Here is a 57671-nt window from a genome sequence, read left to right on the forward strand (position 1 = left end):
AGAGGCGCGGACGGCAAACCGAGAATCGTGGCGACCCTGGTCGATCCCAAGGACAAGCGGAGCGTCGGTCCCGACTTCGCGATCCGTGACCGAGTGATTCTGGCCACTCTGCTCGGCTACTCCAGCCCCGAGGTGCCGAGCTGCTGCCCCGACGAGGAGGAGCACGTCACCTGGCAGTGGCAGAACGCGGCGTTCGTCCGCGCCGAGCAGCCGTGACCCCGGCACGTACCGAACGCCGCTGAGCACATACCGCACTGCCCCGGGCACGTACCGAGCCGTCCTGAGCGTGGAGTGCGCGGCCGGTCGCAGCGGGTCGAGCGGGTCGACCCGGGTCCGTGATACCGCTCACTGCTGTTCCGCGTCGGGCCCGTACACCTCTACGCTGTCCGAAACGCGACGTACGTGAATACAGTCCCCCGGGCACTCCCTGGCGGAGTCGACGACATCGCGCAGCAGTGTCAGCGGTACCGGTGTGGTGGCACCGGGGGACTGGAGCAGTTCGTCCCCGGGGCTCTTCACATAGGCGAGGCCGTCGATGTCCAGCTCGAAGACCTCGGGAGCATACTGGGCACAGATCCCGTCCCCGGTGCAGAGGTCCTGGTCGATCCAGACCTCGAGCGGCTCACCGGACTCGGTGACGCCTTCGGTGGGAGCCTGCTGCTGCACGGTCATCTCTCCTGCCGTTTGCCGCACCGGGCGATGCGTAGTGAAGTAAGTCGCGCAAGCCCTGACGGGTGTTGAACACTTCGACGATACAACCGGCAGCTTTCTGATGTTCCTGGGTGGGTATTCCCCTGGCGTGAGGGACAGCGCAAGGGTGAAGATCGGACACACCCCGCAGTCTTTGTGATCTAGGGGTTTCAATCATCACCCACCCAGGTAGGGTCAGGAAGCGTCCAGCTCCCCTTGGAGGAGGTGAGGACCGTGGCAGCCCACGACGACGACATCAACCGCGGCATCCGGCCGGGGCGGGGGTCTGAAGACCCAGCCGGCCAGGTTGCCTATCTCGAGCAGGAAATCGCCGTCCTGCGACGAAAGCTCGCCGACTCTCCGCGGCACACGAGGATTCTCGAAGAGCGGATCGTCGAGCTGCAGACGAACCTGGCGGGCGTGTCCGCCCAGAATGAGCGGCTCGCCAATACGCTGCGTGAGGCCCGCGACCAGATCGTGGCCCTCAAGGAAGAGGTCGACCGGCTCGCTCAGCCGCCGGCCGGTTTCGGCGTATTTCTGCAGGCCAACGAGGACGGCACCGCCGATATCTTCACCGGGGGCCGCAAGCTCCGGGTGAATGTCAGCCCCAGCGTCGAACTCGACCAGCTCAGGCGCGGCCAGGAAGTCATGCTCAACGAGGCCCTCAATGTGGTCGAGGCCATGGCGTACGAGCGCGCCGGGGACATCGTCACCCTCAAGGAAGTCCTTGAGGACGGCGAGCGCGCCCTGGTGATCGGGCACACCGACGAGGAGCGGGTGGTGCGGCTCGCCGAGCCGCTGCTGGACATCACCATCCGCCCCGGCGACGCCCTCCTGCTCGAACCCCGCTCCGGCTACGTCTATGAAGTGGTCCCCAAGAGCGAGGTCGAGGAACTGGTCCTCGAAGAGGTCCCGGACGTCGACTACGACAAGATCGGCGGCCTCGGCGGCCAGATCGAGATGATCCGCGACGCGGTCGAGCTCCCGTATCTCCACCCGGACCTCTTCAAGGAGCACGAACTGCGGCCGCCGAAGGGCATCCTGCTCTACGGCCCGCCCGGCTGCGGCAAGACACTGATCGCCAAGGCCGTCGCCAACTCCCTTGCCAAGAAGGTCGCGGAAGTGACCGGCAGGCCCGCGGGAAAGAGCTACTTCCTCAACATCAAGGGCCCGGAGCTGCTGAACAAGTACGTCGGCGAGACCGAGCGGCACATCCGCCTGGTCTTCCAGCGTGCCCGTGAGAAGGCGAGCGAGGGCACCCCCGTCATCGTCTTCTTCGACGAGATGGAATCCCTCTTCCGCACCCGCGGATCCGGTGTGAGCTCGGACGTGGAGAACACCATCGTCCCGCAGCTCCTCGCCGAGATCGACGGTGTGGAGGGCCTGGAGAACGTCATCGTCATCGGTGCCTCCAACCGCGAGGACATGATCGACCCCGCGATCCTGCGCCCCGGCCGGCTCGATGTGAAGATCAAGATCGAGCGTCCGGATGCGGAGGCCGCGAAGGACATCTTCGCGAAGTACCTGACCCCCTCGCTCCCGCTGCACACGGACGACCTCTCCGAGCACAATGGATCCAAGGAGGCAGCCGCCCACGGAATGATCCAGTCCGTGGTCGAGCAGATGTACGCGGAGTCCGAGGAGAACCGCTTCCTGGAGGTCACGTACGCCAACGGCGACAAGGAAGTTCTCTATTTCAAGGACTTCAACTCCGGCGCGATGATCCAGAACATTGTCGACCGGGCCAAGAAGATGGCCATCAAGGCCTTCCTCGACCACAACCAGAAGGGCCTTCGGGTCTCCCATCTCCTCCAGGCATGCGTGGACGAGTTCAAGGAGAACGAGGACCTGCCGAACACCACCAACCCGGACGACTGGGCCCGGATCTCCGGTAAGAAGGGCGAGCGGATCGTATTCATCCGTACGCTTGTCACCGGAAAGCAGGGCGCGGACACCGGCCGCTCCATCGACACGGTGGCGAACACCGGTCAGTACCTGTAAAAAGCAGCCCGGCTGCGGATGTCCGGAAGGGCGTCCGCAGCCGGTTGCTTTCCCCGCTCCTTCCACCACACCAGGCCAATGACGGAAATGATCTCCCCACCGGCGCGGAGGCGTTCTAGGCTCTTTCGTACCGCCGCGTGGCGGTACCCGGAGCCGGGGACCGCACACGTACTGAAGAAAGAGCGGTACTTGAGCGCCGCTTCCGGAGGGGAGCGCCGCCGGGCAAGGAGGGCCGCATGACCGTACGGCGAGTAATGGGCATCGAGACGGAGTACGGGATCTCCGTCCCGGGGCACCCGAACGCCAATGCCATGCTCACCTCGTCCCAGATCGTGAACGCCTACGCGGCGGCGATGCACCGGGCGCGGCGCGCCCGCTGGGACTTCGAGGAAGAGAATCCGCTGCGGGACGCCCGTGGCTTCGACCTCGCCCGCGAGACGGCCGATTCCAGCCAGCTCACCGACGAGGACATCGGCCTGGCGAATGTGATCCTCACGAACGGTGCGCGGCTGTACGTCGACCACGCCCACCCCGAGTACAGCTCCCCGGAGATCACCAACCCGCGTGACGCCGTCCTCTGGGACAAGGCGGGCGAGCGGATCATGGCGGAGGCCGCCGAGCGCGCGGCCCAGCTTCCCGGCGCCCAGCCGATCCACCTGTACAAGAACAACACCGACAACAAGGGCGCGTCCTACGGCACGCACGAGAACTACCTGATGAAGCGGGAGACCCCGTTCTCTGACATCGTGCGCCATCTGACGCCGTTCTTCGTCTCGCGTCAGGTCGTCACCGGCGCCGGGCGGGTCGGTATCGGCCAGGACGGGCACGAGCACGGCTTCCAGATCAGCCAGCGCGCGGACTACTTCGAGGTCGAGGTGGGGCTGGAGACGACCCTCAAGCGCCCCATCATCAACACCCGCGACGAACCGCACTCCGACGCCGAGAAGTACCGGCGGCTCCATGTGATCATCGGCGACGCGAATCTGTCCGAGATCTCGACCTATCTCAAGCTCGGTACGACCGCGCTTGTGCTGTCGATGATCGAGGACGGGTTCATCAACGTCGATCTGGCCGTCGACCAGCCCGTCCGTACGCTTCACCAGGTCTCGCACGACCCCACGCTCGGCCGGCTCGTCACGCTCCGCAGCGGCCGCACACTCACCGCTGTCCAGCTCCAGATGGAGTACTACGAGCTGGCCAGGAAGTATGTCGAGGAGCGGTACGGATCCGACGCCGACGAGCAGACCAGGGACGTCCTGGGCCGGTGGGAGGACACCCTCAACCGGCTGGAGAACGATCCGATGAGCCTCTCCGGCGAGCTGGACTGGATCACCAAGCGGGAGATCCTGGAGGGCTACCGCCGCCGGGACAACGTCGACTGGGACGCGGCGCGGCTGCATCTCGTGGACCTCCAGTACGCCGACGTACGCCCCGAGAAGGGCCTGTACAACCGTCTGGCGGCCCGCGGCAGGATCAGCCTGCTGCTGGACGACCAGGACGTCGAGCGGGCCAGGACGAAGCCTCCAGAGGACACCAGGGCGTACTTCCGCGGCCGGTGCCTGGAGCAGTACGCGGACGATGTGGCCGCGGCCTCGTGGGATTCGGTCATCTTCGATCTGCCCGGCCGTGACTCACTGCAACGAGTCCCCACGCTGGAGCCGCTGCGCGGGACGCGCAACCACGTCAAGGAGCTGCTCGACCGCTGCCGCACCGCCGAGGAACTGGTGCGGGTGCTGTCCGGCGGCTGAAACAGCGCCCGTCCGGGAATCATCGGGGTGGTACCCGGACGTTGTAGCAACTGCGGGGCCGATGTCGGACCCTGCTTGTAGGGTCTGATCTTGAAGGTCACATCGAGCGGGGCGAACCGAGCGGGGTGAGGGATATGGCGACCAAGGACACCGGCGGCGGCCAGCAGAAGGCGACGCGTTCCACGGAGGAGACCGAGGAGCAGGCCCACGAGGCCCAGGCATCCGAGGACCTCAAGGAGCGCCAGGAGAAACTGTCCGACGACGTGGACTCCGTCCTGGACGAGATCGACGACGTCCTCGAAGAGAACGCCGAGGACTTCGTGCGCTCCTTCGTTCAAAAGGGCGGCCAGTAAAGGCCGTTGTCCGTCCCGGGCGCCGGCGGAAGCCGGTGGCACCGGGACGGATGACCGGCGACGGCGCGGGTAAGGTCCGTGCACAGATTCAAGACAGGCCCGGCCCCAGCGGCGGGCCGCCGCCCATCCGGAAGGAAACGTGTGGAAGCCAACCCTCGTAGCACCGGGCGTCTGCCGGCAGCCTTCCTGACGCCCGGCTCGTCCTCGTTCATGGACTTCCTGGCCCATCACTCGCCGGACATGCTGCCGGGCAAGCGTTCGCTGCCGCCGTTGCAGGGCGCCGTCGAGGCGCCGCACGGGACGACGATCGTGGCCGCGACCTTCGACGGCGGCGTGGTGCTCGCCGGTGACCGCAGGGCGACCATGGGGAACATGATCGCGCAGCGCGACATCGAGAAGGTCTTCCCGGCCGACGAGTACTCGGCCGTGGGTATCGCCGGCACCGCCGGGCTCGCCGTGGAGATGGTCAAGCTCTTCCAACTGGAGCTGGAGCACTTCGAGAAGGTCGAAGGCGCGCAGCTCTCCCTGGAGGGCAAGGCCAACCGGCTCTCCACGATGATCCGCAGCAATCTCGCCATGGCCATGCAGGGCCTGGCCGTCGTCCCGCTCTTCGCCGGCTGGGACGTCGACCGCGGGAAGGGACGTATCTTCTCGTACGACGTGACGGGCGGCCGCTCCGAGGAACTGGGCTTCGCCTCCACCGGCTCCGGCTCGATCTTCGCCCGGGGAGCGATGAAGAAGCTCTACCGCGAGGACCTGACGGAGGAGCAGGCCACCACCCTGGTCGTCCAGGCGCTGTACGACGCCGCCGACGACGATTCGGCGACCGGCGGTCCCGATGTGGCCCGCCGTATCTATCCGATCGTCACGACCATCACGGACGAGGGCTTCCGGAAGCTGACGGACGAGGAATCCTCGGAGATCGCCCGCTCGATCCTGGAGCACCGGCTGCAGCGGCCCGACGGCCCGCGTGCCGCGCTGCTCTGACGCCGTCCTCTTCTGAATAAACATGCCACTGACAGAAAGGGACGGATAGCCGGTGTCGACGCCGTTCTATGTCTCACCCCAGCAGGCCATGGCCGACCGGGCGGAGTACGCGCGCAAGGGCATCGCGCGTGGTCGCAGCCTCGTCGTGCTCCAGTACGCCGACGGCATCGTCTTCGTCGGCGAGAACCCGTCCCGCGCGCTGCACAAGTTCAGCGAGATCTACGACCGGATCGGCTTCGCGGCGGCCGGCAAGTACAACGAGTATGAGAATCTGCGTATCGGCGGTGTGCGCTACGCGGACCTGCGCGGATACACCTATGACCGGGACGATGTGACGGCCCGTGGTCTGGCCAACGTTTATGCCCAGACGCTGGGCACGATCTTCTCCAGCGCGGGCGAGAAGCCCTATGAGGTGGAGCTGGTCGTCGCCGAGGTCGGCGCGACCCCGGACGGCGACCAGATCTACCGGCTGCCGCACGACGGATCGATCGTGGACGAGCACGGTTCGGTCGCGGTCGGTGGCAGCTCGGAGCAGATCAGCACGTATCTGGACCAGCGGCATCGGGAGGGTATGTCGCTGGCGGAGGCGCTGAAGCTGGCCGTCCAGGCGCTGTCCAGGGATACGAACGGCGGCGAGCGGGAGATCCCCGCGGAGCGGCTGGAAGTGGCGGTCCTGGACCGTACGCGACCGCAGAAGCGCAAGTTCAAGCGGATCGTGGGCCGTCAGCTCTCCCGGCTGCTGGAAGCGGACGGTGCCGCGTCGACGCCGACGGACGCGCCCTCGGACACGGAGGAGCCGGACGTCACCGACTCCGCCGACTCGGGTTCGGCGGAGTCGTCCGCCACGGACACCGAGAAGCCCGACAGTACCGAGAAGTAGGTCCTGGCCGGTCGCTCTTCCGCTGTGCCCCGGTCCGCCCTCGCGGACCGGGGCACAGCCGTGTCCGGCAGGCCGTCGGCGGGTTCCGCTCAGGCGTCCCGGGGCGGTGGCGCAGTAGAGGCACGGACCACCAGCGAGACCGGGAGATCGCCGGGCTCCGGGCGGCGGCCGTCCAGGACCGCCAGCAGCGCGGACATCCCGCGTTCGCCGACCTGCTCGGCCGGCAGGCTCACCGTGGTCAGCTCCGGCTCGATCGCCGTCGCCAGCGCCAGATCGTCGAAGCCGGTGACGGAGATGTCCTCGGGCACCCGCAGACCCAGCCGCCGTACCGCCTTGCAGGCTCCCGCGGCCAGGATGTCGTCGTCGCACACCAGGGCGGTGGGCCGGGGGCCGGGGGCGCTCAGGGCGCGCTCGGTGGCCTCGCGCCCGGCGCCCACGTCCAGGGGAGCGGAGACCGTCCGTACGACCGCGTCGGGCACGTTCCGTACCGCCTCGGCCAGGGCCGTCGCCCGTATGTCGAAGGTCCAGGAGGGGATCGCGGAGGCGAGGTGGAGCAGGCGCCGGTGGCCGAGGGCGAGCAGATGTTCCGTGACCTGCCGGATGCCGTCGGCGATGTCGAGATTCACCCGTGCGGCGGCGCCGGGCGCCTCCGGATCGCTGTCGAGCATCACCAGCGGCAGATCGGCGCCGCGTATCGCGTCCAGGGCCTCGGTCGCCATGGACGAGGCGATCACCCCGTCCAGCGCCGCCCGCGCCGACGCGAAGGGGTCCCGGGCGGGGCCCACCCCGGCGGGGGAAGGGTAGAGGACCACTCCGAAGCCGTGCTCGGCGGCGACCTCGGCGGCGCCGGTGTAGACACGGGCGAAGAACTCGTTGGTGAGCGCGGGTACGACCAGGAGCGCGGTCCTGGTCGTACCCAGACGGAGGCTGCGGGCCGCGAGATTGGGCCGGTACTCAAGGGCGTGCGCGGCGTCGCGCACGAGCCCGGCGGTGCGCTCCGAGACCCTGCCGCGCCATTTGTCGCCGAGGACGAGCGAGACCGTGGCCTGGGACACCCCGGCGGCCCGCGCCACGTCCCTGCTGGTGGGCCTGGCGGACTGCTCTGTCATGGCTGCTGCTCTCCGTAGCACTCGTCCGGCCGGTCCCGTCCGCCGCGGCGGCAGTGGACCGGCGGACTGGCCACATGGTACGTATGACGCCGACGTTATACGTAAAACCCCGGCGGGTCCGGGGAAGAGAGGGGGCGGGCCATGGCCACCGGCTATGGGGACATCCTCAAGGCGCCGCACGCCGCACGGCTGCTCACCGGGACGCTGGTGGGCCGGCTGCCGAACGCCACGGGTCCCATCGCCATCGTGATGCTCGTCCGCGCCGGTGGCGGCAGCTACAGCCTCGCGGGCGCGCTCGCGGCGGTGTACGGGGTGGCCAACGCGATCGGACAGCCGCTGCTCGGCCGGGCCGTGGACCTGTACGGCCAGCCCCGGGTGCAGCTTCCTGCCGCCGTCGTCTCGGCCCTGGGCGCCGTGCTCCTCGTTGTCGCCGGGACCGGCTCGACCCTGCTCGCCTATGCCGCCGTGGCGGTCGCCGGCCTGTTCACACCACCGCTGGAGGGCGGGCTGCGGGCGCTGTGGCCGAACGTCCTGGGCGGTGAGGACCGGGTGCACCGGGCCTATGCCATGGACGCGGTCGCCCAGGAGATCATGTTCACGGTCGGCCCGCTGCTCGTCACCCTGCTCGTCGCCCTCTGGTCCCCGGCCGCCGCGCTGCTCGTCATCAACGCGATCGGAGTCCTCGGCGCGCTCTCCGTGGTGGTCTCCGCGCCGTCGCGCGCCTGGCGCTCGGCGCCGCGCGAGGCGCACTGGCTGGGCGCCCTGCGCTCACCGGGTCTGCTGGCCCTGCTGGGCTCGTTCCTCTTCGTCGGGATAGCCCTCGGCTCGATCACCGTCGCGGGTGTCGCGTACGCCGACGACCAGGGCCGCGAGTCCGTCTACGGCTGGCTGATGGCGGCGCTCGGGCTGGGCGCGCTGATCGGCGGCTCGGTGTACGGGGCCAGGCAATGGGCCGCCGCCCCCGAGCGCCGTCTCCGTGCGATCGTCGCCCTGCTGGCCCTCTGCTATCTGCCGCTGACGCTCACGCCCGGGGTGCCCGCGATGACCGTACTGGCCGCGGTGTCCGGGGTCTTCCTGGCGCCCGCGATCGCCTGTGCGTTCATCGTCGTCGACCGGCACGCGCCGCGCGGCACCGTCACCGAGGCGTTCTCCTGGCTCGTCACCACGATCGGGGTCGGCTCCGCGCTCGGTACGGCCGCCGCGGGCCCGGCCGCGGAGCTGGGCAGCACCTCCGCGAGCTTCGCGGTCGCGGGGGCCGGCGGGATCGCCGCGCTGCTGGTCCTGCTGGCCACCCAGCGGGTTCTCGCGGCTCCCGGCGGCGGGAGCGGGAAGGTGTCCGGCGGTGGTCCCGGAGATGTCGCGAGTGCCACCATCCGGACGGAAAATGATCCGGGCGGAGCGGCCGAACCCGGTTTCAGCTCTGGTCATCAGGCGTAATGTTCAGACATGGACCGCCGCATTTTCGGGCTGGAGAACGAGTACGGCGTCACGTGCACGTTCAGGGGACAGCGCCGACTGTCACCTGACGAAGTGGCGCGCTACCTCTTCCGCCGTGTTGTCTCATGGGGCCGCAGCAGCAATGTCTTCCTGCGGAACGGCGCCCGTCTCTACCTCGACGTGGGGTCGCATCCGGAATACGCAACTCCCGAATGCGACAACGTGACCGAACTGGTCACCCACGACAAGGCGGGCGAGCGCATTCTCGAAGGCCTGCTCGTCGACGCCGAACGCCGCCTGCACGAGGAGGGAATCGCGGGCGACGTCTATCTCTTCAAGAACAACACCGACTCGGCGGGAAACTCCTACGGCTGCCACGAGAACTATCTCGTCGCACGCCATGGAGAGTTCTCCCGGCTCGCGGACATCCTCATCCCCTTCCTCGTCACCAGGCAGCTTCTCTGCGGCGCCGGCAAGGTGCTCCAGACCCCTCGGGGCGCGGTCTACTGCGTCAGCCAGCGCGCCGAGCACATCTGGGAGGGCGTCAGTTCCGCGACGACCCGTTCCCGTCCGATCATCAACACCCGGGACGAGCCGCACGCGGACGCGGAGCGGTACCGCAGGCTCCATGTCATCGTCGGCGACTCGAACATGTCCGAGACGACGATGCTGCTGAAGGTCGGCGCCACCGATCTGGTGCTGCGCATGATCGAGGCGGGCACGGTGATGCGCGATCTCACCCTGGAGAACCCGATCCGGGCGATCCGCGAGGTCAGCCATGACCTCACGGGCCAGCGCAAGGTGCGGCTGGCCAGCGGCCGGGAGGCCTCCGCGCTGGAGGTCCAGCGGGAGTACTACGAGAAGGCCGTGGACTTCGTCGAGCGCCGGGGCATCCGCACCGGCACGGTCGACCAGGTCCTGGAGCTGTGGGGCCGTACGCTCGACGCGATCGAGGCGGAGGATCTCGACCGTATCGCCACCGAGATCGACTGGGTGATGAAGTACCAGCTCATCGAGCGGTACCGGGCCAAGCACAACATGACCATGTCGCATCCGCGGGTCGCCCAGATAGACCTCGCGTACCACGACATCCACCGCCGTCGCGGGCTCTACTACCTGCTGGAGAAGCGCGGCCAGGCAGCGCGGATCTGCAACGACCTGAAGATCTTCGAAGGCAAGTCGGTGCCCCCGCAGACCACCAGGGCACGGTTGCGCGGCGACTTCATCCGCCGGGCCCAGGAACAGCGCAGGGACTTCACCGTCGACTGGGTCCACCTCAAGCTCAACGACCAGGCACAGCGCACCGTGCTCTGCAAGGACCCGTTCCGTTCCGTGGACGACCGGGTGGAGAAGCTCATCGCCGGTATGTAGCCGACGGCCGGGCGGTACGAGAAACACATCACCGCACCATGCGACCGGGCCCCGTACGTACACGTACGGGGCCCGTGGCACGCCCCCGCCGCCGCCTTGCGATCGCAGGCCCCGGACCCCGCTCACCGATCCGGCCCGATCCGCGGGACACCCCCTAGAGTGTCGTGCAACTACCGTGCCGTCTGAGATCTGAGGAATCCGTGCGCCGACTTGCCGGCCTGATCGTCATCCCCCTGCTGCTGTTGTCGACAGCGGCGTGCGGGGACGACGGAGGCTCCGACTCCGCCCCGTCCAAGAACGGACTTCCCGCGATCACCGCGGGCACCAAGTTCGGTGAGAAGCCGACCCTCGCCAAGGGCGAGGGCACTCCGCCCAAGGCGCTCAAGGTCGACGTCATCAGCGAGGGTGATGGCCCCAAGATCAAGAAGGGTGACGCGATCCAGGTCAATTACCTGGGCCAGAGCTGGGACTCCGAGAAGCCCTTCGACAACAGCTTCGACCGCAAGCAGCCCTTCGATCTGACGCTGGGCGCCGGCATGGTCATCAAGGGCTGGGACCAGGGCCTGGAGGGCCAGAAGGTCGGCAGCCGCGTTGAGCTGGGCATTCCGCCGGAGCTGGGGTACGGGGCACAGGGCCAGGGCGAGATCAAGCCCAACGCCACCCTGGTCTTCGTCGTCGACATCCTCAAGGCGACCCAGGTCCCGGCCTCCGCCAAGGGCACCGTGGTCGCGCAGGACAACATCTCGCTGCCCAAGGTCGGGACGAACGACGACGGCAAGGAGCCGACCGTCACGATCCCCAAGACCGACCCGCCCAAGAAGCTGGTCTCCAGCTATGTGCTGGAGAGCGACGGCGAGGTCGTCAAGGACTCGGACACGGTCGTGCTGAACTACGCGGCGTATCTGTGGAAGGACCGCAAGCAGTTCGACAGCACGTACAAGACGGGCCGCACCACGACCTTCCCGCTGCCCCAACTGACCCTCAAGGGCCTCAAGTCGGGCATCGTCGGCAAGAAGGTGGGCAGCAGGATCCTGATCGTGATCCCGCCGGACCAGGCCTTCGGCGACCAGGAGCAGCAGGGCATCCCCAAGAACTCCACGCTGGTGTTCGCCGTGGACATCCTGGCGAAGGTGTAAGACTGTCCCGGTTGCCCCGTTCATCATTTAGAGGAGCAGTTCAGTGAGCATCGAGAAGCCCGAGATCGACTTCCCGGGTGGCGAGCCGCCGGCCGATCTGGAGATCAAGGACATCACGGAGGGCGACGGCCCGGTGGCCAAGGCGGGCGACACCGTCTCCGTCCACTACGTGGGCGTCGCCTTCTCCACCGGTGAGGAGTTCGACGCGTCCTGGAACCGCGGTACGCCGCTCCAGTTCCAGCTCGGCGCCGGCCAGGTCATCGCAGGCTGGGACCAGGGCGTCCAGGGCATGAAGGTCGGCGGGCGCCGTCAGCTCACCATCCCCGCGCACCTCGCGTACGGGGAGCGCGGCGCCGGCGGCGGCCGTATCGCCCCGGGCGAGACGCTGATCTTTGTCTGCGACCTGGTGTCCGTCTGAGCCGTCCCGCTCCCGCAGGTCCGCGGAGGACTTCAGGACCGAGGGCCCGTGCCGTCCGCACGGGCCCTCGGCTTTTGTCCGGACACCCCGGGGCGGTACGGTCGACAGGCGGAGGCCGCAACGATCAAAAGGGGTGCAAGGCGTCGATGGCCATTGCCAAGGCCGAGCGACTGATGAATCTGGCGCTGTGTCTGCTCGGGACCCGCCGCCCGCTCAGCAAGCGCGAGCTGCGGGGCTCCATCGAGGCCTATCTGGAAGCGGGCACCGACGACTCCTTCAACCGGATGTTCGAGCGCGACAAGGAAGATCTGCGCGAACTCGGCCTGGTCATCGAGACGGTGGAGAACCTGGACGGCGAGACCGGCTATCTCGCCCGGCGCGACAGCAACCGGCTGCCCCCCATCACCCTCGACGCCGAGGAGGCCGCGGCCCTCGGCCTCGCCGCGAAGGTCTGGCAGCAGGCCAGGCTGGCCGGCGCGGCGAGCGGCGCCCTCCAGAAACTGCGCGCCGCCGGAATGCCGGAGGCGGAGGACGCGTACGAGGCGCACCACAGCGCGCTCGAACCGCGGATCCCCGTCCACGAGGCCGCGTTCGAACCGCTGATGCTCGCCTGCCGCGACCGGCGGCCCGTCGTCTTCGACTACCGCAAGGCCAACGCGGCCCGCCCCGAGCAGCGCCAGGTCGAGCCCTGGACACTGGAGTGCTGGCGCGGGCACTGGTACCTGGCCGGCTGGGACCGGGACCGCGGCGCCGAGCGGGTCTTCCGGCTCTCCCGGATCACGGGCAGGGTCCGCTCCCGCACCGGTTCGTTCACCGCGCCCGTACCCGACGCGGTCACCGTACGGGAGACCGTGGAGAGCTGGGCGGGAGAGACCGCCACCCGCTCCGCGCTGATCAGACTGCGGTCCGGGTGCGGCTATCCGCTGCGCGCGCGGGCGGTGTCGTCCAGGGACCTGGGCGACGGCTGGGACGAGCTGGAGATCCCGTACGGGCACGGTCTCGACGCCTGGCTGGTGGAGTTCGGCCCGGACGTGGTCGTACTGGAACCCGCGGATCTGCGGGCCGATGTCGTCGAGCGGCTGCGCGCCGTGGCGAAGGGCTGAGGGGGACCCGGACAACCATGGCAGCCAACGCCATCGACCAGACCCGGCGGATGCTCTCGCTGGTGACCTATCTGCGGGAGCGCCCCGGCGCCCATGTCAGCGATGTGGCCCGGGCGTTCGGGATCAGCGAGGACGAACTGATCTCGGATCTCGATGTCCTGCCCATGTGCGGTACGAGCTTCCGCGGCGGGGATCTGCTCGACATCGACACCGACGGCGACCGGATCTGGTGGCACAACCCGGACGATGTCGCCGAGCCGCTGCGGCTCGCCGCCGACGAGGCCACCGCGTTGCTGGTGGCCGCCCGGGCCGTCACCACCCTGCCGGGGCTGCGCGAGGGCGACCGGCAGGCGCTGCTGCGCGCCACCGCCAAGCTGGAGGCCGCTGCGGGCGAGGCGGCCGGCGCCAGCTCCCGGCTCTCGGTGACCTTCGAGTCCGAGGGCGGGGTGTTCGCCGAGGTCGACCGGGCCATCTCCGAGCGCCGCAGGCTGTGGCTGCGCTACTACTCACCGGCGCGGGACGAGCTGACGGAGCGCGAGGTCGACCCGATCCGGCTGTTCGCCGTGGGCCACACCTATATGGAGGCCTGGTGCCGGCTGTCCGAGGCCCGGCGTACGTTCCGGCTCGACCGGGTCGCCGAGATCAAGCTGCTGGACGCCCCGGCCGCGCCGCCCGAGCTGGAGCTGAGGGATCTGTCGGAGGGGCTCGTACAGCCGTCGGCGGAGGATCCCGAAGTGGTGGTCGAGGTCGGGCCCGGCGGGCGGTGGGTCGCCGAGTACTACCCGCACGACAGCGCTGAGGAACAGCCCGACGGCGGCCTGCGGATCACCCTGCGCACGCCCGCGCCCGCCTCGCTGAGGCGGCTGGCCCTGCGGCTCGGCGGTGACGGACGGATCGTCTCCCCGAGGGAACTCGCGGAGAGCGCGCGGCTGGCGGCGGACGAGGCGCTCGCGGCGTACGACGGGCGGGAGTGACACGGGAGTGGACGGGCGGGGGCCGGGAGTGGACGGGCGGGAAGAAGGAGAACCGAGGGTGATGTCGGTGGTGACCGGGGTGCCGGAGATCTCGTCCGGAGTGGCGGAGATCTCAGCGGTGCTTCCCGTGCTCTTCAAGGCGTCCTGTACCGAGTGCCTGGCCCGGTTCGAACTCTCGGCGGGCGCGCTGCGCCTGGCGATCGGGGCCACGCCCAAGACCACCTTCTACTCGTTCACCTGCCCCGAGTGCGAGAGCCTCGTGCGCAAGCCCGCGGGGGAACGGATCGTCGAACTCCTCACCGGCGGCGGGGTGCGGACACTGCGCCTGCACGCCACTTCCTGACCCCGGCGCCGCCCCGTGCCTCCCGTGCCGTACGCCACTGTCCGAGATCGCCAGTGTCCGAGATCCCCCGAGAACGGTTCAGGTTCTGCCCATGTTCTGGCCCATGCTCGCCGTCGCCCTGGGTTTCTGCGGGATCGCCGTCCTCGGTGTCCTGGCCGTCCGGGTCTTTGTCGAGGCCCAGCGGCTCGGCCGGCAGGTCGCCGCGACCACCGAGCGGATCAACCGGGCCGCCGAGGATCTTGAGCGCGCCGCCACCCGGCTGGCCTCCACCGGTGACGCGCTGCGGTAGCGGCCCCCGTGCTCTCCACCCGGCCCGGGGCGGACGGTACGCTGACGAGCGCGCCCCCCGTGGGCCGGACCGGGAGGAACCCGGACGGGCCGCACGGGTCGCGGATCGGTCGTACGCGGAGCAGTCGGGAGTATGCACAGGGATTGCCCCGCGTTTACCCCTGCGGGTTACGATCGCTGCGAGTACTAAGGCCGGACACCGGTTCGGTTGTACGGGCAGCCCCCGTCCCAACCGCCTCAGCGAGAAGGAAGTCGGACATGATCGGCAATCTGAAGCCCCTCGAGATCGTTCTGATCATCGTTGTCATCCTGCTGCTGTTCGGTGCCAAGAAGCTGCCCGACATGGCGCGTTCGCTCGGCAAGTCGGCTCGCATCCTCAAGAGCGAGGCCAAGGCCATGAAGAAGGACGACGACAGCGCGGCTCCCGCGGCCGACCAGGCCACCGCCGCCGACGCGACCGCCCAGCAGCAGGCCGCGCCCAGGACGATCCAGGCCTCGCCCGGTGATGTCACCAGCTCCCGTCCGGTCACCGAGCCGAACCGCACCGCCCAGAGCTGACCGCACCCCACTGACGGCTGCCGCTACGAGACGAGGGACGCGGGTTGCTCAAGTCTGCCCGGAAGCAGGAGAAGGACGTCGAGGGGCGCATGCCCCTTGCCGAGCACCTGCGTGAACTGCGAAACCGCCTGCTGAAGTCGGTCCTGGCGATCCTGGTCATCACGATCATCGCCGCGTTCTACTACAAGGACCTCATCGAGTTCATGATGCAGCCGATCCTCGACTCGGTGGGCTGCGTCAGTGGCACGCTGACACAGAAGAACGGCCAGCCGTGCGCGGACATGACCGTGAACGGTCTGATCTCGCCCTTCTCGATCGCCCTGAAGGTCTCCCTCGTCTCGGGTGTCGTGCTGTCCACACCGGTCTGGCTGTACCAGCTCTGGGGCTTCCTGGCGCCCGGTCTGCACAGCCACGAGAAGAAGTACGCGCTGTCGTTCGTGGGGATCGGCGTCCCGCTCTTCCTCAGCGGCGCCGTCCTCGCGTACAAGATCCTTCCGCAGACCGCCACGATCCTGCTCGATTTCACCCCGGACAACGCGCGGAACCTGCTGCCGCTCGACGAGTATCTCGATCTCGTGGTCCGCATGGTGATCGTGTTCGGGCTGGCCTTCGAGCTGCCGCTGCTGCTGGTCCTGCTGAACTTCACCGGGGTGCTGTCGGCGAAGCGGCTCGCCTCCTGGTGGCGGCTGATGGTGCTGGGGATCACACTCTTCTCCGCGGTCGCGACCCCGACCGGTGACCCGCTCACCATGCTGACGCTGGCCGCCCCCATCGTGTTCCTGTACTTCCTGGCACTGGGTGTCTGCTTCCTCAACGACCGGCGGCGCAGGCGCAACAACCCGGACGCGGATCTCGACGACGACGAGGCCTCCCACCTCGATCTGACCCCCGAGTCCGTCGGTGCGACCGACCCAGTCTCGCCGCCGTCGGCGCTGCCCGAGCAGGGCGGACGGACGGACCGGCTGAACGGGTACGACGACATCACCTGACCTCCTCGTACGGCGGCCCACCGGCCGCCGTACGGGTGGTTTCCAAGGACGATTAAAGATCGGCTGACTGTCAGAAGCGGCGGGTAGGCTCGACAGCAAGATGACAGAGGACCTCTCCCCAGCCGAGCGGTACGCCGCTGCCCGGATCCGTGCCGCCGAGCAGGCCACGGCGCTCGCACCCTTTCGCGAGTTGTACGACTTCGGCCTCGACCCGTTCCAGATCGAGGCCTGTCAGGCCCTTGAGGCCGGGAAGGGCGTACTGGTCGCCGCGCCCACCGGTTCGGGCAAGACGATCGTCGGTGAGTTCGCCGTGCACCTGGCCCTGGCCGAGGGCCGCAAGTGCTTCTACACCACGCCCATCAAGGCGCTCTCCAACCAGAAGTACGCCGATCTCGTCAAGCGCTACGGCGTGGGCAAGGTCGGCCTGCTGACCGGTGACAACAGCGTCAATGCCGACGCCCCGGTGATCGTCATGACCACCGAGGTGCTGCGGAACATGCTGTACGCGGGCTCGCAGTCACTGGTCGGTCTCGGCTATGTGGTCATGGACGAGGTGCACTACCTCTCCGACCGGTTCCGGGGCGCCGTCTGGGAGGAGGTGATCATCCACCTTCCCGAGTCGGTGACGCTCGTCTCGCTCTCGGCCACGGTCTCGAACGCCGAGGAGTTCGGTGACTGGCTGGACACCGTCCGCGGTGACACCGAGGTGATCGTCTCCGAGCACCGGCCCGTGCCGCTCTGGCAGCACGTACTGGCCGGCCGCCGGATGTACGACCTCTTCGAGGAGGAGTCCGACCACGGCGGCCGGGGCCCGGGCAAGCGGGAGGTCAACCCGGATCTCGTCCGGCTGGCCCGGATGGAGAACCAGCGGACGTACAACCCGCGCGACCGTAGACGCGGCAAGATGGTCCGCGAGGCCGACCGGGAGCGGGAGCGTCGGCAGCGCAGCCGGATCTGGACGCCCTCCAGGCCCGAGGTCATCGAGCGCCTCGACGCGGAGGGGCTGCTGCCCGCGATCACGTTCATCTTCAGTCGGGCCGGCTGCGAGGCCGCCGTGCAGCAGTGTCTGTACGCGGGGCTGCGGCTCAACAACGACGAGGCGCGGCGGCGGGTGCGTGAGATCGTCGAGGAGCGCACGGCCTCGATCCCCGGTGAGGATCTCCATGTCCTCGGCTACTACGAGTGGCTGGAGGGCCTGGAGCGGGGCATCGCCGCGCACCACGCGGGGATGCTGCCGACCTTCAAGGAGGTCGTCGAGGAGCTGTTCGTCCGCGGACTGGTCAAGGCGGTCTTCGCCACCGAGACCCTGGCGCTCGGCATCAACATGCCCGCCAGGTCCGTGGTGCTGGAGAAGCTCGTCAAATGGAACGGCGAGCAGCACGCCGACATCACCCCCGGCGAGTACACCCAGCTCACCGGCCGGGCCGGGCGCCGGGGCATCGACATCGAGGGCCATGCGGTGGTGCTCTGGCAGCGCGGGATGGACCCGGGCGCGCTGGCCGGACTGGCCGGGACCCGGACGTACCCGCTGCGCTCCAGCTTCCGGCCCTCGTACAACATGGCCGTCAACCTCGTGCACCAGTTCGGGCGGCACCGCTCGCGTGAGCTGCTGGAGACGTCCTTCGCCCAGTTCCAGGCCGACAAGTCGGTCGTCGGGATCTCCCGCCAGGTGCGGAAGAACGAGGAGGGGCTCGACGGCTACCGCGCGGGGATGACCTGCCACCTCGGGGACTTCGAGGAGTACGCGCGGCTGCGCCGCGACCTCAAGGAGCGCGAGAACGATCTGGCCAAGCAGGGTGCCGCGCAGCGCCGGGCCGCCGCGGCCACGGCGCTGGAGAAGCTCAAGGCGGGCGACGTGATCCACGTACCGACCGGGAAGTTCGCCGGTCTGGCGCTGGTCCTCGACCCGGGGCTGCCCGCCGGCCGGGCCAACGGGCACCGGGGCTTCGAGCACCAGGACGGGCCGCGGCCACTGGTACTGACCGTGGAGCGGCAGGTCAAGCGGCTGGCCACGATGGACTTCCCCGTGCCGGTCGAGCCGCTGGAGCGGATGCGGATTCCCAAGTCCTTCAACGCGCGCTCGCCGCAGTCGCGCCGCGATCTGGCGTCCGCGCTGCGCTCCAAGGCCGGTCATATCGTGCCCGAGCGGCACCGCAAGCAGCGCGCGGCGGCGGCCGACGACCGCGAGATCGCCCGGCTGCGCTCGGAGCTGCGCGCCCATCCCTGCCATGGCTGCGACGAGCGCGAGGACCATGCGCGCTGGGCCGAGCGCTACCACCGGCTCCAGCGGGACACCCGCCAGTTGGAGCGCAGGATCGAGGGCCGGACGAACACCATCGCCCGTACCTTCGACCGGATCGTCGCACTCCTCACCGAGCTGGACTATCTGCGCGATGACGAGGTCACCGTGCACGGCAAGCGGCTCGCCAGGCTCTACGGCGAGCTGGACCTGCTCGCCAGCGAGTGCCTGCGGGACAGGGTCTGGGAGGACCTCGGCCCGGCCGAGCTGGCCGCCTGTGTCTCGGCGCTCGTGTACGAGGCCCGGCAGGCCGATGACGCGGTGGCGCCCAAGCTGCCTTCGGGCAAGGCCAAGGCGGCGCTCGGCGAGATGATCCATATCTGGGGCAGGCTCGATGCCCTGGAGGAGGAGCTGAGGATCAACCAGGCGGAGGGAGTCGGCCAGCGCGAGCCCGACCTCGGTTTCGCCTGGGCGGTCTATATGTGGGCCTCGGGCCGTGGGCTCGACGAGGTGCTGCGCGAGGCGGAGATGCCGGCCGGTGACTTCGTACGGTGGTGCAAGCAGGTCATCGATGTGCTCGGGCAGATCGCGGCGGCGGCTCCCCGCGACAACAGCACGGTGGCGAAGAACGCACGCAAGGCGGTCGACGCGGTGCTGCGCGGGGTGGTGGCGTACAGCTCGGTGGGCTGAGGCCGGGGGGCGGTACGGCGATGGGGGCGGGTGCCAGGCGGACAAGGCGTCAGGTGGAGAGGGCGTTAGGTGGAGAGGGTGGAGACGGCGGCGAGGAAGTAGAGGCAGCCGGCTGTTGCGACTGTCACCCCGGCTATCACCGGGGTCCAGGCCGCCAGTCTGGTGGCGGCGGTTCTGCCGCGCAGGCGCCTCTCCAGGAAGGCGAAGCCGCGGATGCTCATGACGCCGACGCAGGTCAGGGTGACCGCCATGCCGACTCCGAAGACGACGACCAGGACCACGGCGCCTGCCGCGCGGCCGGTCAGCAGGCCGCTGACCAGGACGAGGAAGGCTGACGGGGAGGGCAGCAGACCGCCGGAGAGCGCGAGGGCCGTCAGACCGCGGCGGGACCAGGGATCGGTCAACTCGTGGGTGTGGGTGGGGGGATGGTGGTGTCCCGGGTGTGCGGAGTGTGCCGGGTGCCCTTGCTCGTGGTCGTGCCCATGTGTGTGGTCGTGCCCATGCGCATGGCTGTGGCTGTGTCCGTGGCCGTTGTGTCCCCTCACATGCCGGTACACCAGGCCCGCCCCCACCGCGACCACGATGACTCCGGCCGCCGCCTGCATCCACGCGGTCGCCGTCTCCGTACCGAACGCCGCCGTGCCGCTCACGCCCACCCACACCAGCGCCAGCACCAGCACGGAGAAGGTGTGCATCGCGGCGACGATCACGCCGAGGCGTACCGCGTCCCGGACGCGGCCTCGCGTACCCGCCAGATACGCGGCCGTGATCGCCTTGCCGTGGCCGGGTGCGACGGCGTGCGCCGCGCCCACGCCCAGCGCGACGACTAGGGCGATCCAGAAGACCGCGCGGCCGTCGAAGAGGGCCACGAGGCGGCTGTCGAGTCCGCCGAGGTCCGTCATGGCCGGCTCCCGGCGTCGGGGGCGGTCGCCGTACGGCGGCGGGACCGGCGTACGAACAGGCAGGCCGCGACGGCCAGTACGGCGACGGCGGTGCCGCCGGCCACCGCGGTCACCGAGCCCGGCACGCCCCCGCCCGACGCGGCGAACCGCAGATGGTGGGTGCGGTCGACAGCGGTGAACAGCGTCTGCCGCGGGGTGGCGGAGCCGTCCGTCGTGAGCATGGTGCGGTACGCCTCGTTCAGATCGGTGAGCACGCTGACCGTGACGTCCGCCTCCACCAGAGGGGCCGGGCAGTCGAAGGTCAGGCGGGCACCCTCGTCGAGCAGCCGCTCCAGCGCGGCCACTTCGCCCTTGCAGGCGCCGCCGTCCTGAGCGACCGTGATGTGCCGCAGCAGATAGGTGTGCACGGCGGGGGAGCGCTGGAGCTTCTGCTCGCCGGTCAGCTCCGTCGAGACGGCGCCGCTCTCCGGGTCCTCGAAGGCGCCGAGGGACTGGCCGAGAGCCACCCAGTCGTCCGCGTTGGCCCGCCAGGCGATGGACACACGGGAGCCGTCCGCACTGATCCGGGCCGTGGACGGCGGTCCGAAGGGATGGGCGACCGCGGCGGGCGCCGGAGCGGCCAGAGTACCGAAGCCGGCCAGCACGGCACCGGCCAGCAGCACACGTACGGCCCGGAGACGGGCGGCCCGGGAACGTACACCCCGGAGGCGGGCAGCCCAGGAACGTACGGCCCGGAAGCCGGCAGCCCGGAAGCGTACGGTCCGCAAGCGGGCGGCCCGGGAACGTATGGCCCGTGAGTGGGCGGGGCTCTGAAAGGTGGTCAAGGGATCGGTTCTCCTGTGCGGTCCCGGACGGCCGGAGGCCTTGGCGGCGAGGGCCGGACGGCAGACGGGCCTGGGTGCCGGGGCGGGGTGCGCCCCGGCCGGGCCGGGGCGAGGTTCGGCGCACACGGGCGCGGCCGGGTTGCCCTCGCCCCGGCGTGGGATCACTTCGTCACGTGAACGACCGGGCTGGTGATCTTCCGGTTCTTGCCCTCCACGTACACGACGTAGTCGTCCTTCGTCGACGTGACGCGGCGCAGCGGGAACGACTCGTTCAGCCTGCCCAGCTCATCGGCCTTCACCTCGCCGACCAGCTCCTGCTTCACGGGCTTGCCCTCGCTGACCCGGCGCATGTAGATCGACGCCGTCTCGTACGCGTCGAAGCCGTAGGCCGAGATGTCCAGGGAGCCGTCCCTGGGCACCGTGGTCTTGTCGACGGTGACCTGCTCGCCCACGGAGTTCTCCGGGGTGGGCAGCTCGTTGACGGTCTTCTCACCCTTGCTGTTCTTGAGGATGGTGAATCCGTCGAAGTGCTGGCCGTTGGCGTAGCGGGCCTCGAACCGGAGCTGGTCGTTCTGGACGTCGACGAGCTGGTAGAGCTGGGTGTTCTCGCTGTTGACGACCGGCTCGGCTCCATTGCCGGTCCAGTTGGCGCCGTCGTTCAGCGCGTACATCTTGCCGCCGGAGACCGAGACCACATAGGTGACACCGTTGTGCGTGGTGACGCTCTTGCGGTTCGCGGTCTTGTTGCCGCGGCCGTAGCTGTGGTCGTGACCCTGGAGCACCAGGTCGACGCCGTACTTCTCGAACAGCGGGCCCCACTGGTCGCGCACGGCCGGGTTGTTGCGGGTGCCGGTCGTGGAGTAGACCGGGTGGTGGAAGGTCACCGTGGTCCACTTGTTGGGGTTGTTCTTGAGGAGGCCCTCCAGCCAGGCGGTCTGAGAGGCCATCAGCGCGGCGTTGCTCTGCACGTTTGAGTCGAGGGCGATGAAGCGCACACCCTGGTAGTCCACGCTGTACGCGGTCTGCTTGAGCGCCGCGTCACCCGGGCCGTTGTCCGGGTACGGGAACTGCGGGCGCCAGAAGCTCGACAGGCCGTTGCTGTACTCGTGGTTGCCCGGCACCGAGATGTTGTTGATCTGCGAGTCGATGAAGCCGCCGGCCTGGTACCACTGGCCCCACTGCTCTTCGCTGTTGGCCGAGTCGATGAGGTCACCGGCGTTGACGATGACCTTCGCCTCGGGCCGGTCCGAGAACGCCTGGCGGAAGACGCGCGGGACGGCCGAGTCGATGTAGTTCTGCGCGTCGCCGTAGTAGATGAAGGAGAACGGCTTCAGGTCCGCGGCGGCGGTGGTGAAGTCCGTCCACGCGCTCCAGTTGGTGCCGTCGCCGACCCGGTAGGTGTAGCGGGTGGCCGGCTTGAGACCGGACAGCAGGGCCGTGTGGTACGTGGAGGCGTAGCCCAGCGAGGTGTTGACCGAGGTGGTCGACTCGGCGTGGACGGTGGTGACGGCGCCCGCCGCCGGGGCGACCTGCCCCAGGGCGCGCGGCGCCTCCAGGAACTCGGCCTGCGCGTACGGAGCGTCCGCGTTGGCGCGCCAGGTCACCTTCTGGCTGGTGGCCGGAGTGGTGGTGGGGGTCAGCATGATGCGGTCCGGCATGGCGGACGGCTTGTGGATCTCCGCCGCGGGGACCTTGACGGGGGCGGGGAAGTCATCACCGAAGGCGACGGGGCCGGCGATGACACCGGCGACGACCAGCGCGGCGACACCGGTCGTGGTGATCTTCACGCGCCGCGAGGCATGGGCCCAGGGTCTTCTTCTGACGTCGTTCACGAGGAGTTGTACCCCTTAAGGAAGTGAATGCGCGTTCCACGGCGGCTGCCTGGATTGCCGGGAATTTAAGTGGGGTTGACTTAACTTTTACTGCTTGCGGGATGTACGCCATACGAATCCGGGTCGCCCGGAGGGCGGCGCGGGGTCGGCCCGCGGCATCCGCTCCGGCTCGACTCCGGCCGTGCTCCCGGCCGTTGAGCGTGCGGAATCCGGTGTTCACCCGGGGATGTCTGGATGCAGGAGCCCAGGGCCCGGGGCCGCTCCTCGGGGCGCCGCTCTTCCGGCCGACCGCCCTCTTCCCCTCAGGTGTCCGCCATGCCCGTCGCCCGCACCGCCGCCGCCCGGCACCCGGCCCGCCGTCTGCTGGCCGCCGTACCCAGCCTGCTCGCGCTGGGGACCCTGCTGGTCGAGCCGCCACCGGCTCCGGTGCACAAGGACGACACCTTCATCACTGCGGAGACCTCGGGCATCCTCAATATCGAGGGGGCGGAGTGCTTCACCGATCCCACGTACTCCGTGACCGCGGACGACAAGATCGTGCTCTACCGCGCATGCCGTGAGGGCGCGGCCAACCAGTCGTACGGTTTCCTCTCGGCCGATGAAGGACCGTACGACCGCGCGGTACTGGCGGACTTCGCGTGGCAGGGGTGCGGGCGCGGCTTCCGGCACTACTGGACCAGCCGCGAGAAGTCGGGGCTGGACTTCTATCCGGTTCTGCCGACCGAGGAGACCTGGGCGGACGGCGACCGGGACATCATGTGCGTGGTGTACGACCCGGAAGGCGAGCTGAAGCAGTCACAGCTTCCGACGGCCTGACGGCGCGTTACGGGCGTACGGCCGGGGGCGCTGGCTCGGGGCGCGTGCCCTGGGCGTACGCGCCCCTGGCGGTGTGTGCCCTGCGCGTATGCGAAAGGCCGCCCGGACGCGGGCGGCCTTCAGCGGTGAATATATGCACCGTACGGGGTGGGCGCACGGTACGGGCGGGCGTACGGCTACGGGGCTACGCGCCCTCCTGCTCCCGCTCGACCTGTTCGTTCCACTCGCGCTTGACGGCGCGCCAGGCCTCGTCGGTCTGGCCGAGCCGCCAGTACCCCGAGACCGACAGCCGCTCGCGCGGAATGTTCCGCTCCACCCGCAGAAGGCGGCGCAGGTCCTTCACGAAGCCCGCCTCGCCGTGCACGAACGCCTGTACGTCACCGGCCGGGAAGTCCAGTCCGCGTACGGCGGCGACCAGCGCCTCACCGACCGGACGGTCACCGCGGTGCAGCCAGGTGATCCCGGTGCCGTCCGGCGCCGTGACCTTCTGCTCCTCCTCGGGGCCCGCGATCTCGACGAAGGCATGCACCGTCGCCCCGGCCGGCACCCGCTCCAGGGACGCGGCGATCGCGGGCAGCGCGCTCTCGTCCCCGGCCAGCAGATGCCAGTCCGCCGCCGGATCCGGTACGTAGGAACCGCCCGGGCCCAAGAACCGTACGGTCTCGCCCGCCCGCGCCCGCGCCGCCCAGGGTCCCGCCAGCCCCTCGTCGCCGTGCACCACGAAGTCCACGGTCATCTCCCGCGCGTCCGGGTCCCAGGCGCGCACCGTGTACGTACGGGTCGTGGGCCACTGGTCGCGCGGGTACTCGGCGCGGATGCGCTCCATGTCGAACGGCTCGGGATACGTCACACCCTCGGGGGCGAACAGCAGCTTGATGTAGTGGTCGGTGAACTCGCCGGCCTCGAAGGTGCCCAGCCCTTCACCGCCGAGAACGACCCGCACCATGTGCGGGGTGAGCCACTCGGTGCGCACGACCTGTGCTTCACGGGCCTTCGGTGCCTTGCGGGCCGGCTGTTCTGCCACGGTGTCTCCCCAGACTCTCGCACACGGGCTTAGGCTTACCTAAGCTAACACTTCGCCGGGGAACGGCAATGCTGAGCGCGTTCGAAGCGGTCGTCGGCCTCGGCGGCAACCGGCATGCGCACCGTCAGGCGCCGCGGCCGTCAGCCCTCAAGCGTCACCAGGAGCCGGCGCAGCGCCCCGCCCAGCCCCCACCGCGCGGCGAGCGCGTCGACCATGGCCGGATCGCGCGGGGCCGAAGGCAGCGCCGGATCGAACTCCGGCAGCGGTACGTCCCCCGCGACCCGCACCACCTTGGGCGCGACCGCCACATAGTCGCGGGCCTCGTCGAGCCGCTTGCGCTGCGACGGCGTGAGCTTCGAGCGCGGATCGTCGACCGCCGCCATGATCCCGGCCAGATCACCGAAGCTGTCGAGCAGTTTGGCCGCGGTCTTCTCACCGATCCCCGGCACACCGGGCAGACCGTCGCTGGGGTCGCCGCGCAGCAGCGCGAGATCCACGTACCCGGGCCCGTCGACGCCGTACTTCTCCCGCAGCAACGCCTCGTCGGTGAGCTGGAGCGTGCCGACCCCCTTGAGGGGATAGAGCACCCGGACACCGCGGGCGTCGTCGACGAGCTGGTACAGATCGCGGTCGCCGGTGACGATGTCCACCGGGCCCGTGGCCCGCCCGGCGAGGGTGCCGATCACATCGTCCGCCTCGTATCCCGCCACCCCGACCCGGGCGATGCCGAGCGCGTCGAGCACCGCCTCGATGACCGGGACCTGGGGCGCGAGCGTGTCCGGGGTCTCCTCCTCGTCGGGCCCCTCCGCGTGCTCCTCGGCCACCCGGTGGGCCTTGTACGACGGGATCAGGTCCACCCGCCACTGGGGCCGCCAGTCGGCGTCCATGCAGGCCACCAGCTCGTCCGGGCGGTGGTCCTGGACCAGGCGCGCGATGAAGTCCAGCAGCCCGCGCACCGCGTTGACCGGGGTGCCGTCCGGGGCGCGTACGGAGTCGGGGACCCCGAAATAGGCGCGGAAGTAGAGGGAGGCGGTGTCGAGGAGCATCAGGCGTCGCGTCACATCCCCGATGATGCCCCAGCCCACTGACAGCCGCCCTCGCCGGACGGCCCGGGCGGCGGTTCAAGAGGAAGGCGTTTTCTCGCCGATGTACGCCGAACCCGTTGTGACCTGGGCCACTTCATCGTTTGCCGAATGGAGGCGGGGGCAGGCGCGCACCCGGAGCGAGCCCGGTTGGACGGTCCATTGGTCCAGCCCCATGTCCGGGCGAAGCGGGCCGAACCCGCCCGCTCCACGACCTGCCCGCGGGGGTGGCAGGCCGTATCCGTTCAACACGAGAGGTGTATGTGTCCAGGCTCCAAGCCGAACACCTGTACAAAATCTTTGGCAGACGACCCGCCGAAGCCGTGACCGGGCTCAGGAACGGCACGGACCGTGACGCCCTGCGCGCCGCCGGCACCACCGCGGCGGTGATCGACGCCTCCTTCTCGGTCGAGCCCGGACAGATCTTCGTCGTCATGGGCCTGTCCGGATCCGGCAAGTCCACCCTGCTGCGCATGCTCAACGGGCTGCTCGAACCCACCGCCGGCCGCGTCCTCTTCGACGGGCAGGACCTCACCGCCCTGAGCCCGCGCGAGCTGCGCCAGGTCCGGTCCACCAGGATCAGCATGGTGTTCCAGCACTTCGCCCTGTTCCCGCACCGCAGCGTCCTGGAGAACGCCGCGTACGGACTTGAGGTCCAGGGGGTCCCGCGCGCGGAGCGCGAGCGGCGTGCCACGGAGGCGCTGGAGCTGACCGGTCTGGGCGGCTGGGAGACGTCCTGGCCGGACGAGCTGTCCGGCGGGATGCAGCAGCGCGTCGGCCTCGCCCGCGCGCTCGCCACCGACGCCGATCTGCTGCTGATGGACGAGTCCTTCAGCGCGCTCGACCCGCTGATCCGCAGGGACATGCAGGACCAGCTTCTCGAACTCCAGACGCGGCTCAAGAAGACCATCGTGTTCATCACCCACGACCTCAACGAGGCCATGCGCCTCGGCGACCGCATCGCCGTGATGCGCGACGGCGAGATCGTGCAGCAGGGCAGCGCCGAGGACATCCTCGTCACCCCCGCCGACGACTATGTCGCCTCCTTCACCCAGGACGTCGACCGCTCCCGGGTGCTCACCGCCGCCGCGATCATGGCCGAACCGGAGACCGCCTACGGCACCCGTACCGACGACGGCAGGGAACTCCGTACCGCCGAGGACGTGATGTCCGCCGCGCCCGCCAGCGTGGTCGGCTCGACCCCGGTCGGCGAACTGTTCACGCCCTGTTCGACCAGCGGCGTCGCGGTCGCGGTCACCGACGGCAAGGGGAAACTCGTCGGAGTCGTTCCACGCGCCAGGCTGCTGGCCGCGCTGGGCGAGCCGATGACCCCGCCGGCCCCCGCGCGTACCGCCGCCGGTGAGACCTCGGCCCCTGCCACCACCGGCAAGGCGGCCGCCCGTGCCTAGATTCCGTCTCGGCGACGGTGTCGACTCCGTCGTCGACTTCCTCCAGCGCCATCTGTCCTGGCTGTTCGACGCCATCGGCTCGGTCGTCTCCGGCATGTACGACGGCATCGACGCGGTGCTCTCCGCGCCGGAACCGCTGCTCCTCGCGGGCATCCTCGCCGTCCTCGCCTGGTGGCTGCGCAGCCTCGTCGCGGGCGTCCTCTCCTTCGCGGGCTTCGCGCTGATCGACTCGGTCGAGCTGTGGGACGACGCGATGGCGACGCTCTCGCTGGTACTCGTCGCCACCATCGTGACCCTGCTCATCGCCGTACCGCTGGGCGTCTGGGCGGCCCGTTCCAGAGCGGTCAGTTCGGTCACCAGGCCGGTGCTCGACTTCATGCAGACCATGCCCGCCATGGTCTATCTGATCCCGGGCGTCTTCTTCTTCGGTGTCGGTGTGGTTCCCGGCATCATCGCGACGATCATCTTCGCGCTGCCGCCCGGTGTCCGGATGACCGAGCTGGGCATCCGGCAGGTCGACGGCGAACTGGTCGAGGCCGCCGAGGCGTTCGGCACCAGCCCCCGCGACACCCTGCTGCGCGTCCAGCTTCCGCTGGCACTCCAGACGATCATGGCGGGCATCAACCAGGTCATCATGCTGGGCCTGTCCATGGTGGTCATCGCGGGCATGGTCGGGGGCGGCGGCCTCGGCGGCGCCGTCTACCGTGCCATCGGCAACGTCGACATCGGCCTCGGCTTCGAGGCGGGCGTCTCCGTGGTCATCCTGGCCATGTATCTGGACCGGGTCACCGGCGCGCTCAGCCTCCAGGTCTCCCCGCTCGGCCGCCGCGCCATCGCCAAGGCGAAGGAACTGACCGGCGGGGTGCGGCTCTGGAACCACCGCCCCCAGCCGGTCGTCGCCCTCGCCGGTGTGGCCGTCCTCGCTCTGGTCGCCGGCGGCCTCGGCGCCTTCGGCGGCTCCCCGCGGAGCACCACCGCCTCGGGCGCCGGGAACGTCGGCCAGGGCCAGAAGATCACCATGGGATACATCCCCTGGGACGAGGGCATCGCCTCCACCTTCCTCTGGAAGGAACTGCTGGAGCGGCGCGGTTACGAGGTCGACGCCCGGCAGTACGAGGCCGGCTCGCTCTACACCGGCCAGGCGGGCGGCCAGATCGACATCCAGACCGACTCCTGGCTCCCGGTCACCCATGCCGCCTACTGGGCGAAGTACAAGAACAGCCTGGAGGACATGGGTTCCTGGTACGACCAGACCTCGCTGGAACTCTCCGTACCCGCCTACATGAAGGGCTTTGACTCCCTCGACGACCTCAAGGGCAAGGCCTCCACCTTCAAGGGCCGGATCATCGGCATCGAGCCCAGCGCGGGCGAGATGGGCCTCCTCAAGGACAAGGTCCTCAAGGAGTACGGCCTGGAGGGCGAGTACACCCTCGTCGACGGCTCCACGCCCGGGATGCTGTCCGAGCTGAAGCGCTCGTACGACAAGAAGGAGCCGGTCGTCGTGGTGCTCTGGTCGCCGCACTGGGCGTACAGCACCTATGACCTCACCAAGCTCAAGGACCCCAGGAAGGCCTTCGGCGCGGAGAGTGACGGAGTCCACACGCTGGCCCGTAAGGGCTTTTCCGCCGACCAGCCGCGGGTCGCCTCCTGGCTCAAGGACTTCAGCATGGCCGAGGAGCAGCTCACCGGCCTCGAGGCGACGATCCAGTCGGCGGGCAAGGGCAAGGAGCAGGAGGCCGTCCGGACCTGGCTCAAGGACCACCCCGGCCTCGCGGAGCGCTGGACCCCGCTCGACGGTGCCGCGTCGGGGCAGTAGGCAGGGGGCCATGAAGGGCGCGGTCGCGGCGAAGGGCGGGTCTGCCTGCGGGCGGACCCGCCTCTTCCGTGTGCTCGAACAGACATCCGGGCTCTTTGCGAATCACCCGCAGGCGCGCATCATTGACCCGGGGGGTCGCCCGCCTCCCCCTCCCGTGCGTTCGTACCGGCCGGGGTCCGGCAGCGGGTGCCGCAGGACAGCTCTTGTACTGGCGTCAACTCTGAGAAGATGACGATCCGGTCGGGAGGGAGCCCAGTCATGGACGACAAGGAAGCGCTCAGGGTGGGCGCGGCCGTCCGCAGGCGGCGCAGGTCCCTGGGCCTGACCCTGGCGGCGGTCGCCGCCCGCAGCGGGCTGTCCGTGCCCTTCCTCAGCCAGATCGAGAACGAACGGGCCAGACCGAGTACCCGTTCGCTGGAACGGGTGGCGGACGCCCTGGAAACCACCCCGGCCCGGCTGCACGCCGCCGCCGACTCCGCGCGCACCGTCGATGTCGTACGGGCCTCCGACGGCGAACCGGGAGTCCGCAGGGTGGTACGGGGTGGGCATCAGCTCAACGCCAAGGAATTCACCGGCGAGCAGGACACCGGCCGCGAGTACCAGCACCGCAACGACGAGATCATGTACATCGCGGACGGTGCCGCCGAGGTCGAGGCCGAGGGGCGCGCGTACCGCCTGGAGCGCGGGGACACGCTCTATCTCTCCGGCGGGGTGAGGCACCGCTGGCGCGCCACCGAGCCCGGCACCCGCATCCTGGTCGTCGCCGTCGCCGAGCACATCGACGCGACCGTCGACCCCCGGCGCTGAGCGGACCCGCGCCGTGCCCGGCCCGCGTGTCGTCTCGCTCGTCCCCTCGCTCACCGAGGCCGTCGCGGTCGCTGCGCCCGGCCTGATCGTGGGCGCCACCGACTGGTGCGTACGGCCCGTCGGCCTCGATGCCGTACGGATCGGCGGCACGAAGAACCCCGACGTGGCCGCCGTCGCCGCGCTCCGCCCCGACCTCGTGATCGCCAACGAGGAGGAGAACCGCGCCCCCGATCTCGCCGCTCTCCGGGCCGCCGGGCTGACCGTGCTGGTCACCGAGGTCAGAACGCTGGAGCAGGCCTTCACCGAACTGGAACGCGTCCTGGTGGCGGGCTGCGGCCTCGCCGTACCGCGCTGGCTGGACGAAGCCCGGCGCGCCTGGGAGACGCCTCAGCCGCTTCCGTACGAGCGGCGCGCGGCGGTCGTACCGGTCTGGCGCAGGCCCTGGATGGTCCTCGGCCGGGACACCTTCGCCGGGGATCTGCTGGCGCGGCTGGGGGTGGCCAATGTGTACGGAACCCACGCCGAGCGCTATCCGCGGATCCCGCTGGACGAGCTTCGGGCCTCGGGGGCCGATCTGGTGGTCCTGCCCGACGAGCCGTACCGCTTCACCGCCGACGACGGCCCGGAAGCCTTCCCGGGCCTGCCCGCTGCCCTGGTGGACGGGCGGTACCTCACGTGGTACGGACCGTCGCTGGTGCGGGCGCCGGAGATGCTGCGGGCAGCACTCCGGCGAGCAGACCGCGCAGGGTGCACCACGCCGCCACCGCCCAGGCCGTGACCAGCAGCGCGTACAGACCCAGCGCCAGCCACTCCAGCGCCACCAGACCGGTACGGCCCGCCAGCCCCTCCGCGCCCGTGACACACGTACCGACCGGGAAGGTGAAGGCCCACCACGCCATCGTGAACCGCATCCCGCGCCGCCAGGCCCGCACCACCAGGGCCGTCGCCAGCGCCAGCCACAGCAGCGCGAACCCCATCACCGGTACGCCGTACAGCACCGCGAAGCCGCCCAGCGCCCGCGCGTACGGAGCGCTCACCGCGCCGTGCGCCACATCGGCCAGCCGGCTCGCCGCAGTGGTCGACTGCCCCAGCGGGCCGAGCACCAGAAAGAGCGACGGGGTCAGCGCGAGCGGCAGCGGGCCGTGGTGCACCAGCCGGCCGAAGATCAGCGGCAGCAGGGTCAGGGACGCGAGCAGACTCAGCCCGAAGAGCCCGTAGCAGCCGAACAGCAGCGCCTCACGGCCCTGGCCGGCGGGCAGATACGGCAGCAGCGACGGTCCGGCTGCCGCCGAGACCATGGGCGGCACCACCGGAAGCAGCCAGACGGGTGAAATCTCCGCCGGCCCCGGCCGGTGGCGTACGACCAGCAGATACAGCATGGCCACCGCGACCAGGAGCCCGAGGAGCGTGCCCGCGCCGAACAGCACCGCGTCCACGACGACCGCAGCCCCCTGGCCGAGCACCTCACGGCCCACCGCCAGCGTCGCGGCCCCGACGGCCAGCAGCGCCATCGCCACACAGCCGTAGAACGGAGCCATGGCCGGGTCGTGCAGATGGGCGCGCGCCTGGTCGGAGTGGTACCGCCAGTGGCCCGTCCTGGCGATCAGCAGGACGACGAGCGCCACCGCCGACAGCGCCCACACCGCGATCGAACCGGCCCGCAGCCCCGGCAGATCGAACGGGATCCCGGCGCCCGCGGTCGCGACGATCGCGGTGCCCATCACCATGGCGTACCAGTTGGGCCCGAGATGGCGGAGCCGGGGCAGCCGCTGTCCGGGGGGATTTCCGGGCGGCGGCGTTCCCGGATCCTTTGCGTGATCCGGTGCGGGACGCGCCGCCGCGGGCTGTGAACGGGGGCGCGCGAGAGTGGCCATGGATCCACCGTCGCGCCGGGGCCCGGCCCCCACCAGGCCCCTTGTCCCTATGAGGTCATAACCTGGACTTATGGCCGATGCCCCGTTCGTCGCGCGCCCCGCCACTCCACTGGCCCACCGGGTGCCCGACCTCGGTGCGCTGGAACTGCTGCTCGCCGTTGCCCGGCTGGGCAGCCTCGGCCGCGCCGCCCGGGAACTGGGCATCACCCAGCCTGCCGCCAGCAGCCGGATCCGGGCGATGGAGCGGCTGCTGGGGGTGGCCCTGGTGGACCGCTCACCGCGTGGCTCCCGGCTCACCGACGCCGGAAGCCTGGTCACCGACTGGGCCCGGCGGGTGGTGGAGGCCGCCGAGGCATTTGACGCCGGAGCACAGGCGCTGCGCGGCCGCAGGGACTCACGGCTGCGCGTCGCCGCCAGTATGACCATCGCCGAGTATCTGCTGCCCGGCTGGCTGATAGCGCTGCACAGGGCCCGGCCGGACACTGCGGTCTCCCTCCAGGCCGGCAACTCCGCCGCGGTCGCCGGGCGAGTGCTGGCCCATGAGGCGGATCTCGGCTTCGTGGAGGGCAGCGAGGCGCCCGAGGGCCTCGACTCGGCCGTCATCGGCCATGACCGGCTGCTGGTGATCGCCGCGCCCGGCCATCCCTGGGCCCGCCGCCGGGGACCGCTCGACGCCCGCGAACTGGCCGCGACCCCGCTGATCCTGCGGGAACCCGGCTCCGGCACCCGTCAGGTGCTGGACGCCGGGCTCGCCCCGTACGGCGGAGTCGCCGAGCCCCTGCTCGAACTCGCCTCCACCACCGCCCTGAAGGCCGCCGCGGTACGCGGCGCGGGGCCCTGCGTCCTGAGCGAACTCGCCGTCGGTGAGGAACTGGCGGCCCGCCGGCTGGTCAGGGTGGCGGTGGAGGGCGTACGGCTCCGGCGCGATCTGCGCGCGGTCTGGCCGGCCGGCACCCGGCCCGCGGGCCCCGCGCGCGACCTGCTCTCGCTGATCCATGGCGCCCCGGACTGAGCAGGGCGTTCGCCGGCCGAGGGCTCAGACGCCCGCGGCCCGCGAGGCGGCGGCTTCGACCAGCGCGCCCACCACCCGGGTGTCCTCGGCCATCTCGGGATGCCACTGCACCCCCAGCACCCAGTGCGCGCCCGGCAGTTCGACGGCCTCGACCGTGCCGTCCGCCGCGAACGCCGATACGGTGAGCCCCTTCCCGAGCCGGTCCACCGTCTGGTGATGGTGCGTCGGTACGTCGGACTCCTCGGCCACCAGGGCGCCGTAGCGGGTGCCGGGCACCGGCTTCACCGGATGCTCGCCGAAGGTCCCCCTGACCTGCGAGGTGTGGCCCTCCACATGCTGGAGGAGCGTGCCGCCCAGCGCCACGTTGAGCAACTGCATACCCCGGCAGATCCCCAGCAGCGGGGTGCCGGACGCCAACGCGGCGTCGATCAGGGCCAGTTCCCAGGCATCCCGCTCCCTGGCGGGCGGCCCGGTACGGGGATGGGGCTCGGATCCGTACCGTACGGGCTCCACATCCGGGCCGCCCGCGATCACCAGCCCGTCCAGCCGGGCCACCGCCGGGGCCGCGGCGGCCGGGTCGTCCGGCGGCAGCATCGCGGCGAGCCCGCCGGCGCGCTGGACGATCCGGGGATAGCCGGCGGGCAGCAGAGCCGCGGGCAGCTCCCAGACGCCCCACGCGGCGGACTCCTCCAGATAGGTGCTGATCCCGATGAGCGGCTTCATACGTCGTGGTCCTTCGTGCGTGGAGATGGGGCGTGTGGAGACGGGGGGTGGAGATGGGGGGTGGAGATGAGGCCTGTGGGGGTGTTGGGGTGTGTGGGACGGGGTGTTCAGCCGCGTTCGAGTTCGGCCTCGGCCGCGGCCAGGGCCGCGAACTCCTCCTCGGGGGCCGCCGCGACCAGCCGGTGCCGACTGTAGAAGGTGAAGTAGGCCAGAGCGACGACATAGACCCCGAGCGCGATGAACGCCGCGTCCTTGTCCACCAGGAAGGTCGCCACCAGCGCCGACAGGGCGAGCACAAACGCGACGCCCGAGGTGAGCATCCCGCCCGGAGTGCGGTACGGCCGGTCGAGCCCCGGCTCGCGGCGGCGCAGCACGAGATGCGACAGAGCCATCAGCGCGTACGAGATGGTGGCGCCGAACACCGCCACATTGAGCATCCGCCCGCCGTCCCCGGTGCCCGCGGCGAGCCCGAAGCCCAGCGCGCCGGGGATCAGCAGCCCCAGATAGGGGGCCTTGCGACTGCTGGTGAGGGAGAGGAACCGGGGCAGATAGCCCGCGCGGGAGAGCGCGAAGAGCTGCCGGGACCCGGCGTAGATGAGCGAGAAGAACGAGGCGACGAGACCGGCGAGGCCCGCGTAGTTGACGAACCGGCTCAGCGCGGTCGGTTCGCCGTCCCCCTGGAGCGCGACCACCAGCGGATTGCCCGCGTCCTGCACGGCGGCCGAGCCGCGCGCGCCCGTCGCGGCAAAGAAGGTGATCAGCGCAAGCAGGACCAGCACACCCATGGAGATCGACAGCGCCCTCGGCATCGAACGCACCGGGTCCTTTGCCTCCTCGGCCGCCAGCGGCACCCCTCCACCCCCAGGAAGAACCACATGCCGAAGGGGAAGGCCGCCCAGATGCCCAGCACTCCGTACGGCAGCCAGGACCCCGAGCCGAACGCCTCCGGGTCCACCGGGATGTCATCGAGTCCGCTCGCGTCGAACTCGGTGAAGGCGCCGACCGCGAAGATGAGCAGAGCCGCCACCGCGATCGCCGTCACCACCAGACTGAACCGCAGCGCCTCACCGACACCCCAGAGATGGATCCCGATGAAGATCGCGAAGCAGGCCAGATAGACCGGCCAGCCCGCCGTCAGCCCGAACAGGTCCAGGGACTCGACATAGTCACCGATGAAGATCGAGATGGCGGCCGGCGCGAGGATGTACTCGATGAGGATGGCCGTACCGGTCAGAAAGCCGCCCCAGGTGCCGAGCGCCCGCCGTGCGAAGCCGTAACCGCCGCCCGCGGTGGGCAGGATGGCGGAGAGTTCGGCGAGCGAGAACACCAGACAGGCGTACATGACCCCCATCAGCAGGGTGGCGATCGCGAGACCGCCGAAGCCCCCCTCGGCGAGCCCGATGTTCCAGCCCGAGAAGTCCCCGGAGACCACATAGGCGACACCGAGGCCGGTGAGCAGCAGCCAGCCCGCGCTGCCCCGGCGCAGTGTCCGCCGCCGCAGATAGTCGGCGTCCCGCCGGGCCGTGTCCTCGGCCGGGGCGGCCGGTGGGGTGCGCGCGTCGGTGCCGTCGGACATGAGCAGCTCCTGCCTCGGGGGTAAAGGTGTGGGGCCATACCTTTGCGTTCCCGTCCGGTCGTGCGCAAGACTCAGGCGTTAAACGGCTGTTACGACTCCGTTCGCCGACGGATCCCGCCCGCCGATCCCTGTCGGCGCCCCGTCCTCAGGTGAGAAAACCGCGCAGCAGCGCCGCCGTACCGCCGCAGTGCTCCCTCGCGATCTCCCGCGCCGCGTCCGCGTCCTGGTCGAGCACCGCCTCGGCCAGCGCGGTGTGCTGGCGCTGCGAGTGCTCCAGATTCCGTACGAGCAGCGGAATGCAGTCCAGCAGATCGTTGACGGTCGCCCGCACGGCGGCGTACTGCGCGGTCAGGGTCGCCGAACCGGACAGTTCGGCGAGCGTGAGATGGAACAGGGTGTCCAGCCTGCGGTACTCCGCGAGCGGTGCGTCATGCGTCGCCGCCAGCGCCGACCGCAGTCGCTCCGCCCGCTCCCCGGTCAGTCCGTCCGCCGCGCACAGCCCCGCCGCACCCACCTCCAGCACCTCCCGGAAGCGCAGGACGTCCTCGATGTCCACCCCGGCCACCCGCCGGCGCAGTTCCTGCCCGGCGCCCCCGGCCGGCGCCCCGGGTCTCGGCCGGACGAACGTCCCGCCGTATCTGCCGCGCCGGCTCTCCAGCAGGCCCTGGTCCTGGAGCACCTTGAGGACTTCACGGAGCGTGACCCGGCTGATGCGCAGCCGGTCCGCCAACTCCCGCTCCGCGGGCAGCCGTTCGCCGTCGGCCACCAGGCCCAGCCTGACCACCTGGAGGATCTGCTCCAGCGCCTCCTCGAAACCGTTTCCCGCACGCACGGGCCGCAGGACCGTGGTCAGCGGGTCCATCGGCTCGTTCTTCTTCGCCACGTCGCCGTTTCCCCTTCCCAACCAAAGGTCTCCAGGAATACCTTATGGCTTCCGGATGGCCGAAGGAGGAGTTGTCCCGTGGCAGACCGCACACCCCCGCTCGCCGTCGACCGGCTGCGCATCCTGGTCGACAGCGGCGACATCGACACGGTGGTCCTGGCCTTCCCCGACATGCAGGGCCGGCTCCAGGGCAAGCGGTTCGCCGCGCGCTTCTTTCTCGACGAGGTCCTGGAACACGGCACCGAGGGCTGCAACTACCTCCTCGCCGTCGACACCGATATGAACACCGTCGACGGATACGCGATGTCCTCCTGGGACAGCGGCTACGGCGACTTCGCCATGCGCCCCGATCTCACCACCCTGCGCCGCCTCCCGTGGAACGAAGGCACGGCCATGGTCGTCGCGGACCTCGCCTGGCACGACGGCTCACCGGTTGTCGCGGCGCCCCGCCAGATTCTGCGCCGCCAGCTCGACCGGCTCGCTGAACTCGGCTACACCGCGTATGTCGGTACGGAGCTGGAGTTCATCGTCTTCAAGGACACCTACGAACAGGCCTGGGACCGTCGCTACCGGGACCTCACCCCCGCCAACCAGTACAACGTCGACTACTCCGTCCTCGGCACCGGCCGTATCGAACCGCTGCTGCGCCGGATCCGCAACGAGATGGCCGTCGCGGGACTGACCGTCGAATCCGCCAAGGGCGAGTGCAACCCCGGCCAGCACGAGATCGCCTTCCGCTACGACGAGGCCCTCGTCACCTGCGACCACCACGCCATCTACAAGACCGGCGCCAAGGAGATCGCCTCCCAGGAGGGCGTGTCGCTCACCTTCATGGCCAAGTACAACGAGCGCGAGGGCAACTCCTGCCATATCCATCTCTCGCTCCAGGACCGGGACGGCACCAGCGTCATGGCCGGGGACGGACCGAACGGCATGTCCTCCGTGATGCGCCACTTCCTGGCCGGACAGCTCGCCGCGCTCCGCGACTTCTCCCTGCTGTACGCGCCCACCATCAACGCCTACAAGCGCTTCCAGCCGGGTTCCTTCGCCCCCACCGCCGTCGCCTGGGGCCATGACAACCGCACCTGCGCCCTCCGGGTGGTCGGCCACGGCCGGTCCATGCGATTCGAGAACCGGCTCCCCGGCGGCGATGTCAACCCGTACCTCGCCGTCGCCGGAATGTTCGCCGCCGGTATCCACGGCATAGAGAACGAACTCGAACTCCCCGGCGCCTGCGCGGGCAACGCCTACACCGCCGCCTATGAGCAGGTCCCCACCACCCTGCGCGAGGCCGCCGAACTCTGGGAGAACAGCCCCCTCGCCCACGCGGCCTTCGGCGACGAGGTCGTGGCGCACTACCGCAATATGGCGCGCGTCGAGGTGAAGGCCTTTGACGCCGCGGTGACCGACTGGGAGCTTCGCCGCTCCTTCGAACGTCTGTGAGGAACGACGTGCACGCACACCATGCCGCCGGACATCAGGTCCTCAATCCGGCCACCGGCGAGACCGTCGCCACGGTCCCGGCGACCAGCCCGGCGCAGGTCGACACGGCCGTACGCCGGGCCGCCGCAGCCCAGCGCGGATGGGCGGCGGCCGCCCCCGCCGACCGCGCCCGGCTGCTGCGCCGCTTCGCCGCCGTCGTCGACGAGCACAACGAGGAACTGGCCCGGCTGGAGGTCCGCGAAGCGGGCCACACCCTCGGCAACGCCCGCTGGGAGGCCGGCAATGTCCGCGATCTCCTGGACTACTGCGCCGGGGGAGTGGAGCGGCTGACCGGCCGGCAGATCCCGGTCGCCGGAGGCATCGACATCACCCTGCTGGAACCGCTCGGTGTCGTCGGGGTGATCGCACCCTGGAACTTCCCCATGCCGATCGCCGCCTGGGGCACGGCCCCCGCCCTCGCGGCCGGCAACGCCGTCCTCCTCAAGCCCGCCGAGACCACCCCGCTCACCGCACTGAGGCTGGCCGAACTCGCCCTGGAGGCGGGGCTTCCCGAGCATCTCTTCCAAGTCCTGCCCGGCGCGGGCGAGGTGGCGGGCAACGCGCTTGTCGAGCACCCCGGGGTCGCCAAGATCGTATTCACCGGCTCCACCCGGGTCGGCAAGCGGATCATGGCGAAGAGCGCCGCCCTGGTGAAGCGCGTGACCCTGGAACTCGGCGGCAAGAGCCCCAATATCGTCTTCGCCGACTCCGATCTCGAACAGGCCGCCGCCACCGCCCCGATGGCCTTTCTCGACAACGCGGGCCAGGACTGCTGCGCCCGCACCCGCATCCTCGTCCAGCGCGATGTCCACGACCAGTTCCTCGATCTGCTCGCCCCCGCGATCGCGTCGGTCGTCGTCGGCGACCCCACCGACGAGCGGACCCAGATGGGCCCGCTGATCTCGGCGGTCCAACTGGAGCGCGTACGGTCGTACGTCCCCGAGGGCGTCAAGGGCATCCATGGCAGCGCGCCCCGCGGCCCCGGCTTCTGGTTCCCCCCGACCGTCCTCACCGACACCGCACCGGACTCGCCGGTCGCCACCGAGGAGGTCTTCGGACCGGTCGCGGTCGTCCTGCCCTTCGAGGACGAGGAGGACGCCGTCCGGCTGGCCAACGCCACCGACTACGGCCTCGCCGGCTCGGTCTGGACCCGGGACCTGGGCCGCGCCCTGCGGGTCTCGCGCGCCGTCGCGGCGGGCAATCTGTCCGTCAACTCCCACAGCAGCGTCCGCTACGGGACCCCGTTCGGCGGCTACAAACAGTCCGGCCTCGGCCGGGAACTGGGCCCCGACGCCCTGGCCGCCTTCACCGAAACCAAGAACGTCTTCATCAGCACGGAGGCCTGAACCACCATGACCGCCCCCACCAACGACACCGTCTGCCGTCGGCTCGTCGGCCGTACCGCCGTCATCACCGGAGCCGGCAGCGGCATCGGGCTGGCCACCGCGCGCCGCCTCGCCTCCGAGGGCGCGCACCTCGTCTGCGGCGACATCGACGAGACGGCGGGCAAGGCCGCGGCCGACGCCGTCGGCGGGACCTTCGTACGCGTCGACGTGACCAAGGCCGATGAGGTCGAGGCGCTGTTCAAGACCGCGTACGACACCTATGGCAGTGTCGACGTCGCCTTCAACAACGCGGGGATCTCACCGCCGGAGGACGACTCGATCCTCACCACCGACCTCGACGCCTGGAAGCGGGTCCAGGACGTCAACCTCACCTCCGTGTACCTCTGCTGCAAGGCCGCCATCCCCTACATGCGGCGCCAGAAGAGGGGCTCCATCATCAACACGGCGTCCTTCGTGGCCCGGATGGGCGCGGCGACCTCCCAGATCTCGTACACCGCGTCCAAGGGCGGGGTGCTGGCCATGTCCCGCGAACTGGGGGTGCAGTTCGCCCGTGAGGGGATCCGTGTGAACGCGCTCTGCCCGGGGCCGGTCAACACCCCGCTGCTCCAGGAACTGTTCGCGAAGGACCCGGAGCGCGCCGCGCGCCGGCTGGTGCACATTCCGGTGGGCCGGTTCGCCGAGGCGGACGAGATCGCGGCGGCGGTCGCCTTTCTCGCCAGCGACGACGCGTCCTTCGTGAACGCCACCGACTTCCTGGTCGACGGCGGCATCTCCGGGGCGTACGTCACCCCGCTCTAGACCGCGACGAGCCCCCGACGACCCCCCGACGAGCCCCCGACAAGTCCGCTGCATGAGTCCGTCATGAGCCCCTGATACGACGCATGAGCCCCTGATACGACGTCCTCTGAGCCCCGGCCCGGCCGGTCCGCCCGTGGCTCAGAGGAACGTACGGCCCTCGCCCCGGTAGGTCGGCACCGAGGCCACCACACGGTTGCCCTCCACCAGCCGCAGTGTGTCGAACCGCTCGCACAGCTCACCGGCCTTGGCATGCCGGAACCACACCTTGTCGCCGATCAGCAGATCGTCGGCGGCCGGTCCGAGCAGCGGGGTCTGCACCTCACCGGCCCCCTCCTGCCCGTCATAACGCAGCCCCTCCGGCAGATACGGCACCGGCAACCGGTCCCGCCCCGCCGCGCCCGACGCCGGATAGCCCCCGCCGAGCACCGTCACCACACCGACGCCCGGCCTGCGCACCACGGGCTGGGCGAAGAGCGCCGCCGGACGGCCCGTGAACGATGTGTAGTTGTCAAAGAGCCGTGGAACATAGAGCCCCGAGCCCGCGGCGATCTCCGTCACCGCGTCCTCGCCGGCCGTGTGCTGGACACTTCCCGTGCCGCCGCCATTGACGAACTCCAGCTCGGGGGCGACGGTCCGTACGGCACGCACCACAGCGGCGCGCCGCTCCGTCAGCTCTTTGCGGGCCGCGGACTGCATCAGCCGAATGGCCCGCGAGCGCAGCGGCTGTCCTGCCAGGGCGTCCCCTACCCCGGCAATATGTCCTTCGTACGCCATGAGTCCGACGAGCCGGAATCCGGGGCGCCGGGCTATCGATCTGGCCAGCTCGGCCAAGTCGGCCGGCTCGCTCAGCGGGGAACGCAGTGCACCAATCCTCAACCGGCCGCCGAACAGCCGCAAGGCCGTGTCGAGTTCTAGACAGACCCGGATCTCCTCCCGGCCGCCCTGGCGCGCGGCGTCGATCAGATCCAGATGAGCCAGGTCGTCGATCACCACCGTGACGGCGGCGGCGAGCTTGGGATCCGCGGCCAGTTCCGCGAACGCGGCGCGGTCGGCGGACGGATAGGCGAGCAGGACGTCCTCGAACCCGGACCGCGCCAGCCACAGCGACTCGGCGAGCGTGAACGACATGATGCCCGCGAACCCCTCGCGGCCCAGCACCCGCTCGAGCAGCGCGCGGCAGCGCACCGACTTGCTGGCCACCCGGACCGGCTTGCCCCCGGCCCGCCGTACGAGATCGTCGGCATTGGCGTCGAACGCGTCGAGGTCGACGATCGCGAGCGGGGCGTCGAGATGAGCGGTGGCCCGGTCGTACCGGGCCCGGTCGGTGGCACGCGGAGTCATGGCCAGAGCCTGCCAGACCGGATTACCGCACGGTAGGGGGATGATCGGGGCAGATCGCCCCGGTCCTCGCCGCACGTTCCCGCCGGGCCGTCGCAAGCCCGTAGAGTGACGCACACGCAGTGTCGAACGGGCTTCTCCCGTACGGCTGGACCGGTGTGTGCGGGACCAGATACGCGCGCGGCCGGTGTGCGACGGAGTGGATCAGTCGGTACGGGCGGCAGGGGGGCGGATGAGCACCGAAGCACCACGCGCTCCCGTACCACCGCGCCCCACGACACCCCCGGCGACCCCTCGGACACCGCCGCCCGCCACCCCACCGGACATCGCCCAGGCCGGCGCCCCGCGCCCCGGCGGCGCCCCGGGCGCCCACCGCCCCGATACGCCCGGTGTCCCGCGCTCCGACGTCCCGCATGCGGCCACGGCAACGAGCGCCACAGACAGCCGGCGTCCGCCCGCCGCCCCGCGAGCCACTGACGGCCCGCGCCCACCCGTGGCCCCCCGCACCACCGGCCTCCCGCGCCCGCCCGCCCCCTCGCGCATCACCGACGCCCTGCTGCTGCCCGAGCAGCCGCCAGGGCTGCCCCGGATACCTCCGCCGCCCCCGGGCCCGCCGACGGTCGGGCAGCGCGTGGGCGAGCAGCGTCCGTACGACCACCGAACGCCCCCCGGGCGACCGCCCGTTACCGAGCCCCCGCCCTCCGAGATCACCACGCGGCTGCGTGTGGTCCCCTCACAGCCCGTCCCCCCGCGACCGCCCGTACCGCCGCTGCCCTGGGGCCGGCCCCTCGGCGGTATCGGTCTCGCGCGGGGCCCGCAGGTCCCCGAGACCCCCATGGAGACCACGACCCGGCTCCGGCCCGTACCCGCCCGACGCCCGGTCAGGACGGCTTCCGCCCTCGTCTGTGTCGTCCTCGGCCTCGGGCTGATCGGGGGCGCCGCCACCGGCACCTGGCTGACCGGTGACTCGGCCGCGGAACCCGCCGCCCGCGACACGTACACCACCGCCCGCGCCCTCTGGCACAGCGTCCCCGTCGACACCCTCTTCCCCCGCACCCTCAAGGGCGGCGGCGCGGGCCCCGGCGGCGCGGACCGCGAGTGGACCCGGATCGCGGTCGCGCCGGACAGCGGCTGCGCCGACACCCTCGATCCGCTCCTGCTGAGCGCCCTGCGCCCGGTCGGCTGCGGGCGCGTCCTGCGCGCGACCTACACGGACGCCACCTCCAGCAGCGTCACCACCGTGGGGCTGGTCTTCACCCGGGCCGAGCCCGCCGGGATGGAGGCCCTGAGGGCCCGTTTCCGCAGTGAGCGGCTCACCGAACGCGCCGACCTCATGCCCCTCACCTTCCCGGTCGAGGGCACCGCCGCCGCCCGGTTCGGTCCCGCGCAGCGCGCGAGCTGGACGGTGGACGTCCTCACCGAGGCGCCCGTCGTCGTGTACGCCGTCTCCGGCTTCGCGGACGGGCGTACGGTGACCTCGCCCCAGCCCGTCGGCAAGGCGATGGCCAAGGGCGCCACGAGCGCGCCCGCGCAGGCCGGTCTCGGCCATGAGGCCAAGGGGATCGCCGACCGTGTCGAACGAGGGCTGCGGGCGACCGCGAGCGCCGGTGCGGTGGCCCCCGAATGATCCCGGAGCCACCGAAGACGTCCATGACCCCCGAGCCGCCGAAGACCCCGCCGCTCCCGAGGCCCCGGACGGTACGGAGCGCCCGTGGCCGGCGGCGCGTAGCCGCCGTGCTCGCCGCCGCCTCCTTCCTGCTCGTACCCGCCGCTCCCGCGCACGCCGACGAGATACGCGCGCAGCAGTGGGCTCTCGACGCGCTGCACACCGAGCGTGCCTGGCGCACCTCCCAGGGCCACGGGATCACCGTCGCCGTCCTCGACACGGGTGTCGACCCCACCCACCCCGATCTCGACGGACAGGTGCTCCAGGGCAAGGACCTGATCGGCTTCGGCGCCTCCGACGGCGACCGCTCCTGGGCCCGCCACGGCACCGCCATGGCCGGCATCATCGCGGGGCACGGCCATGGGCCCGACCGCTCCGAGGGTGTCCTCGGGATCGCGCCGCAGGCGAAGATCCTTCCCGTACGGGTCATCCTCGAAGGCACCGACCCCGCCCGCACCAAGGCCCGCAACTCCAAGGGCGGCGCCCTCGCCGAAGGCATCCGCTGGGCCGCAGACCACGGCGCCGACGTCATCAACCTCTCCCTCGGCGACGACAGCGAGTCGGCCCATCCGGAGCCGGCCGAGGACGCGGCCGTCCAGTACGCCCTCGCCAAGGGAGCCGTCGTCGTCGCCTCGGCCGGCAACGGCGGTGAGAAGGGCGACCACATCTCGTACCCCGCCGCCTATCCCGGAGTGATCGCGGTGGCGGCCGTCGACCGCTACGGGACGCATGCCGCGTTCTCCACGAGCCGCTGGTACGCCACAGTCAGCGCCCCCGGCGTCGACGTGGTGATAGCGGACCCGGACCGCCGCTACTACGAGGGCTGGGGCACCAGTGCCGCCGCCGCGTTCGTCTCCGGAGCAGTCGCCCTCGTACGGTCCGCCCACCCCGACCTCACCCCCGCGCAGATCAAGAAGCTGCTCGCGGACACCGCGCGCGACGCGCCCCAGGGCGGGCGCGACGACTCCAGGGGGTACGGGATCGTCGACCCGGCCGCGGCCATCGAGGCGGGCGGCGAGCTGTCGCGTACGGAGGTGCGGGGCCGGTCCGCGGGATACGGCGAGCGGTACTTCGGCGCCGGGCCGTCCGTTCCGCCCGCGGAGCCTGAACCGGCCTCCTGGCTCGCCCCCACGGCAGGCGCGGTCGGTGCCGTACTGCTGGCCTGCGCGGTGGTGCTGTGGCGCGGCGGCGTCAGGCGCTCCGGCGCGTTCGGCGTACGGCGCTGACGGCGGCCGTCTCGACCCGGGCGATGCCCTCGTCCCAGGTGGCGTGGCCGTCCGACAGGACCGCGATCAGACAGTTCCGCACCCGGCCCACCGAGTGGACCACCCACAGACCGCTCGCGGTCCTGGGCAGCCAGCCGTTCTTCAGCGCCCAGTCGTCGCCCGCGGCCGACACGCCCCAGTCCTGGCCCGGCACCACTCGTTCCATCAGGCCCGCGATGAACCGGCGCGACCGGCCGTTCAATGGTGAATTCTTGGTGTCCATATCGAACACGGCCTTCAGCAGCGTGAGTTGATCGCGCGCGGTGGTACGGGTCAGCCCCCACGCGGGCGCCGCCGCAGTCCGCCCCATCCCGAGCCGCGCATACGCCGCGTCCAGCCCCGCGACCCCGCCGGCCGCCGCGCGCAGCACCGTCGCCGCGTCATTGTCGCTGCGCTCGATCATGGCGGCGGCGAGCCGCTCCTGACCGCTGGTCAGCCACTCCCCGGCGTCCTGAGCCCGCAACAGCAACGCCGCCAGAACCGCGACCTTGACCACGCTGGCGCACACATACCGCCGGTCCTCGCCGTACACCGCCTCGCGCCCGCCGGCCATGTCGTACACCGCGACAGAAAGATCCATCCCACGACCGTACGGCCTGGCGTGATTGATCTTTTTCCGATGCGACTGTCACCGGATGTGTGTACGTTGTGACGGCTCGCGTGGGAAGCGTGGGTGGCTCGGGCCGTCTGTGGCCAATGGGTGTTGCTCTGGGGAGGGTATGTGCGTATGCACAGAGAGCGGTTCGGATCAGGACTGTCCACGCGCCGGCGATCACTGGCCGTCGGCGCGCTCGTACTGGCACTGTCGGCCGCTGGGCCCGCGACCGCGAACGCGGCCGGTGTCAGCGGGGACGGGGACATCGATTCATCGGCGACGACATCGTTCACGGACGAGACGCCGCCCGTCCTTTCGGTCACCACCCCCGGCAACAGGGCGCAGGTCCTGTTCGACGCCGACGCGGGTGATGACATCGGTTTCGCCGTCACCGACTCGACCTTCAACTCCTCGGTCGCCCTTGAGCTGTACGACCCGCAGGGTGCCAAGGTCGGCATCAACGGCACCGTGAGCGGTGCCGCGGACGACTGGGAGGTCAGCGATCTGCCGCTGTCCGGCCGTTACTCACTGATCCTCAGGCCGGGTACGGGCAACAGCGGTTCGGCCACGGTGACGCTGTCCGAGCGCGTGAACGGACCGCTCGATTTGGCCGGCCCCACGGCCCTGACCACGCTCTCCAGGGCCGGGCAGGACGGGGCACTGACCTTCTCCGCGCAGCCGGGCGACTCGCTCAGCCTGGGCGTCGACGCGGCCGGCATGGAGAAGAGCCTGTACGCGCGCCTGTACGGTCCGGACGGCAGCCAGGTCCTCAGCCGGTATGTGGCCGCCGGGGGCTCGGGCGCCCTCGACATCGACGCGCTGCCGCAGGCGGGTACGTACACATTGACCCTTGACCCCGATGGGGGCGCCACGGGCACGGTGAAGGTGACCGCTTCGCATTACGCGGATGCCGGAGCCCTCGATCCGGCCGTCCCCGCCGTGGAGTTGCCGATCGAGCGGATCGGCCAGGACGGCCGTGCCACCTTCACCGCCACCGCCGGGCAGCGTGTCTCGCTCGGAACGGCGGCGTCGGGGCTGAGCGGTTATACGCGGATGGAAATCCGGCGGCCCAACGGTTCCCGGCTGGACTTCTTCACGGTCCCTGACAACTCCAGTGCCGAGTGGGACAGTTCCGCACTGCCGGACTCCGGTACGTACACAATCGCCGCACTGCCGGACAATCCGCTGGCGACGGGCCGACTGGCGCTGACTCTGTCGCGCCCGGTGGAGCTCGCCCCGCTCTCCGCAACGGGTGATCCGGTCGCGGTGAGTATCGGCCGCTTCGGACAGAACGCGCAGTCGGTCTTCACGGCCGACGCGGGCGCTCATCCCACGCTGGCCGTCACGGGCAACAACTTCACCGAGGCCGTCGCCGTGACCGTGCTCGCACCGTCCGGCGCGACGGTTGTGAACGGGCAGACCGTCGCCGTCGGCAAGACGGCGACCATCGATCTGTCCGCGGCCGGGCTGCCGGAATCGGGCGCATACACCGTGATCCTGAACCCGAACAGGGGCGCAGCCGGAAGCCTTACCCTGACCCTGAGCGAGGATCTCGCCGTCCCCCTGGCGGCGGACGGTCCGTCGGCGAAGGCGGAGCTGACCCGTCCCGGGCAGCGCGCGCGGATCGACTTCACGGCGCCGGACACCTCGTCACTGGGCTTCGCCGCCACGGGCAACAGCGTGCCGCAGTCGACCGATGTCCGGCTGATCCCCGAGGGCGGTACGTCGCAGGCCGTCGGCTCGTTCGCCAAGAACGCGGACGGCGTCCACTACTTGGCCGGTCTCACCCCGGGCAAGCGGTACACCCTGCTGCTGACCCCGGGGTCCGTGGCGACCGGTTCTCTCACACTGTGGCTCTCGAAGCCGGTGGCGGCGGGGGCGCTGGCCGCGGCGAGCCCGTCCGTCACGAGTGAACTCAGCCGGCCCGGCCAGCAGTTGGAGTACACCACCGACGCGGTGGCCGGGGACGGCGCGGCGCTGGTGTTCTCCGGGACCACCCTGACCGCCCCGTCGGCCATCAGGCACCTTCCGCCGGGCGCGTCGTCCGACGTCTCGCTGGGCACGCTCCGCACGGCGGACCTGGACGTCGCCCTGCGCGCCCCGCTCGCGGTCGGCACCCACCGGATCCTGGTCCAGCCCAACGCCCCCGCGACCGGCCGTACGACAGCGACTCTCGTCCCGGACACGGACGCGGGAACGGTCACCGTGGGAGGCGCGCCGAAGCCGGTCACGATCAGCACGCCGGGCGGACACGGCCACCTCACCTTCACCGGCACCAAGGGCCAGAAGATCACCCTCGGTATCACCGCCCCGGCATCCGAATGGGTGCTGTCGGTGGCCGGCCCTGACGGCAAGTGGCTGGTCAACGAGCGCTCCATGAGCGCGTCGACCCTGTCGTACGCCCTGGCCGCTCTCCCGGCCAACGGCGTCTACACCCTGACCGTCGACCCCGGCGCCCTGAAGACCGGTACGTACACGCTGGGCCTGAGCGCCCCGTGACCCTCGGAGACCGGGACCGCACACCGGTGCCATGACGCCGAGTGCCCCGTCGCCGCGCGGCCGGATTTCCGCTGTACGGCGACGGGGCGCAGGTGTGTCCGGCACATGGCCTAGGCTCCAGTCGTGGCGCTCAAGAACATTCCCGGGTCCGGTTTCTCCGATGACGACGGCTCTCCCGATCCTGTGCTGGCGGCGGCTCTGGCCGCGTGGGCCCAGGACCGGGCAGCCGAGGCGCGGGTGCTCGCGGCGCTCAAGGGGGCTCGGCTGCTGGTGCCCGTCGTCGCCGTGCTCGGTGAGACCGAGGAGGACGAGCGGGGGCTGCGGCGCGAGAAGTCGAGTGACATGGCCGTGCCGACCCTGACGGCGGGGGACCGGCGCGCGCTGCCCGCCTTCACCTCCACGGAGGCGCTGGCCCGCTGGGATCCCGCGGCGCGGCCCGTCGCCGTACCGCTGCATCAGGCGCTTCAGGCCGCCGCGCACGAGAAGGCCGACACCGTGGTGATCGATCTGGCGGGGCCCGTGCCGTACCAGCTCACCGGGCCCGCCCTGCTCGCCCTCGCCGAGGGGCGTACGAGCACCGATCCGCTGGACGACCCCGCCGTGACCGGGGCGGTGCGGGCCGCGGTCGCCGCCGAGCCCGCGGTGCTGCGGGCGCATCTCGGCCCCGGCAGCGCGGACGGCACTCTCGCGCTGGTGCTGGATCCGGGCGTGCCCCCGGCCGAGGCGGCACGCCGGATCGCCGGGGCGCTCGCGGCCGACGACATCCTGCGGGCCCGCCTGGTGCGCGGGCTCGATCTGGCACTGCTGCCGGCCGGAGCCGTACCGCCCGGCGAGCCCCTTTTTGTACGCGCCTGAACTCGTACGCGCCTGAGCCGGCTCGTTGCTGAGACGGCTCGAAGACGGCCCGTGAAGCGGATCAGCCGTGGCAGATCAGCCGTAGACCGGGCCCGTGTACTTCTCGCCCGGCCCCTGGCCCGGCTCGTCCGGTACGACCGACGCCTCACGGAACGCGAGCTGGAGCGACTTCAGCCCGTCCCGCAGCGGCGCCGCGTGGAACGAACTGATCTCCGTCGCGCTCGCGTCCATCAGCCCGGCCAGCGCGTGCACCAGCTTCCGGGCCTCGTCCAGGTCCTTGTGCTCCTCGCCCTCCTCGGTCAGACCGAGCTTCACGGCGGCGGCGCTCATCAGGTTCACCGCGACCGTGACGATCACCTCGACGGCGGGGACCTCCGCGATGTCGCGCGTCATGGCGTCGAAGCCGGGGGACTCTTGGGGAGAGGTGGCGTCACTCATGCCCCATACGATAGGCGTACGAGGGGCGCGGCCCGCTCGCGGGAGCCCGCCCGCGCGGACCGCAGGACCCCTGGGAGTCACAGGGTTAGCACCTCCTCCGGGGAACTGCTAACCTTGTGTTACGACCGGCCGGACATCCTTATGCCCGGCCCACAAGTGGAGGCTCCGATCTCCCACCTGGCTGCCCCTAAGGGGCGGCGGGTCACCGGTCAGGCGGTGCCCATCGTTCCGTACGGACGATGGAGCCGCCCGACGCGCCCCGTGGTACATGCGCGGCGGTGCTCCGGTATTCAGTAGGAGCCCTGCCTGTGTGCCGTCCGGGGCATTTTTCGTGTTCCGCCGCGGTTGGTCCTATGAAACAGACGTTACGTGGCTGTCTGCCAGACAGTCGTGTGGTGCTACCGAGGAGGATCCATCAGCGCCGAGCCCCGCATCAACGACCGGATTCGCGTTCCCGAAGTGCGACTTGTCGGTCCCAGTGGCGAGCAGGTGGGCATTGTGCCGCTTGCCAAGGCCCTGGAGCTTGCGCAGGAGTACGACCTGGACCTGGTCGAGGTCGCGGCGAACGCCCGTCCGCCCGTGTGCAAGCTCATGGACTACGGGAAGTTCAAGTACGAGTCGGCCATGAAGGCCCGTGAAGCGCGCAAGAACCAGGCGCACACGGTCATCAAGGAGATGAAGCTCCGGCCCAAGATCGACCCGCACGACTATGACACCAAGAAGGGTCATGTCGTCCGGTTCCTCAAGCAGGGTGACAAGGTCAAGATCACGATCATGTTCCGTGGCCGTGAGCAGTCCCGTCCCGAGCTGGGCTTCCGGCTGCTTCAGCGGCTCGCCTCCGACGTCGAGGAACTCGGCTTCATCGAGTCGAACCCGAAGCAGGACGGCCGGAACATGATCATGGTCCTTGGCCCGCACAAGAAGAAGACCGAGGCCATGGCCGAGGCCCGCGAGGCCCAGGCGGCCCGCAAGGCCGGTCGCCAGGGCGGCGCGGCCGAGGAGTCGGCGGGCTCCACCGCGGAGGCTCCGGCCGAGGCATCTTCCGAAGCGTGATCCGGGGGGCCGCCATCCAGGCGGCCCACGGCTCCGGTCCGGAAACCACCAGAGATCTGACGCTCCCGCGCGCCGGCCCGACCGGTCGGCAGGGAGCGCCACTGACGAGGAGAGAACGGCGCCATGCCGAAGAACAAGACGCACAGCGGTGCCAGCAAGCGCTTCAAGATCACCGGCTCCGGCAAGGTGATGCGCGAGCGGGCCGGCAAGCGCCACCTGCTGGAGCACAAGTCGTCCAAGCTGACGCGTCGCCTCACCGGCAACGCCGAGATGGCCCCGGGCGACGCCAAGAAGATCAAGAAGCTTCTCGGCAAGTGATGTCGCGGCCCCGGGTGACCGGGGGCACGGCAGCAGGACCGGGACCTATTCGTTCTCGGGCCGTGTGAGTCCAACCACGGCCCCGCTACAAGGAGTTAACACGTGGCACGCGTCAAGCGGGCAGTCAACGCCCACAAGAAGCGCCGGGCGATCCTGGAGCAGGCCAGCGGTTACCGCGGCCAGCGTTCGCGCCTGTACCGCAAGGCGAAGGAGCAGGTCACCCACTCCCTCGTCTACAACTACAACGACCGCAAGAAGCGCAAGGGCGACTTCCGTCAGCTCTGGATCCAGCGCATCAACGCGGCCGCCCGCGCCAACGGGATCACGTACAACCGCTTCATCCAGGGGCTCAAGGCCGCCAATGTCGAGGTGGACCGCAAGATCCTCGCCGAGCTGGCCGTCAATGACGCCACCGCGTTCGCCGCGCTGGTCGAGGTCGCCCAGAAGGCCCTCCCGAGCGATGTGAACGCTCCGAAGGCCGCCGCCTGATCTCCGTCAGGCCGTCTCTCCTTCCCGCCGGACCCGCAGGCACCGCGCCTGCGGGTCCGGTGCGTTCCCGGCCCGGGTCCTGTCCCGTACGACCGGACCACCGCCATCCCGTACGAAGAAAAGCGAGCCGCCGCCCATGGGCACCCCCGAGCTGATCTCCCCGCGCTCCCCGCGTGTCACCGCCGCCAGAAGGCTCGCCAAGCGTGCCTTCCGCGGCAAGGAACGCCGGTTCATCGCCGAGGGACCCCAGGCCGTACGGGAAGCGGTCGCCCATCGCGGGGAGGGCGGCGAGCCGACGCTGACCGAGCTGTTCACCACGGCCGAGGCCGCCGAGCGGTACGCCGACATCGTCGACGCGGCACGGGCCACGGGCGCGCGGGTCCACTACGCGGCCGACGGTGTGCTCGCCGATGTCTCGCAGACCGTGACCCCGCAGGGGCTGCTCGGTGTCTGCCGCTTCCTCGACTCGCCGTTCGAGGACATCCTGCGCGCACGGCCCCGGCTCGTGGCCGTACTCGCGCATGTCCGCGACCCGGGCAACGCCGGTACGGTGCTGCGCTGCGCGGACGCGGCGGGCGCGGACGCCGTCGTCCTCACCGACGCGTCCGTCGATCTCTACAACCCCAAGTCGGTCCGCGCCTCGGTCGGCTCGCTCTTCCACCTTCCGGTCGTTGTCGGTGTTCCGGTGGAGGACGCCGTCCAGGGGCTGCGGGAGGCGGGCGTCCGTGTCCTCGCCGCCGACGGGGCGGGCGAGAACGACCTGGACGACGAACTCGACGCGGGGACCATGGGCGGGCCCACCGCCTGGATCTTCGGCAATGAGGCATGGGGACTGCCGGCCGAGACCCGGGACCTCGCGGACGCGGTGGTACGGGTGCCGATCCACGGAAAGGCCGAGAGTCTGAACCTGGCGACCGCCGCGGCCGTATGTCTCTACGCCTCCGCGCGCGCCCAGCGAGTCCGTCCCGCGCGCTGAGGGGGTCGGCTCCGTCACATTCAGCTAGTAATGTTGCGGCTTCGGGCCCACTGAGCTACGCGGAAGAGGTGGGATGCGGGCATGACTGTCGGGGCGAGCGGACCCGCTGCGGTCCAGGGAGCTTTAGCGCGTGCGCCCTCCGGCGGGCCCGAGGCGCCGCGAAGCGACACGCCGGCCCCCGCGCCGCTGCCCGCCGCGCCAGGCCCGGACGGCCCGGCGCTCGTGCCCGGCGGCCCGGACGGCCTCAACGGCCCCGCCCCCGGGCCCGCCGACGCCGAGCAGGAAGCCGTACCGGCCCAGGACGGCCCCGAAAGTCCCGAGGACCCGCACGGCCCGGGCGGTCCACCGCCCGAGGACGACGGTGCCGCAGCGGCCGGGCTCGGGATCGATCCCGACGATCTGCCCGACGGACTCGTCGTCGCCGATGAGCACGGCCGGGTCATCTGCTTCAACGCCGCCGCCGTCCGGATCACCGAGGTACCGCTCTCCGCCGCCCTCGGCCGGCCGCTGGACGAAGTGCTGCCGCTGGAGGATCTCAAGGGCCGCCGCTGGTGGGCGCTGACCGATCCGTACGGCGGACTCGCCACCCGCGTCGGCCAGCCCGAGCGCAATCTGCTGCTGCCCGGCGGCCGGGAGGTGCTGGTCTCGGCCCGGTACGTACGCGCCCGTCCGACCGGGCCGGTGCGCCGGCTGGTGATCTGTGTGCGCGGTACGGAGGCACGGCGGCGCACCGAGCGCAGCCATGCCGAGCTGATCGCCACCGTCGCCCATGAGCTGCGCTCGCCGCTGACCTCGGTGAAGGGGTTCACGGCGACCCTGCTCGCCAAGTGGGAGCGTTTCACCGACGACCAGAAGCGGCTGATGCTGGAGACCGTCGACGCCGACGCCAACCGGGTCACCCGGCTGATCGCCGAGCTGCTCGACATCTCCCGGATCGACTCCGGCCGCCTCGAGGTGCGCCGTCAGCCCGTGGACATCGGTGTGGCCGTGGGCCGGCATGTGCAGGCGCACACGGCGGCAGGACAGTCGCCCGACCGGTTTCTCGTACGGATCCAGCAGCCGCTGCCCGATCTGTGGGCGGATCCCGACAAGATCGACCAGATCCTGGGGAACCTGCTGGAAAACGCGGTGCGCCACGGGGAGGGAACTGTCACCATCGAGGTGGCCGCCGCGTCCCTCCAGCGCGAGGCGACGACAGAGAAGGGAACGTCCGTCACCGTGTGCGACGAAGGCCCCGGAATCCCCGAGGAGTCGATGGGCCGCGTCTTCACCCGCTTCTGGCGCGGGAGCAAGCGCGGCGGGACGGGCCTGGGCCTGTATATCGTCAAGGGCGTCGTCGAGGCGCACGGCGGGACGATCACGGTCGGCCGGGGCCCCGGCGGCGGCGCTCAGTTCCGATTTATTCTGCCCGTCGGCGCGCCCGCCTACCTGAAATAGGATCTGCCGCGAAGCGACAGACAGGGCGGTGGCAGCCCACGGGCGGACACCTCAGCGGCCCGCGGGCCGCTTCACCTCCGTACGGCCCGGGGCCTGTCGTCGAACCGCCGTCCGCTGTTCGCGCCCGGCACGCTCGCTGACGCCGCCCGGCCCGGCCTCCGGCGCCGGACGACGGCAGTATGACGACAGGCCCTAGACTCGACCTTTGGCAACCTTCGTGCCCTCAGTGATCGAGCAGGGTCGTTTCGCCAGCCAATCGGAAGTACGGGAAGAGATGTCGGCACCCAACAAGTCGTACGACCCAGTCGAGGTCGAGGCACTGAAACCGGAACAGATCGAGCGCATGCGGGACGAGGCGCTCGCGGCCTTCGCCGCCGCCGGTGATCTCGACGCGCTCGCCCACGCCAAGACCGCGCACACCTCGGGCACCTCGCCGCTCGCGCTCGCCAACCGGGAGATCGGCGCGCTGCCGCCGCAGGCCAAGGCCGAGGCGGGCCGGCGCGTGGGCCAGGCCCGCGGCGCCGTCAGCAAGGCCCTCGCCGCCCGGCAGACCGAGCTGGAGGCGGAGCGGGACGCCCGTGTCCTGGTCGAGGAGGCGGTGGATGTCACGCTGCCCTACGACCGGGTACCGTCCGGCGCGCGCCACCCGCTGACCACGCTCATGGAGCGGGTCGCCGACGTGTTCGTGGCGATGGGATACGAGGTCGCGGAGGGACCCGAGGCCGAGGCGGAGTGGTTCAACTTCGACGCGCTCAACTTTGTCCCCGACCACCCCGCGCGCCAGATGCAGGACACCTTCTTCGTCCAGGGCCCGAATGCGCCCGGCGCCCCGGCCGACGAGTCGGGTGTCGTGCTCCGTACGCACACCTCGCCGGTCCAGGCCCGCGCCCTGCTCGACCGCGAGCCCCCGGTGTATGTCGTCTGTCCGGGGCGCGTCTACCGCACCGACGAGCTGGACGCCACCCACACCCCGGTCTTTCACCAGATCGAGCTGCTCGCCGTTGATGAAGGCCTGACCATGGCCGACCTCAAGGGCACCCTCGACCACATGGTGCGGGCGCTCTTCGGCCCGGACATGACGACCCGGCTCCGCCCGAACTACTTCCCCTTCACCGAGCCGTCCGCCGAGATGGACATGGTCTGCTACGTCTGCCGTGGCGACTCGGTCGGCAACCCCGACCGGCCCTGCCGCACCTGCGGCAGCGAGGGATGGATCGAGCTGGGCGGCTGCGGCATGGTCAACCCCAAGGTGCTGGTCGCCTGCGGTGTCGACCCGGAGAAGTACAGCGGATTCGCGTTCGGGTTCGGTATCGAGCGGATGCTGATGTTCCGCCACAACGTCGAGGACATGCGAGACATGGTCGAGGGCGACGTCCGGTTCACCCGGCCGTTCGGGATGGAGATCTGATGCGCGTCCCGCTTTCCTGGCTGCGGGAGTACGTCGACCTGCCGGCGACGGAGACCGGCCGCGACGTCCAGGCCAAGCTCGTCTCCGCCGGTCTGGAGGTCGAGACCGTCGAGCAGCTCGGCGACGGCCTCAAGGGCCCCCTCGTCGTCGGCAAGGTACTCACCATCGAGGAGCTGGAGGGCTTCAAGAAGCCCATCCGCTTCTGCACCGTCGACGTCGGCACCGCGAACGGCACCGGCGAGCCGCAGGAGATCGTCTGCGGCGCGCGGAACTTCCGCGTCGGCGACAAGGTCGTCGTGGTGCTGCCCGGCGCGGTCCTGCCGGGCGACTTCGCGATCTCCGCGCGCAAGACGTACGGCAAGACGTCGCACGGCATGATCTGCTCCAGCGACGAACTGGGCATGGGCGACGACGGCTCGGGCGGGATCATCGTCCTGTCGCCGGAGCATGAGGCCGGCACCGACGCCATCGCGCTGCTCGAGCTCGTGGACGAGGTCCTCGACATCGCCGTCACCCCCGACCGGGGCTACTGCCTCTCGCTGCGCGGTGTCGCCCGCGAGACCGCCATCGCGTACGGGCTGACCCTGCGCGATCCGGCGCTGCTCGACGTACCGGCGCCCAATGCGTACGGCCACCCCGTACGGATCGCCGACCCGAGCGGCTGCGACCGCTTCACCGCCCGCACGGTCACCGGCCTCGACCCCGAGGCGCGGAGCCCGATCTGGCTGACCCGCCGGCTCCAGAAGGCCGGAATGCGGCCGGTCTCCCTCGCCGTCGACATCACCAACTACGTGATGCTGGAGCTGGGCCAGCCCCTGCACGCGTACGACCGCTCGCGTCTTGAGGGGCCGATCGGCGTCCGCCGTGCCCAGGCCGGCGAGAAGATCACCACGCTCGACGGCGCCAAGCGGATCCTGGACCCCCAGGACCTGGTCATCACCGACGACCGCGGGCCCATCGGCCTCGCCGGGGTGATGGGCGGTGCCAACACCGAGATCGCCGACCTCACGGCACACCCCGAGACGGGCGAGGTCCAGGGCACCACCGAGGTGGTCATCGAGGCCGCGCACTTCGACGCGATCTCCATCGCCAGGACCGCGCGCCGCCACAAGCTGGCCTCCGAGGCGTCCAAGCGCTTCGAGCGCGGTGTGGACCCGCAGGCCACGGCCGCCGCCGCGCAGCGGACCGTCGATCTGCTGGTGCTGCTCGCGGGCGGCTCGGCCGAGGCCGGGGTGACCGAGGTCGTCGCGCCCTCCGCGCCGCACACCATCACCATGCCCGCCGACCACCCCGACCGCGTCGCCGGTGTCGGCTACGGCCGGGAGACCGTCGTACGCCGCCTCCAGCAGATCGGCTGCGACGTCTACGGGCAGGACGAACTCGTCGTGACCGTGCCGTCCTGGCGGCCCGACCTCGGCGCGCCCAATGACCTCGCCGAGGAGGTCATCCGTCTTGAGGGATACGAGAACCTTCCCTCGACGCTGCCCACCCCGCCGTCCGGCCGCGGACTCACCGAGCGCCAGCGGCTGCACCGCCGTGTCGGCCGCGCCCTGGCCGGAGCCGGTTATGTCGAGGCGCTGAACTACCCGTTCATCGGGGACGCGGTGCTCGACGCCTTCGGGCTGCCGGCCGACGACGCCCGCCGCCGTACGGTCAAGCTCGTCAACCCGCTCTCCGACGAGGAGCCCGCGCTGCGCACCACGCTGCTGCCCGGGCTGCTCGCGGCGCTGCGCCGCAACGACGGCCGCGGTTCGCACGATCTGGCGCTCTTCGAGACCGGCCTGGTCTTCCGGCCCACCGGCGACGAGACCGTACCGGTACGGCTGCCCGTCGACCGGCGGCCGTCCGCCGAGGACCTGGCCCTGCTGGACGCCGCGCTGCCGCGCCAGCCGCGCCGTGCCGCGGTCGTGCTGGCCGGAGCGCGCGAACAGGCCGGCTGGTGGGGCGCGGGCCGCCCGGCCGACTGGGCGGACGCCGTGGAGGCGGCCCGTACCGTCGCCGGGGAGGCAGGCGCCGAGCTGACCGTACGGGCGGACCGGCACGAGCCCTGGCACCCCGGCCGCTGCGCCGCGCTGCTCGTCACCGTGGACGGCGAGGAGACCCTCGTCGGCCATGCCGGAGAGCTGCACCCACGCGTGGTCAAGGCCCTCGGGGTGCCGGAGCGCACCTGCGCCATGGAGATCGATCTCGATCTGCTGGAGCGGGCGGGCACCGGCGCGATCGAGGCGCCCCGGATCTCGACGTACCCGGTCGCCACCCAGGATGTGGCGCTGGTCGTCGCGCGGGACGTACCGGCCGCCGAGGTGGAGCGGGCGCTGCGCGAGGGCGCGGGTGAACTCCTGGAGTCCCTGAGGCTGTTCGACGTCTTCACCGGCGAGCAGATCGGGGAGGGTCACCGGTCGCTCGCGTACGCCCTGCGCTTCCGCGCGCCGGACCGCACCCTGACCGTCGAGGAGGCCACGGCCGCCCGTGACGCGGCCGTCGCGCTGGCCGCCGAGCGGACCGGCGCGGTTCTTCGCGGCGCGTAGGCCCTGTCCGGCAGATCTTCGCGGGCCCGCGACGATCCACCGGACAGGACCTGATCGCCATTGCGTAACACCTGGTCATAGGTCGTCGTTGGACAGACGGCCGTCCCCTGAGGGGCGCCTCCGGATCTCCGGAAGCGCCCCTCACTCATTCGGGTGAGAAGTCCGGAGCGGGTTCGCCAACGCATATGCGTGATCGACACAATCGATCCGGCCACTACGGTCGACGTACGCCCATCGGCTTAGCGGCCGGGCGGCCGAAGGGGGCCGACGGATGAATCGGACCAGGGCAGAAGAGGACGCGTTCGAGGACGCGCCGGCCCCCTGGGGTGTCGTCGAGTGCGCGATCCCGGGCGGTGTGCTCGCCCTCGTGGTCACCTGGGAGCTGACCTGCCCGCCGGCCACGCTCGACAATCTGATCCCGCGGATCGTGACCTGTGTGGCCTTCCTGCTGGTGGTGGCCTATCTGCTGAACCGGGTGCGGCGCCGGGGGCTCCAGGAGCTGAGCCAGGTACGGGCGGTGGCGCGGGCCGTGCAGGAGGTGCTGCTCAGACCGCTCCCGGCGCGGATCGACGGGCTGGCCTTCCACGCCCGCCAGCTCTCCGCGTCCCGGGGCGCCGATGTGGGCGGCGATCTGTACGAGGCGGTGGCCACCCCGCACGGTGTCCGCGTGGTCATCGGTGATGTGCGCGGGCACGGGCTGCCCGCGATCGGAGCGGTGGCTGCGGTGCTGGGCAGTTTCCGGGAGGCCGCGCACGACGAGCCGGAGCTCGGCGGTGTGCTGCGAAGACTCGACCGGGCGCATCAGCGTCATCTGCGGGAGCTGTGGTGGCAGGAGACCGTCAGGGCGCAGGGCCCGGACGGCGAGGGGCCGGCGGCGGACGGGCCGGCGCTGAAGGGGCTGGAGCGTGACGGTCCCGGGCCGGGCGGCTGGAGAGCCGTGCGGCGAGGGTTCGGTGCCGGAGTCCCCGGAGGCCGGTGGTCCTGCCGGCGGTGGTACGGCTGGGGGATCGGGCGCCGGGGATTCGGGGGCCAGGGATTCGGACGCCGGGCGTTCGGGCGCCTGCGGGCCGGGCGGGGGTTCGCGGGCATCGAGTACGGCGCCGGGGACCCGGACGGCCTGTCGGCGGAGGAGTTCGTCACCGTACTGCTGCTGGAGATCGGGGCCGACGCGCAGGTGCGGGCCCTGAACTGCGGCCATCCCTGGCCGTATCGGCTCGGCCGGAGCGCCGTGCCGCTCGCGACCGCTGAGCCGCTGCCGCCCCTCGGCGCGTTTCCGCTGCCGGCGG

50 protein-coding genes and 3 pseudogenes (2 of these 53 only partly in view) are annotated in these 57671 nt (G+C 70.8%); 39 read left to right on the plus strand and 14 right to left on the minus strand.

Annotated features, from left to right (window positions below):
* Positions 1-216, plus strand: the 3' portion of a protein-coding gene (locus KQY30_RS29315; protein WP_217309497.1) for a hypothetical protein. It extends 357 nt beyond the left edge of the window; only the last 216 of its 573 coding nucleotides appear in the window; its start codon lies off the left edge, out of view; the stop codon is at positions 214-216.
* 129 nt (positions 217-345) lie between these two features.
* Here KQY30_RS29315 and KQY30_RS29320 read toward each other — a convergent pair whose 3' ends face one another.
* On the minus strand, positions 346-672 hold the full coding sequence (locus tag KQY30_RS29320) for a ferredoxin (protein WP_217309498.1): 327 nt from the start codon (positions 670-672) through the stop codon (positions 346-348).
* 252 nt (positions 673-924) lie between these two features.
* On the opposite strand from KQY30_RS29320, the gene arc reads away from it, so the two are divergent.
* From arc to prcA, 5 genes are all read left to right on the plus strand, one after another.
* The gene (arc, locus tag KQY30_RS29325) at positions 925-2691 is read left to right on the plus strand and encodes a proteasome ATPase (protein ID WP_046498856.1); all 1767 of its coding nucleotides are present in this window, start codon (positions 925-927) and stop codon (positions 2689-2691) included.
* A gap of 236 nt (positions 2692-2927) precedes the next feature.
* Positions 2928-4439 carry a depupylase/deamidase Dop gene (dop, locus tag KQY30_RS29330; RefSeq protein ID WP_367997450.1) on the plus strand — a complete coding sequence of 504 codons (1512 nt, stop codon included), beginning with the start codon at positions 2928-2930 and terminating at the stop codon, positions 4437-4439.
* A gap of 134 nt (positions 4440-4573) precedes the next feature.
* The gene (locus KQY30_RS29335) at positions 4574-4792 is read left to right on the plus strand and encodes a ubiquitin-like protein Pup (protein WP_217309500.1); all 219 of its coding nucleotides are present in this window, start codon (positions 4574-4576) and stop codon (positions 4790-4792) included.
* Positions 4793-4933: 141 nt separating this feature from the next.
* A complete protein-coding gene (gene prcB, locus KQY30_RS29340) occupies positions 4934-5779 on the plus strand; it encodes a proteasome subunit beta (protein ID WP_046498801.1) in 846 nt (281 codons plus the stop codon).
* Between the two features lie 52 nt (positions 5780-5831).
* Positions 5832-6659, plus strand: a complete 828-nt coding sequence (gene prcA, locus KQY30_RS29345) for a proteasome subunit alpha (protein ID WP_217309501.1) — start codon at positions 5832-5834, stop codon at positions 6657-6659.
* Positions 6660-6748: 89 nt separating this feature from the next.
* Here prcA and KQY30_RS29350 read toward each other — a convergent pair whose 3' ends face one another.
* The gene (locus KQY30_RS29350) at positions 6749-7768 is read right to left on the minus strand and encodes a LacI family DNA-binding transcriptional regulator (RefSeq protein ID WP_217309502.1); all 1020 of its coding nucleotides are present in this window, start codon (positions 7766-7768) and stop codon (positions 6749-6751) included.
* A 141-nt stretch (positions 7769-7909) separates the two neighbouring features.
* Here KQY30_RS29350 and KQY30_RS29355 point away from each other — a divergent pair, with 141 nt between their 5' ends.
* The 11 genes from KQY30_RS29355 (at position 7910) to KQY30_RS29405 (ending at position 19314) form a co-directional block, all read left to right on the plus strand.
* Positions 7910-9205, plus strand: coding sequence for an MFS transporter (locus KQY30_RS29355; RefSeq protein ID WP_217309504.1), 1296 nt, complete (start codon positions 7910-7912; stop codon positions 9203-9205).
* Positions 9206-9214: 9 nt separating this feature from the next.
* Positions 9215-10576, plus strand: a complete 1362-nt coding sequence (gene pafA / locus KQY30_RS29360; protein WP_046498809.1) for a Pup--protein ligase — start codon at positions 9215-9217, stop codon at positions 10574-10576.
* Between the two features lie 200 nt (positions 10577-10776).
* Positions 10777-11712 (plus strand): FKBP-type peptidyl-prolyl cis-trans isomerase, encoded by a 936-nt coding sequence (locus tag KQY30_RS29365; RefSeq protein ID WP_217309506.1) that lies wholly within the window; start codon positions 10777-10779, stop codon positions 11710-11712.
* A 43-nt stretch (positions 11713-11755) separates the two neighbouring features.
* On the plus strand, positions 11756-12130 hold the full coding sequence (locus KQY30_RS29370) for an FKBP-type peptidyl-prolyl cis-trans isomerase (protein ID WP_046498814.1): 375 nt from the start codon (positions 11756-11758) through the stop codon (positions 12128-12130).
* Between the two features lie 146 nt (positions 12131-12276).
* Positions 12277-13233: a YafY family protein gene (locus KQY30_RS29375; RefSeq protein ID WP_217309508.1), complete on the plus strand. Its 957-nt coding sequence runs from the start codon at positions 12277-12279 to the stop codon at positions 13231-13233.
* Between the two features lie 17 nt (positions 13234-13250).
* Entirely contained in the window at positions 13251-14207 is a 957-nt protein-coding gene (locus KQY30_RS29380) for a YafY family protein (protein ID WP_046498818.1), read from the plus strand.
* Between the two features lie 61 nt (positions 14208-14268).
* Complete coding sequence (locus KQY30_RS29385) at positions 14269-14550, plus strand: hypothetical protein (protein WP_217309510.1); 282 nt, start codon at positions 14269-14271, stop codon at positions 14548-14550.
* Positions 14551-14641: 91 nt separating this feature from the next.
* The gene (locus KQY30_RS29390; RefSeq protein WP_217309512.1) at positions 14642-14839 is read left to right on the plus strand and encodes a hypothetical protein; all 198 of its coding nucleotides are present in this window, start codon (positions 14642-14644) and stop codon (positions 14837-14839) included.
* A gap of 257 nt (positions 14840-15096) precedes the next feature.
* Positions 15097-15396 (plus strand): Sec-independent protein translocase subunit TatA, encoded by a 300-nt coding sequence (gene tatA, locus KQY30_RS29395; protein ID WP_217309514.1) that lies wholly within the window; start codon positions 15097-15099, stop codon positions 15394-15396.
* 44 nt (positions 15397-15440) lie between these two features.
* A complete protein-coding gene (tatC, locus tag KQY30_RS29400) occupies positions 15441-16385 on the plus strand; it encodes a twin-arginine translocase subunit TatC (protein WP_217309516.1) in 945 nt (314 codons plus the stop codon).
* A 100-nt stretch (positions 16386-16485) separates the two neighbouring features.
* A complete protein-coding gene (locus KQY30_RS29405) occupies positions 16486-19314 on the plus strand; it encodes an RNA helicase (RefSeq protein ID WP_217309518.1) in 2829 nt (942 codons plus the stop codon).
* Between the two features lie 65 nt (positions 19315-19379).
* Here the strand turns inward: KQY30_RS29405 and KQY30_RS29410 are convergent, their stop codons facing one another.
* From KQY30_RS29410 to KQY30_RS29420, 3 genes are all read right to left on the minus strand, one after another.
* On the minus strand, positions 19380-20216 hold the full coding sequence (locus KQY30_RS29410) for a hypothetical protein (protein ID WP_217309519.1): 837 nt from the start codon (positions 20214-20216) through the stop codon (positions 19380-19382).
* Entirely contained in the window at positions 20213-20878 is a 666-nt protein-coding gene (locus KQY30_RS29415; RefSeq protein WP_217309521.1) for a hypothetical protein, read from the minus strand. The genes KQY30_RS29410 and KQY30_RS29415 overlap by 4 nt, the downstream gene beginning before the upstream one ends.
* Positions 20879-21201: 323 nt before the next feature.
* Positions 21202-22872, minus strand: coding sequence for a metallophosphoesterase family protein (locus KQY30_RS29420; protein ID WP_217309522.1), 1671 nt, complete (start codon positions 22870-22872; stop codon positions 21202-21204).
* Positions 22873-23187: 315 nt separating this feature from the next.
* Between KQY30_RS29420 and KQY30_RS29425 the strand changes: the two genes are divergently transcribed.
* Positions 23188-23688: a hypothetical protein gene (locus tag KQY30_RS29425; protein WP_217309523.1), complete on the plus strand. Its 501-nt coding sequence runs from the start codon at positions 23188-23190 to the stop codon at positions 23686-23688.
* Between the two features lie 184 nt (positions 23689-23872).
* Here KQY30_RS29425 and KQY30_RS29430 read toward each other — a convergent pair whose 3' ends face one another.
* Together KQY30_RS29430 and KQY30_RS29435 are read right to left on the minus strand one after the other, a co-directional pair.
* Positions 23873-24712 (minus strand): siderophore-interacting protein, encoded by an 840-nt coding sequence (locus KQY30_RS29430; RefSeq protein ID WP_217309524.1) that lies wholly within the window; start codon positions 24710-24712, stop codon positions 23873-23875.
* A gap of 140 nt (positions 24713-24852) precedes the next feature.
* On the minus strand, positions 24853-25758 hold the full coding sequence (locus KQY30_RS29435; protein WP_217311388.1) for a 5'-3' exonuclease: 906 nt from the start codon (positions 25756-25758) through the stop codon (positions 24853-24855).
* 359 nt (positions 25759-26117) lie between these two features.
* Here KQY30_RS29435 and KQY30_RS29440 point away from each other — a divergent pair, with 359 nt between their 5' ends.
* The 4 genes from KQY30_RS29440 (at position 26118) to KQY30_RS29455 (ending at position 30604) form a co-directional block, all read left to right on the plus strand.
* The gene (locus tag KQY30_RS29440) at positions 26118-27203 is read left to right on the plus strand and encodes a glycine betaine/L-proline ABC transporter ATP-binding protein (protein WP_254407366.1); all 1086 of its coding nucleotides are present in this window, start codon (positions 26118-26120) and stop codon (positions 27201-27203) included.
* Entirely contained in the window at positions 27196-29019 is a 1824-nt protein-coding gene (locus KQY30_RS29445) for an ABC transporter permease/substrate binding protein (RefSeq protein ID WP_217309526.1), read from the plus strand. The genes KQY30_RS29440 and KQY30_RS29445 overlap by 8 nt, the downstream gene beginning before the upstream one ends.
* Before the next feature lie 258 nt (positions 29020-29277).
* Positions 29278-29826, plus strand: coding sequence for a helix-turn-helix domain-containing protein (locus KQY30_RS29450; protein WP_217309527.1), 549 nt, complete (start codon positions 29278-29280; stop codon positions 29824-29826).
* Between the two features lie 13 nt (positions 29827-29839).
* On the plus strand, positions 29840-30604 hold the full coding sequence (locus tag KQY30_RS29455; protein ID WP_217309528.1) for a helical backbone metal receptor: 765 nt from the start codon (positions 29840-29842) through the stop codon (positions 30602-30604).
* On the opposite strand, the gene KQY30_RS29460 is transcribed toward KQY30_RS29455, so the two are convergent.
* A complete protein-coding gene (locus KQY30_RS29460; protein ID WP_217309529.1) occupies positions 30498-31700 on the minus strand; it encodes a TDT family transporter in 1203 nt (400 codons plus the stop codon). The genes KQY30_RS29455 and KQY30_RS29460 overlap by 107 nt on opposite strands.
* A gap of 70 nt (positions 31701-31770) precedes the next feature.
* On the opposite strand from KQY30_RS29460, the gene KQY30_RS29465 reads away from it, so the two are divergent.
* Positions 31771-32712: a LysR family transcriptional regulator gene (locus tag KQY30_RS29465; protein WP_217309530.1), complete on the plus strand. Its 942-nt coding sequence runs from the start codon at positions 31771-31773 to the stop codon at positions 32710-32712.
* Between the two features lie 24 nt (positions 32713-32736).
* On the opposite strand, the gene KQY30_RS29470 is transcribed toward KQY30_RS29465, so the two are convergent.
* The 3 genes and pseudogenes from KQY30_RS29470 to KQY30_RS29480 form a co-directional block, all read right to left on the minus strand.
* Positions 32737-33435: a gamma-glutamyl-gamma-aminobutyrate hydrolase family protein gene (locus KQY30_RS29470; protein ID WP_217309532.1), complete on the minus strand. Its 699-nt coding sequence runs from the start codon at positions 33433-33435 to the stop codon at positions 32737-32739.
* A 107-nt stretch (positions 33436-33542) separates the two neighbouring features.
* Positions 33543-35011: pseudogene (gene eat / locus KQY30_RS29475) on the minus strand (ethanolamine permease).
* A gap of 145 nt (positions 35012-35156) precedes the next feature.
* Positions 35157-35873, minus strand: coding sequence for a FadR/GntR family transcriptional regulator (locus KQY30_RS29480; RefSeq protein WP_217311389.1), 717 nt, complete (start codon positions 35871-35873; stop codon positions 35157-35159).
* Between the two features lie 99 nt (positions 35874-35972).
* On the opposite strand from KQY30_RS29480, the gene KQY30_RS29485 reads away from it, so the two are divergent.
* From KQY30_RS29485 to KQY30_RS29495, 3 genes are read left to right on the plus strand one after another with little or no spacing between them, the layout of a single operon-like run.
* Positions 35973-37337, plus strand: coding sequence for a glutamine synthetase family protein (locus KQY30_RS29485; protein ID WP_217309533.1), 1365 nt, complete (start codon positions 35973-35975; stop codon positions 37335-37337).
* 8 nt (positions 37338-37345) lie between these two features.
* On the plus strand, positions 37346-38722 hold the full coding sequence (locus KQY30_RS29490) for an aldehyde dehydrogenase (RefSeq protein WP_254407367.1): 1377 nt from the start codon (positions 37346-37348) through the stop codon (positions 38720-38722).
* Between the two features lie 6 nt (positions 38723-38728).
* The gene (locus KQY30_RS29495) at positions 38729-39520 is read left to right on the plus strand and encodes a 3-oxoacyl-ACP reductase (protein WP_217309534.1); all 792 of its coding nucleotides are present in this window, start codon (positions 38729-38731) and stop codon (positions 39518-39520) included.
* Between the two features lie 138 nt (positions 39521-39658).
* Here the strand turns inward: KQY30_RS29495 and KQY30_RS29500 are convergent, their stop codons facing one another.
* Entirely contained in the window at positions 39659-40861 is a 1203-nt protein-coding gene (locus tag KQY30_RS29500; RefSeq protein WP_217309536.1) for an amino acid deaminase/aldolase, read from the minus strand.
* 832 nt (positions 40862-41693) lie between these two features.
* On the opposite strand from KQY30_RS29500, the gene KQY30_RS29505 reads away from it, so the two are divergent.
* Positions 41694-42485, plus strand: a complete 792-nt coding sequence (locus KQY30_RS29505; RefSeq protein ID WP_217311391.1) for a hypothetical protein — start codon at positions 41694-41696, stop codon at positions 42483-42485.
* A 23-nt stretch (positions 42486-42508) separates the two neighbouring features.
* Positions 42509-43750 (plus strand): type VII secretion-associated serine protease mycosin, encoded by a 1242-nt coding sequence (mycP, locus tag KQY30_RS29510; RefSeq protein WP_217309537.1) that lies wholly within the window; start codon positions 42509-42511, stop codon positions 43748-43750.
* Here mycP and KQY30_RS29515 read toward each other — a convergent pair.
* The gene (locus tag KQY30_RS29515) at positions 43716-44369 is read right to left on the minus strand and encodes a serine hydrolase (RefSeq protein WP_217309539.1); all 654 of its coding nucleotides are present in this window, start codon (positions 44367-44369) and stop codon (positions 43716-43718) included. The genes mycP and KQY30_RS29515 overlap by 35 nt on opposite strands.
* 141 nt (positions 44370-44510) lie before the next feature.
* On the opposite strand from KQY30_RS29515, the gene KQY30_RS29520 reads away from it, so the two are divergent.
* Positions 44511-46883 (plus strand): hypothetical protein, encoded by a 2373-nt coding sequence (locus tag KQY30_RS29520; protein WP_217309541.1) that lies wholly within the window; start codon positions 44511-44513, stop codon positions 46881-46883.
* A 123-nt stretch (positions 46884-47006) separates the two neighbouring features.
* Positions 47007-47738 (plus strand): SseB family protein, encoded by a 732-nt coding sequence (locus KQY30_RS29525; protein ID WP_217309542.1) that lies wholly within the window; start codon positions 47007-47009, stop codon positions 47736-47738.
* A gap of 75 nt (positions 47739-47813) precedes the next feature.
* On the opposite strand, the gene KQY30_RS29530 is transcribed toward KQY30_RS29525, so the two are convergent.
* Positions 47814-48176, minus strand: a complete 363-nt coding sequence (locus KQY30_RS29530) for a DUF1844 domain-containing protein (protein WP_079023550.1) — start codon at positions 48174-48176, stop codon at positions 47814-47816.
* A 390-nt stretch (positions 48177-48566) separates the two neighbouring features.
* On the opposite strand from KQY30_RS29530, the gene infC reads away from it, so the two are divergent.
* The 9 genes and pseudogenes from infC to KQY30_RS36770 form a co-directional block, all read left to right on the plus strand.
* A complete protein-coding gene (gene infC / locus KQY30_RS29535; protein WP_079023549.1) occupies positions 48567-49229 on the plus strand; it encodes a translation initiation factor IF-3 in 663 nt (220 codons plus the stop codon).
* A gap of 123 nt (positions 49230-49352) precedes the next feature.
* Positions 49353-49547: a 50S ribosomal protein L35 gene (rpmI, locus tag KQY30_RS29540; RefSeq protein WP_071964711.1), complete on the plus strand. Its 195-nt coding sequence runs from the start codon at positions 49353-49355 to the stop codon at positions 49545-49547.
* Positions 49548-49649: 102 nt separating this feature from the next.
* On the plus strand, positions 49650-50036 hold the full coding sequence (rplT, locus tag KQY30_RS29545) for a 50S ribosomal protein L20 (protein ID WP_046504483.1): 387 nt from the start codon (positions 49650-49652) through the stop codon (positions 50034-50036).
* 136 nt (positions 50037-50172) lie between these two features.
* The gene (locus tag KQY30_RS29550; RefSeq protein WP_217309543.1) at positions 50173-51012 is read left to right on the plus strand and encodes an RNA methyltransferase; all 840 of its coding nucleotides are present in this window, start codon (positions 50173-50175) and stop codon (positions 51010-51012) included.
* 384 nt (positions 51013-51396) lie between these two features.
* Positions 51397-52449, plus strand: coding sequence for an ATP-binding protein (locus tag KQY30_RS29555; RefSeq protein WP_254407710.1), 1053 nt, complete (start codon positions 51397-51399; stop codon positions 52447-52449).
* 274 nt (positions 52450-52723) lie between these two features.
* On the plus strand, positions 52724-53857 hold the full coding sequence (gene pheS / locus KQY30_RS29560) for a phenylalanine--tRNA ligase subunit alpha (RefSeq protein WP_217309545.1): 1134 nt from the start codon (positions 52724-52726) through the stop codon (positions 53855-53857).
* Positions 53857-56385, plus strand: coding sequence for a phenylalanine--tRNA ligase subunit beta (gene pheT / locus KQY30_RS29565; protein WP_217309546.1), 2529 nt, complete (start codon positions 53857-53859; stop codon positions 56383-56385). Before pheS ends, pheT begins: the two co-directional genes overlap by 1 nt.
* Positions 56386-56797: 412 nt before the next feature.
* Positions 56798-57205, plus strand: a pseudogene (locus KQY30_RS29570) (PP2C family protein-serine/threonine phosphatase); the annotation flags it as partial.
* A 285-nt stretch (positions 57206-57490) separates the two neighbouring features.
* A pseudogene (locus KQY30_RS36770) lies at positions 57491-57671 on the plus strand (PP2C family protein-serine/threonine phosphatase); its annotated part runs 257 nt beyond the window's last position; the annotation flags it as partial.

It is taken from the genome of Streptomyces sp. GMY02, assembly GCF_019056675.1.
GTDB classification, from domain to species: Bacteria; Actinomycetota; Actinomycetes; order Streptomycetales; family Streptomycetaceae; genus Streptomyces; species Streptomyces odonnellii.

Bases quoted from the DNA above. Each gene is read 5' to 3' on its own strand.
- KQY30_RS29425 (WP_217309523.1), top strand. From the start codon at position 23,188: ATGCCCGTCGCCCGCACCGCCGCCGCCCGGCACCCGGCCCGCCGTCTG.
- KQY30_RS29405 (WP_217309518.1), top strand. From the start codon at position 16,486: ATGACAGAGGACCTCTCCCCAGCCGAGCGGTACGCCGCTGCCCGGATC.
- KQY30_RS29435 (WP_217311388.1), bottom strand. From the start codon at position 25,758: ATGCTCCTCGACACCGCCTCCCTCTACTTCCGCGCCTATTTCGGGGTC.
- KQY30_RS29530 (WP_079023550.1), bottom strand. From the start codon at position 48,176: ATGAGTGACGCCACCTCTCCCCAAGAGTCCCCCGGCTTCGACGCCATG.
- dop (WP_367997450.1), top strand. From the start codon at position 2,928: ATGACCGTACGGCGAGTAATGGGCATCGAGACGGAGTACGGGATCTCC.
- KQY30_RS29355 (WP_217309504.1), top strand. From the start codon at position 7,910: ATGGCCACCGGCTATGGGGACATCCTCAAGGCGCCGCACGCCGCACGG.
- KQY30_RS29450 (WP_217309527.1), top strand. From the start codon at position 29,278: ATGGACGACAAGGAAGCGCTCAGGGTGGGCGCGGCCGTCCGCAGGCGG.
- rpmI (WP_071964711.1), top strand. From the start codon at position 49,353: ATGCCGAAGAACAAGACGCACAGCGGTGCCAGCAAGCGCTTCAAGATC.
- KQY30_RS29350 (WP_217309502.1), bottom strand. From the start codon at position 7,768: ATGACAGAGCAGTCCGCCAGGCCCACCAGCAGGGACGTGGCGCGGGCC.
- pheT (WP_217309546.1), top strand. From the start codon at position 53,857: ATGCGCGTCCCGCTTTCCTGGCTGCGGGAGTACGTCGACCTGCCGGCG.
- pheS (WP_217309545.1), top strand. From the start codon at position 52,724: ATGTCGGCACCCAACAAGTCGTACGACCCAGTCGAGGTCGAGGCACTG.
- pafA (WP_046498809.1), top strand. From the start codon at position 9,215: ATGGACCGCCGCATTTTCGGGCTGGAGAACGAGTACGGCGTCACGTGC.
- KQY30_RS29505 (WP_217311391.1), top strand. From the start codon at position 41,694: ATGGAGACCACGACCCGGCTCCGGCCCGTACCCGCCCGACGCCCGGTC.
- tatA (WP_217309514.1), top strand. From the start codon at position 15,097: ATGATCGGCAATCTGAAGCCCCTCGAGATCGTTCTGATCATCGTTGTC.
- KQY30_RS29410 (WP_217309519.1), bottom strand. From the start codon at position 20,216: ATGACGGACCTCGGCGGACTCGACAGCCGCCTCGTGGCCCTCTTCGAC.
- KQY30_RS29495 (WP_217309534.1), top strand. From the start codon at position 38,729: ATGACCGCCCCCACCAACGACACCGTCTGCCGTCGGCTCGTCGGCCGT.
- KQY30_RS29335 (WP_217309500.1), top strand. From the start codon at position 4,574: ATGGCGACCAAGGACACCGGCGGCGGCCAGCAGAAGGCGACGCGTTCC.
- KQY30_RS29320 (WP_217309498.1), bottom strand. From the start codon at position 672: ATGACCGTGCAGCAGCAGGCTCCCACCGAAGGCGTCACCGAGTCCGGT.
- KQY30_RS29380 (WP_046498818.1), top strand. From the start codon at position 13,251: ATGGCAGCCAACGCCATCGACCAGACCCGGCGGATGCTCTCGCTGGTG.
- mycP (WP_217309537.1), top strand. From the start codon at position 42,509: ATGACCCCCGAGCCGCCGAAGACCCCGCCGCTCCCGAGGCCCCGGACG.
- KQY30_RS29500 (WP_217309536.1), bottom strand. From the start codon at position 40,861: ATGACTCCGCGTGCCACCGACCGGGCCCGGTACGACCGGGCCACCGCT.
- KQY30_RS29515 (WP_217309539.1), bottom strand. From the start codon at position 44,369: ATGGATCTTTCTGTCGCGGTGTACGACATGGCCGGCGGGCGCGAGGCG.
- KQY30_RS29470 (WP_217309532.1), bottom strand. From the start codon at position 33,435: ATGAAGCCGCTCATCGGGATCAGCACCTATCTGGAGGAGTCCGCCGCG.
- KQY30_RS29465 (WP_217309530.1), top strand. From the start codon at position 31,771: ATGGCCGATGCCCCGTTCGTCGCGCGCCCCGCCACTCCACTGGCCCAC.
- KQY30_RS29550 (WP_217309543.1), top strand. From the start codon at position 50,173: ATGGGCACCCCCGAGCTGATCTCCCCGCGCTCCCCGCGTGTCACCGCC.
- KQY30_RS29375 (WP_217309508.1), top strand. From the start codon at position 12,277: ATGGCCATTGCCAAGGCCGAGCGACTGATGAATCTGGCGCTGTGTCTG.
- KQY30_RS29385 (WP_217309510.1), top strand. From the start codon at position 14,269: ATGTCGGTGGTGACCGGGGTGCCGGAGATCTCGTCCGGAGTGGCGGAG.
- KQY30_RS29460 (WP_217309529.1), bottom strand. From the start codon at position 31,700: ATGGCCACTCTCGCGCGCCCCCGTTCACAGCCCGCGGCGGCGCGTCCC.
- KQY30_RS29390 (WP_217309512.1), top strand. From the start codon at position 14,642: ATGTTCTGGCCCATGCTCGCCGTCGCCCTGGGTTTCTGCGGGATCGCC.
- KQY30_RS29480 (WP_217311389.1), bottom strand. From the start codon at position 35,873: ATGGACCCGCTGACCACGGTCCTGCGGCCCGTGCGTGCGGGAAACGGT.